This is a genomic window from Prosthecobacter sp., assembly GCF_044227185.1.
In the GTDB taxonomy this organism is placed as follows: Bacteria; Verrucomicrobiota; Verrucomicrobiia; order Verrucomicrobiales; family Verrucomicrobiaceae; genus Prosthecobacter.
Genome location: NZ_JBGAFO010000009.1, coordinates 229,624 through 286,113, shown reverse-complemented (window position 1 = coordinate 286,113; position 56,490 = coordinate 229,624). Strand labels below are relative to the sequence as shown.

Here is a 56,490-nt window from a genome sequence, read left to right as displayed (position 1 = left end):
ACCGTTTTCCCGGCGAGTGCGCTCACATCTGTGCCGGACTTCCACGCCACTTTGCGGTCCAGTTCATTGCCGATCTGCATCACGCAATCCTCCACGCCAAATCCGGGCACCGCTTTGCCATCCGCATCTTCAAAGCCCGCCTTCACACCACCCGCGGCCGAGGTGGAAAAGTTCAGCGCCAGCTCACGCCCGGCAAACACCAGGGGTTTGGTGACGGCATGCCCGCCCGCATAGCCGCAGTGCAGAGAGGCAAACCCATCCGTGCGCAGGGAGTAGCGCCGCATGTGTGCGGTGGGCTGCGCATAGTCCTGGTTCACAAAAACGGACATTTCATTCGGACCCGTCGGCACCACATTGAGGGCGGGATAATTCGTGCGCGAGACCCAGTTCTGCGCGCCGATCCCGCCCCGGATGAAGCCTTCCAAAAATGTGCGGTCATACACGTTCGCATGCGCTGCGCCTTCCACGGGGCGCGTCGTCATGAAAATGGCGTCTGAGGTATCCTTGAAATAACCTGGGTTCACATGGATCGCGGCTGCCTGCTCGTCTGTCAGCACCCGGCGGCCCGGCATGAATCGCGCGGCGATGGACACATACAGATGCGGCGCACGGAAGTATGGATGCGTCTGGTTGGTGTACAAATGCTCCACCGGAGCCTGCACCTCGGGATTTCGATACTCCATCAGCACCGGCGCCGACCACTGCCGAAAGTCCTGGCTTTCACTGCGCACAATGCGCCGGATGCCTCCCTCAAACACGCGGTAATAGGCCACGTACTTCCCCTCCGCCGCCGACCAGAACGGCACGTTCTGCGAGTCGAACATGTATTTGTACGGCACCATCGCTTTCGTGATGACAGGCTCCGGGCTGATCTGCTCCCAGCGCAGGCCGTCGGGCGATTTCCAGGCCGTGAGTCCGCCGCCCTGCATCGTTCCGCCGAAAGCCTTGAACCTCTCTTCCTCAGGCACGCCGGGGCGCTCATCACGGAAGGGGCTGAAGTTATGCGTGGCGGTGTTCGCCTTCATCAGCACCACATTGTTTTTTCGCGTGCCCATCACCTCATACAGGCCCAGCTCAGGCTTGGTCCAGTGGCGGCCATCGGTGGACTCCGCACAGCAGGTCACCTCCTCCTCGCTTCCGTCTTTGTTCGCCACCGCCTTGCCCCGGTAGTAGGCTCGCAGACGGCCGTCGGGAAGCGTCACCAAAGTGGCATATCCGCTGAACAGACCCTCCCACGGCCGGTCAAACTGGAAGGCCACGCCCTCATCACGCGGCGTCTGCAGCTGCAGTCGCGTCCCGTTGAAATGGTCAATCAAAAAGGAGTCCGCAAACAGCTCACGGCGGCTGCCGATCTGGATCGGTTCATTCGCGGCGGCGAGGCTGCTGGCTGTCAGTGCGAGGAAGAGGAAAAGGAAGAAACAGGGCTTCATGGTTGATCTGATTTCAGGTGCTGCATCAGGAGCTCCTGCATGGTCGTCGCGGGCTTCCCGTCATTCGGATAATGCACTTCGCAGGACACGCCAAAGGGCCGCAGCGCCTCCTGCAGCATCAGCGCATGCAGCACGCTGTGGCTGGGATCCGTCTGCACCTCTCCTTTGACGGGCGGTTTGTCTTCTTTCGTGTAGATGATATAGGCGGGCGGATCACCGGCGCTCGCATGCGCCAGGGGCGACCAGCGGCGGATCTCCGGCAGCAGCTTCTCACGCTCTGCGAAAAAGAGCGGAAACGTCTCCTTCCGGGATTTGCTCATCGGCTGGCCAAAGGCGTGCCCGCCGTATTCGCTGTTGGGAATCCACTCCACGAGCTGCTGCGGATCAAACGAGGCCTGCGGCGCTTTTGTGACCGTGAAAAGCAGCCGCGTGGACTCGCGCGCGATGGCATCCGTACTCTTCGGGTCCGCCAGGTCATCGTGCATCCCCAGCCACAGCGAGGAGCAGCCGCCGGCACTCACGCCACTCGCGGCGATGCGCTGCTTGTCCAGGTGCCACTCCTCCGCCTTTGAGCGCACATACTGCAAGGCACGCGCGGCATCCTGCAGCGGCCATTGCAGCGGCGGTTTGATGCCCGCCGCATTCGCGTCCATCAGGAAGCGGTAGTTGATCGATGTCACCGAAATGCCTGCGTCCAGAAACGCCCGCACATCCAGATGCTGATGGATGTCCGTCTTATCCTGCGCCGCCCAGCCGCCGCCGTGGATGTAAAACACCACCGGCGAAGACTTTCCTTGGGACGCCAGCCACACATCCATGGTCTGGCGGAAATGGTCGCCATAGGGCACGTCTGTGAAGGTCGCAGGTGTGGCATCCAGTTTCTCGGTGGCGCATTTTTTCTGCACCTCCGCAGGCGGCATCCAGCCAGTGGGACGCTCCACATCAGGTGTGTAGGCGCACGTGACAAAGTACAGGCCCTTCTTCGAGAGCTTCTGCGGCGGCACATTCACCTGAACCTGCGTGAATCCATCGGCGTACCAGCTTTCATAACCATCGGCCGCGTCCTCTTTCAGCACCGCTCCATTCAGCCGTATCTCCATCTGCTTGGGGGCACGATACGGCAGCCGCAGACGAAAGCCGATGCCATGAGTGAACTCCGCATCTGTCTTTGCGGCCAGAAGCTGCTCGGTCGTCTGCTCCATGGCCACCTTGATCTCCGGGCCGGCTTTGATAAAGCGCTCCACTTCAGCCGCCGCGTCTCCCAGCACCGCACGGAAATCGTTTCTGCCAATGGCCTGCTTTGCCTCAGCTGTCGTCGCCACCACAAAACTCTCCCGTCCCACGGTCTGGGGATAAAGAAAGCCTGCGGCAAAGTCGCTCTGCTGATTCCACAGCTCCACTCGGCTGGCGCGTCGCTCGGCCGCCGTCTTTCCATACGCCGTCACATAGTGCCCCACAAAATGCCGCATGCGGTTCACGGGGTAGCCAGGCGTCCGCTCATCCAGCCAGACGCCGTTGCCAATGCGCATCAGCCCCTGCATCCGCGCCACCAGGCTCTGCTCCCACGCCACCTCCTGGGTGAGAATCATGCTGTGGTATTTCGCATAGCCGTAATGCGCGGAATAAAACAGCGGCATGCCATGCCAGAGCTTCCGCCCCAGCGGCGCCAGCTCCGGCCCCCAGAAGGTGCGCTGCGCATCGGCTTCAAAGCGGTCTGAGGGAAAACCCGCCGCACGTCCGGCCTCGATCATGGCCTCCGTCACGCGCCAGTCCCAGGGACGCAGCGCGTAGTTGGAATACGCACCACCGGTGACCTCCGTCATGATCTGCCCATGATACATCCTCCGCGCGCCGAGCTGCGCAGCCGCATACTCCTGCAGCCCTGTGCCATGCAGGTCCGCATGCACTTCCGGCCGATGCTCATCGATCACTGAAAGCACCGCCGTGAGTTCGGGCGCATCCTCAGGCTTGGTCAGCGTGAGGGTCTTCACGTCCCAAATTTTCCCCAAACGCCCCCCGCCGGTGTAGGGGTCCACTCCATGCTCATTGCGAAAGCGGTCCGTGTAAAACATCGCCAGCGGATTCACACACGGCATCACCAGAATGATCTGTTTCCGCCGTGTTTCCACCGCCAGCGGATCATCACTCAGGCACCATTCCGCAAAGGCCAGCGCCCCCGTGGTTCCCGTGCGCTCCGGGCCGCTGTGCAGCGTGGTCACCAGGCACACCTGCTTGTCCGCGGACGGCACCTTGGCATCCGTGATCTTCAGCAGATACACCGGCATGTTCTGCCCGCTCATGCCACGGGACTCCAGCGTCATCCGCCCCGCAAACTTTTGCCGCCAGTGCGTCAGCGTTCCCACATACTCCTCCCACGTGAGCCTGTGCATGGGAGGGTAGGCCACCTGTGCGTCCAGCGGAAGACGCAAAATCAGCAGGCATAGGATGAGGAGGACAGTTCTCATGGGGTGAAAGAAGGTGGCGCCAGCTTCATCAGTTCCGTCTTCCGGGCTCCGCCACCCGCGCTGCCATCAGGCTGCGGCTTCCCGTTCACCAGGCAGTTGTCCCACGTGGCGCTGCCCGTGACTTTCACGTCCATGCCCTCAAACGTGCAGTTCTTCGCTTCCAAAAACGCCCTCAGTGCGATGCTGCCCATCCGTGGCTCCGTCAGGCGCCGGATCAGCACGTTCTCCATTTTCATGCGGCAGTCGCCCTTGTCGCGTCCAGTGATCGTCAGCGGGTTTTGCGCTGAGGACAGCACCAGCACGTTCATCAGCTCGTAGCGCCCCTCGTCGAGAAAGAAGAGGTCAAAGCCGAGGTTCTTCGCCAAAAACACATTCCGGTAGCTTGTCTGCGCTGTCCCTGTGTCCGTGATGCCTGTGCTGTTGCCGATGCTCACGAACCCATCCACCCGGTACTGCGCGGACTCATGCGCACTGATGCCGTCATCACCGCACTCGATGGCGGCGATGTTTTCAAATACCACATCGCGGCAGTCCCCATGGATGTTAAAGCCATCGTTGTAGGGATGCGTCGCCGTCAGGTTCTTGATCACCAGATGGGCATTGTCTCCGCCAAACTGCACGCCTGCACTGCGTACAGGCGCATGAATGTTCGCATCGGCCAGCTTCTGTCCCGGTGCCAGCTTGAGGTAAAAGGTTCCATAAATTTGCTTCGATGGCGGCTTCTCCTGCGAAGGATCCTTCACAAACGTCCACTCCCCCGCCTCCAGTTCCTCGGCCTTCTTCAGCGCCGCACTGCGCCCCTTCGAGGTGCGCCCCATGTGGTTCATCTTTCCGTCCCACAGAAAGAACCAGCGGCCGAGCACCGCATCGTCCAGCCTCGGCAGCAGTTCGTCGTTTTTAAACAATCCTGGCGAGACCTCCGTCCACTTCGTGGCGTCGATCGGGTCACTGCCCTCAAGAATGGCACCATGTCCATCCAGCGTGACGGGTTTTCCTGGCTCCCCCTTCTTGCTGTAAAACCCCGCATAGTCACGGTACACTCTCGGCTCAAGATGGATCACATCCCCAGGCTGCGCGGCCTTGATCGCAATGGCGATGGTTGGGGCATCTTTGCCCACGCCTACGTGAATATCACGCGCCACGGCGGTGACGGAAAGCAGCGTTAAAAGGAAAATGATTGGTTTCATGCAGGGGGTGTGAGGGCGACGGCCTCGGCGTAGGCGGCTTTGAGCTTCGGGTCGGTCTGCGTGTGGCTGCCGCGATACACGAAGAGCAGGCCGAGCCGCGGATGCTCCGTCGTGTTCGGCGCGGAGTGGTGAATCGTTTCGCATTGATGGATCGTCGCATCGCCGGGAGCCAGCAGCCCGCAGAATTGCTCGCTCAGCGGCACGGCGGACGGCTCCGCCATGCCGATGCTGTTGCCTCGTACGCCGCTGGGCTTGGTGGGCCGCATCCCGTCCTTGTGAGAGCCTTTGACAAAAAACACCGGCCCGTTTGCTTCTGTCACTGCATCAATCGCGACCCACACCGTGAGCATGTCCGGCGGCGCCTGGCAGAAGTAGGCGTTGTCCTGGTGATACGGCACGCCGGAGCCGATGCGCGCGGGCTTGTTGAAGGTCTCCACGCCCACCAGCACCGGCTCTCCATGCACCAGCGGCGCGACGAGCGCACGGATGTCCGCACGCTCCCCCAGTTGCCGAAACCACTCATTGTATTTCTCCAGACGCCAGAGATTGCGCACGGTCTTCTCGTCCTTCTCCAGGGTGCGGGCGTCAGGGGGCAGCGCCGCGAGATCGTCCCGGATGTAGCGCTCCAGTTCGGCGCGCACCTCGGCCACTTCGTCATCGCTGAGGAACTGACGGATGAGCACGACACCGTCGCGTTCGTAATTGGCAAGGAGCTGGGCAGGGTTGGTGTTCATGCGGTGAGTTCGGCAAAAAGAGCGGGATCATCCAGAGCCAGCGCGGCAAAGGCCTGGTCGAGATGTGCGGGGGTCCGGCCACCGACCAATACGGAGGCGGTTCCTGGCTGATGCAGCGCCCAGGCCAGCGCCAGATGCGCCTGGGAGTGCCCGGTGCGTGCGGAGACGGCCTCGAGCGTCGCCAGACGACGATAGGAGTCAGTGTGAAAATACACATCCTGATGCCCGGGCACGAGATCAAAACGCGATCCGCTTTGCACCCCATGACGGTGCTTGCCGGTGAGAAATCCAGCACCCAGAGGACTGTAGGTGACGAGGGCGGTGCCATTCGTCATGCAGTATTCGCGCAAGGCCTCGTTCACGTCACTCACAGCCAGGTTGTGATTGTTCTGCACCACGCTAAAACGCGGCCCTGCGGACTTCACTTGCTCCAGGGTCACATTGCTGAGCCCCACCGCCTTCACCCTGCCGGAGCGTACGAGGTCATCGAGCGCCGCACCGGTGGAGAGCGCGCTCTCATGCCATTGATGGAGATACAGAAGATCGATCTGATCGACGCCCAGCCGCTGCATGCTGGCGGCGATGTCGATGCGGTCATAAGGTGGCAGAATTTTCGTCGCAATGGTGATGCCCTCAGGACGGCGGGAGGCCACCCAGCGCCCCAGAATGTTTTCCGAGGCTCCCTGTCCATACGCCGCCGCGGTGTCAAACAGGCGAACCCCGCGCGCAAGTGCGTGATCCAGCAGCACCATGGAGGCTTCCTCATCGATCTCACGCCCCAGCGTCACACAGCCGAGGCCAATCTGGCTGATCGGCAATGCTGCACGTGTGATGGAAGTCCGGGTCATGAAATCTGAATCCCAGCGTTGCCAAAAATTCCCGCACCCACGAACCGTGCACGTGCGCCGAGCTGCCGCTGGATGCGCAGCACCTCGTTCCACTTCGCCATGCGCTCGCTCCGGCTGAAGGAGCCCACCTTGAGCTGTCCGGCATTTGTCGCCACCGCAAGATGGGCGATGAAGGCGTCCTCCGTCTCCCCTGATCTCGCGGACACCACAGGCAGCCAGCCTGCGGCCTGGGTGCGATGAATGGCCGCAAGGGTTTCCGTGACCGTGCCGATTTGGTTGAGCTTGATGAGCACCGCATTCGCCGTCTTTGCCTCGATGCCCCGTTCAATGCGCGCAAGGTTCGTGGTGAAATGATCATCGCCAATGAGCTGGCAGCGGTGCCCGATCGCCTCACGCACCCTCTTCCACCCTTCCCAGTCGTCTTCCGCCATGGGGTCTTCAACGGAGACAATCGGATACTTCGTCACCCACTCGATCATCAGCGCGGCGAACTGCTCCGTGGTGAAGCGACGCTGCTCCAGCCCCAGTGTGTAATGGCCGTCATGAAACAGATCGGTGGCGGCAATGTCCAGCGAAATGCCCACCTCATGTCCTGGGGTGTATCCCGCCCGCTCGATGGACGCCATGAGCGCATCAAAGACATCCTCATTGCGGTCAAACAGGGGCCAGTAGCCCCCTTCATCCGCCACACCGGCCAGAAGGCCGCGGTCGCGCATCACCTCTGCGGCGGCATGAAAGACATTGGCAGTGACCTCCAGCGTTTCCTCATAGCTGGCCGCCTTCAGCGCCATGATCATGAAGTCCTGAATGTCGATCCGCCCCTGCGCGTGCTTTCCTCCGCCGAAGATCTGAATCTCGGGCAGCGGCAGCAGTGTTCCCTGCCCGCCGCCCAGCGATTCAAACAACGGCACGCGTTTGGCGTTTGCCGCCGCCTGCGCCACCGCCATGCTGGTGCCGAGAATGGCATTCGCCCCCAGGCGCGATTTCCCTGGCGTGCCGTCCAGCGCGATCAGCGCGGCATCGAGCCCGGCTTGATCAAACACATCGCGACCGATCGTGGCTCCGGAAATTTCACCCTTCACATGGGAGACAGCCTTGAACACGGATCTTCCACGGAAGCGCTTCCTGTCCCCGTCACGCAGCTCCAGCGCCTCATGATGTCCGGTGGAGGCTCCCGAAGGCACCAGCCCATGCCCCGTGGTGCCGTCTTCCAGGGTGGCGATGACTTCCACGGTGGGATTGCCGCGGCTGTCGAAAATTTGCAGGGCGTCGAGCGAAGTGATTTTCATGTATGAGCAGTCCAGGCGGCGGTGAGCGCGGCGAGTGAAGGCGGTTGGGATAAATGGGAGAGAACGAAACGTGTGACCTGCTCGCCTTGTGCAGCAGAAAGATACTCAGCAGGAGATTTCCCATGCACGCGGGCGAGGAGCAGGCAGAGGAGGAGCCTGACGGTGCGATGCTCCAAATCATGACCACATGCCGTGGTGTAGGCCGACCAGAATGCGGGGATGAGCGGCAGCGCCTGAGGATTTAAGAGAGCCTTCAAGTGCAGGTGAGTGAGGAGGAAGGCGGTGTCGAATGCGGGATCGCCGAACCAGGCGCACTCGGCATCCAGCACGATGAGACGCTGTGGTCCGATGAGGAGGTTCTTGGGACTGAAGTCGCCGTGGACGAGGGCGAGCTTGGTTTCTGCAAGACGCGCCGCCTCAGCTCGAAGTGTTTCGGCTGCTTCTGGGACGCGCTCGGCGGTGGTCAGTAGATACGGGTCAATGCGCAGTGCCTGAAAATTGGGCAGAGTGTCGAAGCGTTCGCGTGCCACTGGATCGTCCCATGAGGCAGCGTGGAGGCGGCCGAGGGTTTCGCCTGCGAGGGTGGCGGTCTCGACTTCGATCCGACCAGCGAGCAAGGCAGACTTCCAGTTCTGCAATTCGTCGCCGAGGTACTCCATGGCGAACCAGCCATCACCCCCTCCAAGAATGCGCGGCACGGCGGCAGGCATGAGGGGCGAGACGTATTCAAAGAAGGACTGCTCCACCCGATTGCGCGAGACATCAACGAACCAGTCGTCCTTTACGCGCAGCTTCTCCAAGGCGGCTTTGACGACGAGGCGTCGCGTGGAGGATGCGACGAGAACGATGTCGCTCGACACACCGCCGGTCAGAGGTGTCACGCGGATATCAGTGCCATCGATCAGTCCGGCGGCTTGAAGGCGTGGCAGGAGGTCGGTGGTGGTCATGGGCACGATTTTGTAGGGCTGAACTCACCCGTCTCTTCACGGCTTCGCCCCCAGCAGCTTCTTCATTGCATCGGTCAAAACTTGTTCCACTTCCGGGGCGACATTGGAGGAGGTGGGGCCGGTTTCGTAGCCGCCTTCGGGGTAGGCGGCGGCGGTGCCGATGTAGCCGGGGCCGTAGTTGCCGTAGGCCGCCATCATGACGTGGAGATCCGGGCGCATGGTTTTGGCGGCGAGCTGGTATTCCACGAAGAGTTCGCCGGGCAGGTGCAGCATGCGTGCAGTGCCGACTTGCAGGCAGGTGATGTCGATCTCGTGCCCGGCTTTGCTGCGGCGCACGAAGGCGAGCTGGTCGGCAAAGGAGATGTAGCCTTTGGCTTCGGTGGCTTTGAGTTTGGCGGTCAAATCTTCCTCGTTCAGCCGGGGCGAGAGCGGAAGCTTTACCGGCACGCTGCCCCAGGCGATGTCGGCGCTGCTGAGCGGGGTCTTGGTGGTCTTCTCGTAGGCTTCGCGCATGCCTGCGGCCAGGCGGGTGGCGAGGATGACGCGGTTGCTCTGCGTGCCGTTGTTGTATTTGCCCGCGGCGACGTTGCCCCCTGCTCCATTGAAATGCACGTGCAGCGCGGCATTCACATCCTGACCACGAATGAAACGCGCGATGCCGGGGAAATCAGGACTCGGAATGCCGAGGCGATAATAGCTTTGCGGATGGCAGGCATAAGCGCTGAGCACGGCGACGGGCTTTTCTTCATTCCAAAAACTGAGGAGTGACACGACGGGATCGATGAGCCCCTCGGGCAGGGAGATGAGTCCTTCGATCTTGCAACTGCTGCCACGCATGCGCCCCACCTTGCCCTCGGGGGTGCGCTCCACTCGGCGATTGGAGGCGACTTCCTTCACCACGGCTTCGCCATAGCCGTAATGCGTGACGGGCTGTGCATTTGGCAAGGCGGCACGGATGGCATCTGCCGCGCGCTGGATGACTTGGCGGTGAAACGTGCCTTCAAAGCGGGTGTATCCTTTCACGCCGAGTTCCTGGATGATTTTCTCTGCGGTGAAGTCACAGCCTGGGGCGTCGTGCTGATGCAGGGTGTGGACAGCCACGCGTGCAGGCACTGTGCCTGCGGCTTCCGCGAGCGCGGCACGGAAGGCATCGTGGCCCTCATTGGCGATGCCGATCCAGTCCACGGCGCAGAGGATGATTGGCTCGCCACTGCCCAGAATGACGATGCCGCGGCAGCGCAGGGTGAGATCGTCCACACGCTTCACCGGATCATAGGCCATCGCGGAGCCGAGCGGCGGAGTGGCATCCACATCGAAGGTGGCGATGCGCACAGGCTCGGCGGCGCAAGGCATGCTGAGAACTGACAGAAGGAAGGCGAAGGCGAGCAGGGCTTTCATGGTGCGGTGGGTGATGGTTTAACATCACCGAGTCCCTTGTACACTTCTTTCCGACCATCGTTAAATAAATGCAGTCCTGCGGCTCCGGCGGCGAAGGCTTTGGCGGCGCGGGCCTGGTATTGCTCGCGTGTGAGAAGCACGTGCGGCGGGATCGTGAGCTTGCCCGCGGCGATGAGACGGTCCTCCTCGGCGGTGCGGTCGTGGCCTTTCAGGGTGGCCTCTTCGCCAAACAACACGGCGCAGCCGCTGCCCTTGGCCATCTGCACAAACGGGGCGATGTCGAATTCATAGCCGCCGAGGCCATACTGGCCGACGACGAGGTAGTCGAGCAGGTCTTCCTTCAGCCACGTCTCCACGTCGCAGCCCCAGGTGGGATATTTCTGCCAGTCGATGCGCGCGGAGAGGCCGAGGTGTTTGTTTTTGAGTTTCCCGGCTTCATCCAGAATGTGCCGCACCTCGCGGACAAATCCCGTCATCATTTCATAGCGCAGCGGCGCCCAGCGTGGATCGTCCTGTGTGACGGTGCTGGCTTCGATGCCGTATTTGGCTTTGAAAGCATCGGCCATGGGTTTTTCAAAGCCGAAGAATATCGGATGGCGCTGGAAGTCGAGATTGATGCCGTCGATGTCCTGCTGCACGACCTCGCGCAGAATGTTGAGCTTGAACTCGCGCACCTCAGGATAGGCAAACGAGAAACGGTAGCCGGTCTTGCCCTTCGCATCGACCACGCGCAGCTCCGGATGCTGCCACCAAAAGGTGCTGTTGAGAAACTTCGGCAAGCTCCCTCCCCATGTGTCAGCCGGGTAGTCGCCATTCATGCGCAGCGAGGCATAGCACGCCATTCCCGCCGCATGGCAGGCTTCGGTGACGATTGCCAGTGTGTTCTCCCCCGCATCCGCCAGACGCTTCACCGTTTCATGCGCCAGCTTGTCTCCGCGGCGGGGAAATTCCGTCATGCCTTCACCGATCAATTCCGTGACCTTGGACGGATAGTTGGAGCGGCTGCCTGCGATGACACACCACTCCATCACGGCGACCTGCGTGTCTTTGAAGGCGAGCATGGCCTTGCGCAGATCCTCCGCCGTTTTGTACTGCCCGCTGTGAAAGGGGCTGAAGCCATCGTCATTCACCACAATGAGCCTGGCGGCGTTGTGCGGCTTGGGTGGCTGCGCGGCGAAGAGTGCTGGTGCGAGGGCGCAGAAAAGGAGGATATGTTTCATCAGTAGGTCTTGCCCTCAGGCACGATGGGCTTGCCGGAAGCTTCATTGAGCACCTGATCAAACTGCGCGGAGCAGTCTGAGAAGTGCTGATGCAGTGCACCGAATTCGCTGCCGAGCACGACGAACTGCGAGCCGAGGTCGACGATCGTTTTTGCATCTGCCGCGCTGCCCACGGGGCGGCCCCAGGTCTTGCCGTGCTTGCGGCAGGCGGCGGATATCTTCTTCTCCACCTCCATCATCACGGGATCATTCACGCCAGGCGAACAGCCGAGGCGCAGGGACATGTCTCCAGGACCAAGAAAGAGGACGTCCACACCAGGCACGGCGGCGATCTCTTCCACATTGGCAAGAGCCGCTGGTGTCTCAATCTGCGCGACGAGGAAGGTCTCGCGATTGGCCTGCTCGATGTAGTCATCAGGCTTCCCGATCCAATAGTCGGCATCGCGCCCGCCGCCGCAAAAGCCCCGGTCTCCCAGCGGTGGAAACTTCATCGCATTCACCAGCGCGCGTGCTTCATCAGCACTGCCGACATGTGGAATCATCAGGCCGGACGCACCGTCTTCCAGCAGGCGGTAAAGCGGATTCTTCTCCTTCGTTGAAGCACGCCAGATGCAGTCGATGTCCGCCGCATGATGGCGCCCCAGCATGCTCTCGGCTTCGCGCGGGTCCCACACCCGGTGCTCGGCATCCAGCCAGATGCCGTCGTAGTGGAAATGAGCGGCGATGGCCGGGAAGAAGGCGATGGGCGAACCCGTGCAGCAGATGCGTGCCACGTGACCGGCGCGGATTTTGGCGAGTACTTTGGAGCGTCTCATAAAAGAAGGAAAATGATTCAGGGTTGATGCCGGAGCAGCCAGGCAGCGAGAATTTCGGGCGCGGGGGCGGTGTCTCCCTCGCTACGGGAGATCATGGAAAGGTCCTGCGCCTTGATGAGGCGCAGCGCCAAGGCTTCATGCCGGCGTTCGTCCTTGTTGAGCATGGGTTTCGCCACCGAGGGCAGAACTGCCACCACATCCCACTGCTGCATTCCGAAACTGAGCGACCAGTTCATGATCCACGCATAGTCATGGTGGAACTTTTGCGCGTTTGACAGCGGCAGCTCCGCGGGCACGGCGATGAGCACAAGGTCCTGCCCCATGCCTCGCACCTTGCGCGCAGCCACCTCGATCTCAGCGAGCGTCTGGCCCGCCACGGGCCACGGGGTCACCTCGACGACCGCCGCGGGATGCAGCCTCTGCAGCGCGGGCGTGATCAAAGTGTCATACGGCGGCATGGCGAGCACCTTCACAGGCTGGCCGGCCTTGAGCTTTGCAAACGTATGCGCCAGCGCAGGCGTGGGCGGGCCGATTTCCCGAAGAGAAACGGCCTGGCCGCTGATGGCCTGCGCCAGCGTTTGGGCAAAGAGCTTGTGCCCGGCCATGTTGGGATGAATCGCATCACTCATGAGCAGGTCCCATTCCGAGGCGTCCGCGGCACGCACCTCTTCAAAGGCCGCGTGGCAGTCGGCCAGCGGGAGCTTTTCGCTCTTCGCCATCTCGCGAATGGCCTGCGTGAATTCCGCGAGCCTCGCACCGGGCCGCTGCGCAGTCTCGACGACCGAATTCTGCGTGCACAGAACCACCTCGGCTCCGCCTTGGCGGCAGCGGGTGATCATTTCACGCAGATTCTTTTTAAACACCTCCACCGGCGTCTTCACCAGATCGTTCATGCCAAACATGATCGTCACGAGCTGCGGCTTCTGGGCCAGCACGTCCCGCTCGAGGCGTTTGAGGCCGCCCGTCGTGGTGTCTCCGCTGATGCCCGCATTATGAACGCTGAGCTGCGCCTGTGGATAGATTTGCCGCAGGGCGAGCGCAAGGATTTCAGGATAAGCCCGGCGGCCGCCGCTATGATAATACACTCCGGTGATGCTGTCGCCGATGCAGACAATGCGCACAGGCTCCTTCCCTGCGGCAAGCTTTTGCGCGGTCTGCGTTGGCTCTGCCGCAGGCAGGCCCGCGCACAGGCAGCTCAGAAGTAGTACAACGGAGCGCATGTGCATCAGGGTTGCTTCAGCCAGTCCAGGGTGATGCGGCGGATGCGCAGCCGGTTCAGCGCGCCCACCTTGCTGTCTCCGGCGCAGTAGCCGATCAGCATCGCGTCGCCGACGAAGTGGATGGCGGTGTAATGGTAAATTCCGTCCGGATCATTCTCGATGAGCTTGCGCTGCGGCCACGTCTTCCCGCCATCGGTCGAAATCGCCGCCACATACGGATTCCGCTTCTTGGGCGGAAACGGAAACTTGCCCGAGTGGTCATTGTAGATCGCCAGCAGGTCGCTGCTTCCCGGCAGCCGTTTGATGCTCGCCGGTCCGTTCGGAGATTTCATCTCCGTGGGCACGGGAGGGGAAAAGGTCTTTCCCGCGTCGGTCGAGTACATTCCATACTGCGCTCCCTGATCCGTGCGGCACCAGGAGAAAAGCCCGCCGTCCGCCAGCTCCACCACGCCCGGCTCCTGCAGTCCGCTGCCGCTCTTCACCGGCATGGCCCACCAGCTGGAGGATTCAGTCCACGTCGCCCCTTCGTCGTCAGAGTAGATCCACATGGCGATGGCGCGCGCATCCCAGGACTTGTTCGTGTCCTGGGCCGTCCCTCGTGAGCGGTGAAACGCCAGCGGAATGACAATGCGCCCCTTGCTCGTCTGGATCACCCGGTCGTTGTTCATCACAAAGTATCCCGGCGCCTGCAGCACCAGCTTCGGCTCCGTCCACGTTTCGCCATCATCGGTGGAGATGCGCATGTGCGGCCGGCAGTCGATCCAGCTGTTCTTGATGCAGTAAAACATCGCCAGTTTCCCGCTGGCCAGCCGCAGCAGAGAGACGCTCATCACGTTGTTGCCGCCGTTGTTTTCCACCACGGTCACAGGCTGGCTCCAGGTGCGGCCCTGATCATCCGAATGAATCCGCACGATGCGCGCCGGGCTCTCATCCCGCGCACCTCCGTAAAACTGCGAGTAGCAGAAAATGATGCGCCCGGAAGCGAGCGTGGCAAAAGATCCCTCCGAATTGCGCGGATTCTCCGGCGTCGGGTCGAGATTGAATGTGATGACACTTTCGGCCTGCGCCAGGCAGGTGATGGCGAGAAAAAGGGCAATGAGTTTCATGAGATTGGATTGCGGGACTTACCACTCACCCTCGCGGGCAAACTGCTTTTTCACGTTGGCGCTGAACTGCGCGATGGACGCTTCCAGACCGGCAAGAAGCTCCTCTGTGCCGCGCCCCGCGCCTTCGCGGGCGGCGGGAATGACCGTGGTGCATTCATTCGCATCCATGAAGCGGGCGGCCTCCAGCAGCCTGGGCTGATCTTCAGGAGGAACGACAAGAAAGCCGTGCTTGTCGGCATGGATCAGATCACCCGGGTTCACCTTGCGGCCAAAAACCTCGACTTCGCAGCCCCAGCGCACAGGATGCACATGCGCATGACCCACGCAGAGCCTGCGAGCCAGCGCCTTGAAGCCCGCGTTGGTCATCTCATCCAGATCGCGCACCGCCCCATCCGTGATGGTGCCCACGCAGCCCATTGCGCGGAACATGTTTGCGCTCACCTCGCCCCAGGCGGAGCCAAGCACTCGGGGCTTGTCCAGATCCTGCACCACCACGATTTTCGGCCCGGGAACGCTGGCGATGTACCTGCGAAATTCTTCTCCCGCACGCGGGTTTGCCTGCCGGTGCGCGGCGTTTGAAGGCTCGATCACCAGCGTCACCGCATACCCCGCCATCGGGCCCATCTGCGGCATGAAGTCGCGCGTCTCCTCAATGTTAAAGGCATCCTCCCCCGGATTGTGCCGGGTGATCTGCTCCCACCCGTTGTAGATCGTGGGCGTGTTCCAGCGTTTCAGTTGCAGCAGGTCGCTGTGGGAGAGATGGCGCGAGCTTGAAGACATGGTGCGAAACAGGCTGCTGAAACGATTTGTCACAACGCCTTGCTTCTGGTCTGTTGCCCAAACCAGATGAACCCGTCCACCTCATCCAGTCCCCGGCTCCCGCAGCGCACCTCCCTCGTCACCCTCACTGCTCAGAGCCTGCGCGAGTCCATGCAGGCCGGTCATTGGCACGGCCATCTGCCGGGGGAGCGCGAGCTCTGCACGCGCCTGCAGGTCAGCCGCCACACCCTGCGCGCGGCATTGCATGAGCTGCAGCGCGACGGCTTTCTGGAGGTCTCGGACAGGCAGCGGCGCCGCATCAAGACCGCGGTTAAAACAAAGAAAGCCGTTCATTCGCGCGTGATCGCCCTCATCTCGCCGCGCCCGCTGCTGGAGATGTCCCCCTCCACCGTTGTGATGGTGGATGATCTGCGCGATCAGCTCTCGCGCCAGGGCTTCAGCTTCGAGATTCATGTGAGCACCGCCTGCTTCACCTCAAAGCCGGCCCGTGCGCTGGAGGCGCTGACCACCCGCTCACCCGCGGCTGCCTGGCTTCTGTTTGGCTCGCTGGAGCCGGTGCAGAGCTGGTTCCTCCGCCGTCAGCTTCCCTGCCTGGTCGTGGGCTCCTGCGCGCCGGAGATCGGCCTCCCCTCCATCGACACCGACTACCGCGCGCTCTGCCGTCACGCCGGCGGCATGCTCTGCGGCAAAGGCCACCGCCACATCGCCTTCGTGCGGCCGCAGGGAGACTACGGCGGAGACATGCAGAGCGAGCAGGGACTGCGCGAGGCCCTGGGCGGCAGCCACTCCCTTCAGATCATTTTTCATGACAGCACCGCATCCCACCTTTGCCTCCAGATCGAAAAAGCCCTGCGCTCGCCGCGTCCTCCCACCGCCTACGTGGTCGCGCGGGCGGTCCACGTGCTCACGGTCATGATGTTTCTCATGCAACGTGGCAAACGCATTCCGCAGGACGTGGTGGTCATCTCCCGGGATGACGAGACCTTCCTCCAGCACACCGTGCCCGCCGTCACGCGCTACGCCGCAAACACCGGCCAGTTTGCCCGCAGCGTTTGCAAGGCCGCGCGTCAGCTCGCGGAGGCCGGCACGCTGCCCCCGAAGGCCATGCGCCTCATGCCCCGCCTGATCCGTGGCGAAACCCTGTGAGCCTCACCACGCCGTCCAGCCACCATCCACCGCCAGGTTTTGTCCGGTGATGAACGAGGACGCATCACTCAGCAGAAAAGTCACCGCCCCGGCGATCTCCGCCGCCTGCCCCACGCGGCCCAGCGGCACCTTCTGCGCCAGCCGTTCGATGAACTCCGGCTGCTGAAATTGCAGCGCCGGATTCGGAAACGGGCCTGGGGAGATGCTGTTGCAGCGCACGCCCTGCCTGCCCCAGTGCACCGCCAGATAGCGCGCCATCTGCTGGATGCCCGCCTTGCCCACGCCATACTCGACCGGGTTCGGGTTCATCGGCGCCTCATACACGCGGGGATCGGGCGAGACGCTGCCATACATGCTGGAGAAAAGCACCACACTGCCCCCGCCCTGCTCCGCCATGCGCCGCCCCACGGCGCGCGCCAGCGCAAAGGTCGCCGTGAGGTTGCCGTGGTTCGCCATGTCAAAATCCTCTGCGGTGAGCTCTTCAAAGCGCTTGGCCGTGGAGGCATACGTCATCACCACCAGCCCCTGCGGCATCCCATGGGCGCTCGTCTTCTCCTCCACAAACGCCTCCACTGCGGCCGTGTCGGCGGCATCGAGCGAGGCGGACGCCACCCGCCCCTTCAGGCCGGCCTTCGCAAGGCTCTCCGCCGCGCGCTCCGCCAGATCCACGCACAGCACGCGCGCCTGCATTTCTGCCAGTTGGGCGATCACTGCTGAGCCGAGATAACCGGCGCCGCCAAAGACCCAGATCGAGCGTTCCTTGAGATCAAAAGGATGGGAGGAAGACATGAGCCGCAACAAGGACGGCTCAGGCCTCCGGACTCAAGGCCGCGCTGCTGGTCTGTTGTCCATGCCAGACCAGCCCGACCCAGCCCTGCCACCGCCGCTGCCGCGGCTCACTTCGCCACTTCCTTCTTCTTCACCGGATAGGAACCGGGGGACTTGATGAACTTTTGCATGCATTCCGTGCAGCAAAAAGCCACAAAGCCCTCATCCGTCTTCACGCGGTAGATCGGGCGCGCGGCCTTGTGGTCCACGGGGCATTCATCATTGATGGGCCAGGCGGCAAACACGGTGGCCGTCATGGCCAGGCTGAGCAGCAGAGGAGCAAGAAGCGATTTCATGGAGGGGAGTCGAGTTGGAGTTGGGTTGCGCGTTATGCCCCATCAACGCACACGCCGCCCGTCCTCATAGGCCATCGCAAATCCCGCCCACGGATGCGCAAGCCTGGCACAGTGCGGGGGAGGTTCAGCAAAGGCCGTCCGCCGGAAAGCCCATGGAATCTCATTTCCGCATCCGTCATTCTGCCTTCTCCGTTATGCATTTCCCCTTTCTTTCCCGCTTGAACCCGCCTTCCCGGCGCGTTTAAGAGAGTTCACTCCAGCCACATGATTTTTCTCGCCGATCTGCCCGCACCCAGCCGCATGGGGGACATCCTCATGGCCTTCCTCAGCATTGTCTTCGAAGGCGCCCCCTACATCCTCATCGGCACGATTTTCTCCGGGATCATCGATGCCTTCCTGCCGGCCAAGCTGCTCGACCGCGTGCTGCCCAGGAGCAAGGTCCTCTCCACCCTCATCGCCGGCTTCCTGGGCCTCGTTTTTCCTGTCTGCGAGTGCGCCGTCGTGCCGGTGATCCGCCGTCTGGTCCAGAAAGGCCTGCCCCTCTCCTGCGCGGTCACCTACATGCTTTCCGCCCCTATCATGAACCCCATCGTGGCCATCAGCACCCTGACCGCCTTCAAGGAGTTTCAGGGCCTGTCCTGGGCCACGGCGGGAAATGCCACCATGACCATCGCCCGCCTCTCGCTGGGCTACCTCGTGGCGGTCATCGTCGGCCTCGTCGTCCTGCGCTTCAAACCGGGCCAGGTGCTGCGCCACAGCATCGCCAATAAGATCGAAAACGCCGCCGCGGGTGACTCCCACGACCACACCCACGCCCCGGCCGCCAGCTTCAATGGCAGGCTGGTGCACGCCATGCGCAGCTCCATGCGCGACTTCCTGGACACCGCCATGTACTTCGCCATCGGCGTCGTCATCACCTCCGTGTTCAACACGCAGATCAATCAGGGGCTGCTCAACACCGTCGCCGGCAACGACTGGCTGGCCATCCCCTCCCTCATGGGCCTCGCCATCGTCCTCTCCCTCTGCAGCACCTCGGACGCCTTCATCGCCGCCCCCATGACCGCCTTCTCCATGGCCGCAAAGCTCGCCTTCCTGGTCTTCGGTCCCATGATGGACATCAAGCTCCTCTTCATGTACTCCAGCGTCTTCCAGCGCAGGGTGGTCGTATACCTGCTGGTGGGTCTCTTCATTCTCATCGGCCTGCTCTCTGTGCCCTGGATCGATCTTGTTCAACATCTCCACACCAAACCCTAAAACGCCATGAGTGGAACCCGCACCCTCGTCCATCTCCTCAGTGTCGCCATGCTCCTCCTCTGGGGGGGCGTGCTGCTCTACTTCTACATCAGCGGCCGTCTCAGCAACTACCTTCCGCCAGATGGCATCTTCCGCCCCATGGTGCTCGTTTCCGGCATCGGCCTCGCCGTCCTCGGACTCTTCAATCTGCTGACCATGGGCGCCGAAGACGTCGGCTGCGAAGGCCATGACCACGGGCACGACGACCATGACCATGATCACGATCATTCGAATTGCGGTCATGATCACGGGCATCAGCACAAAGAGGGCTGCTGCGGCCACGATCACGAGCACGACCATTCCCACAAACATGCCCACGCCGCGTGCGGTCACGACCACAGCCACGATCACGCACACGGCACCTGTGACCACGATCATGACCACAAAGACTGCGGCCACAACCACTCGCACGATCATGCCCAGAAAGCCGGATGTTGCGGCCATGACCACGGCCACAACCATCATCATCACGGCGCCGAGGGTCATGCCCACGGCATCTTGGAGGAAAGCTCCTGGCCCGGCCGCATCGCCGTGCTGCTCATCCTGGCCGCCCCTCTCTCCTGGGCCGCTCTTTCCACCCCGGACCGCTACAGCCCCAATGCCATCGTAAACAAGGGGCTCTACGACCCGAACTACAAAGACACCTCTCGCGCCGAGCAGTTCTCCCTGCAAAACAAAAACAAGAGCGCGGCCCAGCCTGGGGTTGCCGCCACAACGGCCAAGGTCACCACGGAAAAAGCACCGGAATCTCCCACGCCATCCGTACAGCCGGCCCCCAAGACACCGCCCCCCGGCGTCGCCGCAGCCTCTGCCGCCAACGCCGAAACCCAGACTCCGCCCAAAAACGTCCCGCCTCCCGCCCAGACCTCCAAGAGCTACGGCACCTTCACCCTGGAAGACCTCAAGAAGCAGGTCCCGCAGAGCAAGGAGGGCAACTTCATCCTCGAAGTCCCCGAGCTCTATTACACCGGCGGCGACGCGGAAGTGCAGAAAGTCCTCACCGGCCAGATGGTCGAAACCGTCGCCCAGATCCTGCCTGAGAAGGTCAACAATGCCGACGGCCACCGCCTCCGCATCTTCCGCATGCTCGTCCAGTGCTGCGCCGCTGACGCCCGCCCCTACTCCGTTCCGGTCGATTTCGGCAAGAAAGCCCCCGAGTTCAAAGACATGACCTGGGTCAAAGTCGTCGGTAAAATGGACTACAAGAAGGAAGGCAACCAGACCGTCCCCATCATCGAAGCCACCAAAGTCGAGGAAACCACCGCCCCCGACAACGCGATGATCTACTAGCACGCGCCAGCGTCCCCGGAGTGCGGCGATTCATCGCCGCTTTCGAGCGTCTCCCTGTCCCCGAAAACTTTGCCGCCCCCAGGCACCCCAAAACGCCCGCGTTTCAAGGTGCTCCAGTCCCCAGCGCCTCTCCTCCTCAAGGCACCTCATACGTCCCCAGCGCCGCCACCTCAAAGCGCTTCGCCCCCACCTCATCCGCGATCTCATTCAGCGCCTCCACCTCCGCCGTGCTGAAGAGCAGCCCCCCCGCCTTCGCCGTATGCGCCGCGTTCTGCGCCTCCGGCTGCCCCGGCAGCATGCAGTTCTCGTTCCCGTGGCCCAGAATGTCGCCAATCACCGCTTTCACGTTCTCATTGAACGAGCGCCCGTTGGAGAACAGCCCCGTGCTGATCGCATCTGGATGGATCACCTGGAAGTAGAAGCTGCTCGTGCGCTTCTCACCCGCCGGGAAAGGCTTGCTCTTGATGTCCGGATGCGCACCACCACCGCGCAGCGTCGGCAGGCCGCCGCCGATCATCCCGCCCATCACTTCAATAAGCAGCGAAAGCCCGTAGCCCTTGTGCGCGCCAAACGGAAGAAGCCACGCCGCCTCATTCGCATCGGTCGTAGGCTTGCCTTCCTTGTCCACCGCAGCACCGGGAGGCAGCGGCTTGCCTTCGCGCTTGAGCTGCTGCACGCGGCCCATCGCCACGGTGGAGGTGGCCCAGTCGATCACGATCGGAAACCCGCAGGCATCCTGCGTGGGCAGGCCCCAGGAATGGGGGTTCGTTCCCAGCACCGGAAACTTGCCGCCAAAAGGCACCACTTCACCCAGCGTGGAGGTGCAGTTCGTGTAGGCGATGTAGCCCTTCTTCGCCGCATCCATCACATAGCCGCCACCCCACAGGTAGTGAAAGGCATTGTCCACGCTCACCTGGCCGATGCCGTATTTGTCCGCCATCTCCATGCAGCGCTCCATGGCGCGGAAGGCCACGCTCTGGCCCAGCTTCAGCTTGCCATCCCAGGCCTCGCTCGCGGCAAAGGGCTTCTTGATCACCTCCACCTCCGCGCCCGGTTTGCAGCCCCCGGTGGCGCTGCCAAACAGGTGGTCCAGGTGCAGCGCCTTGATGGCGTTGTGCGTGCGGATGCCGTGCGCGGACGCCATCTCGCAAAACCGTGCGCCGTCCTCGGCCTCCGCTTTCGTGTAGCCGCGGTGCTGGTAGGCGGCGCGGACGAGATCGTTGTGGGCTTCGGTGGGGACGATGTGGTACGTGGTGGGCATGGTTGGGCGGATATTGGAGCATCCGCCCGGACACGCAAGAAGCAGAAATAAAGAAGGCTCCGCTTTTGGGAGCGGAGCCTTCCGGGATCACGGCAGCGCCGGGAAAAGCCGTCGCACGAGCCTTACTTGGCGGCGCCCTTGAACACGTCGTGACAGGCCTTGCAGTTCACGGCCTTCTTCCATTCGCTCACGCCGGCCGCGTCCTTGGACTTCACCTTCTTCAGCGCGGCTTCCATCGCCTTGCACTTTTCCACCCAGACGGCCTTGTCGCCCTTGGGCGGCGTGGCCGCGCAGATGGCCTGCACGCACTTGATGAGGCTGTCGATTTCAGCGTCGGAGGCCTCGCCTTTGCCGACTTTCTTGGCAATGGCGTCCTCGGGCTTGAAGTTCTTTTTCATGGCGCCTTTGATGACATCATCTGCGGAGGCGGTGCTGAGACCGATGGCAAGGCAGAGGAGGGTGAGAGCAGTCTTCTTCATGGGTGTCTGACGGGTGTTATGATGTGGTGTGTTATGGGATGTGAAGCCGCAGCGCGTACGGCCTTGGTGATACGCAAAGACAGCAGTTCTTTTACCAACCGCCGCCCACATATTTTCCAATAACGAATTTTTTAAATCGACCGGGCCGCTCCCGTCAATTTAGGAATCCACCCCTGCGCATTCTTCTGGAAAACTCGCAGCGAGATCGCGCGTTAGACGGCGTTTCACGCACCAACCCATGAAATCTCTCCTGCTCCCCCTCCTCCTGCTCACCGGCGTCGCCTCCGCCGCGGACTCCGCGCTGCTGATCCAGCTCGGCCTCAATGACAAGGAGTCCACCGTCTGGGACGGCTCCGTCACCGTGACTCCAGGAGAGGTGCTGGAGGTGAATGGCTACCGCTTTGAGCAGAAGGACACCCTCACCGGCAAAAACTCCTGGAAGGCCAGCAGCCGCACCCCGGCCGGGGCAAATCCTACCAAGGCCCGCGGAAACAACCCCAAGAAGATCGGCCAGATGGCGCGGCAGCTCGGCCCCATCTTTGAAAACGGCGTGTTTGTAAAGCTGCGGGACGTCACCCCGGAGAGCAGCGTGGAGCTGACCACCGCCCAGGGAAAAGTGAGCTTTAAGCTCGCGGATGTGAAGCCGGGCGATGCTCTGGACCTCATGGAAGGCCGCATCGCCGTGCAGCAGACGGCCTTCACCCTGCGCAAGTTTAACACCGAGCGCACAGACGATGACTTCCCCGCCCTCGCCTTCGATTCGGAAGGCCTGGGCTTCCTCGTTTATCAAAGCTTCACCCCGGGCATCGACCGCGATGAGCGGGCCAAGCGCTGGGAAAAGGAGCCTGAGGATCTCTCCTTTCTGAACACCCCCGTGGGCGGCGACCAGCTCTGGCTGCATGTGCGGAAGTCCAGGCAGTGGGAGGACGCACGCATCGCCGTGACAGAAACCGGTCGTGACATCTATAAGTCTGCCGTGGCGGTGGACGGCAAGGGCGGCGCTTGGATCGTATGGAGCGAGCGCCTGGAGGGCAATTTTGAAATCCTCGCGCGCCACTTTGTCGGGGGGAAACTCGGCCCGGTGGAAAACCTCTCCAAGTCTCCTGGGAATGACCTCAATCCAGTGATCGCCCACTCCACCAAGGGCACCCTGGTGCTCGCCTGGATGGCCGCGCATGAAGGCAGGTTTGAGATCCGCACCCGCACGCACGAGTCGGATGCCTGGGCCGCAGCGCAGACGGTTTCCAAGAACAGCGGCAACTGCTGGAACCCCGCCATCAGCGCCGATCCGCGCGCCGAAGGCAGCGGCCAGTTTGCCCTCGCCTGGGACACCTATGAAAAGGGCGACTACGACGTCTGGATGTGCCTTCTGGACGCCAGCGGCAAAACCGCCACCAACCCCATGCCAGTGGCCAACACCCCGCAGTATGAGGCCCGCGCCGCCGTGACCTATGACCACGAAGGCCGCGTGTGGGCGGCCTATGAGAAGAGCGGCGCCACCTGGGGCAAGGACTGGGGCGCGTATGACAGTGCAGACGGCATCCCACTTTACCGCAGTCGCCAGATCGGCATCGCCGTGTGGGATGGCAAGACCTGGCAGGAACCGCAGGGCAGCATCGCCGATGCACTGCCCGGAGCCACAGCCAACCAGGCGCGTGGAGGCAAAGGGAAGGGCAAAGGAAAAGGCCGTGGCGCGGACGTCAGCACCCCTGCCCCGCCTGCTTCTCCTGAGGTGCCCGATGGCCTCGCCTTTGAAAAGCCCGCCGTGCGCGGCGGCGCTCCGGGGGCCCATGCCGCTGTGTCCGGCCCGCAGACTTACAACAACCTCGGCCGCATCACCTGCGATTCCGAGGGCCGCATCTGGCTCATCGCCCGCACGCGCCTCAACAGCTTCCGCGGCCCCTTGGGCAGCACCTGGGGCAGCGTCGCCGCCTACCTCGAAGGTGACCACTGGGTGGGTCCCATCAGCATCCCGCACAGCGACAACCTGATGTACAATCTCCCCGCCATCGCCGCCGGACCCAAGATGCTCTTTGTGGCCCACAGCAGCGACCACCGCATGGACCGCATGGCGGAATTTAACCGCTCCAAAAACCCGGGCGGCAAAGGCGGCAACGCCGCGCTGGATGCCAGCAAGGACCCCTTTGACAACGATGTCTATTTCAGCCGCCTGATCACCAGCACCGCCGCAAAGGCCGCTGTGCTCAAGCCCCTCGCCGACTCCCCGCAGGACAACCCCGCCCCCAGCAAGCGCACCCAGGCCGAGCGCTCCGAACTGGCCGCCATCCGCGGCTTCCGCAGCAGCATCGCAGGCACCGAGCGCCAGATCCTCCGTGGCGAATTCCACCGTCACACCGAGATCAGCGGAGACGGTGCCAATGACGGGCCCCTCGAAGACATGTGGCGCTACGCCATCGACGCCGCCTCCATGGACTGGATCGGCAACGGCGACCACGACAACGGCAACGGCCGCGAATACACCTGGTGGCTCACCCAGAAGACCACGGACGCCTTTTTCCTTCCCAAGGCCTTCACCCCCATGTTCAGCTACGAGCGCAGCGTGGTCTATCCCGAAGGTCACCGCAATGTCGTCTTCGCCCAGCGCGGCGTCCGCACCCTGCCCCGCCTCCCGCTGAGCGACGCCCGTGTGCACGAGCCCGCCCCGGACACCAACATGCTCTACAAGTACCTTAAAAAGTTCAACGGCGTCTGCGCCAGCCACACCAGCGTCGGCAGCATGGGCACCGACTGGCGCAACTGGGGCGGCGAGTACGAGCCCATGGTCGAGATCTACCAGGGCGCGCGCCAGAACTACGAATACCCCGGCTGCCCCCGCTGCCCCACCGAAAACGATGCCATCGGCGGCTGGGAGCCCGGCGGCTGGGTGTGCGATGCCTTTGCCAAAGGCTACAAGTTCAGCTTTGAAAGCAGCAGCGACCACGGCAGCACCCACATCAGCTACGCCATGATCTACGCCGAGGACTACAGCCGCGAAGGCATCATCAAGGCCATGCGCCAGCGCCACACCTACGGCGCCACCGACAACATCATCGCCGAAAGCCGCTGCAAAGCCGCCGACGGCAAGGAGCGCATGATGGGAGATGAATTCACCGTCAAAGGCGCCCCCACCTTCACCCTCAAGCTCATCGGCACCATGCCCTTTGAAAAAGTGACGATGATCAAGGACAACGTCGAAATCCCCATGACCATCTCCAAGGAAAAAGAGATCAACCTCACCTGGACCGACCCCAAGCCCGAAAAAGGCAAAACCAGCTACTACTACTTCCGCGGCGAACAGACCAACGGCGAACTCGTCTGGGTTTCCCCCATGTGGATCACGCTGGAATGATGAATGCCCCGAGGACAGGCTGGACTCGTTGGCTGCTTGCAGCCTGGGAAGGCCTGTCTTTCGGCTGGTTCTTGCTCATCGCTCACGTCGCCGCAGGAAATCTCATTGAGATTTCCGAGTACATCTGGCACCCCAAGCCTGCAGACCTCCAGGCACCTCTCACCCTGTGGCTGCGGGCACTGCTTCCCGAGGAAACCTGGTCATTGCTGCTGGGAGGTCTTGCCTTCTCCGTTGGCTTTGGGCTCATCAGCTTCGCCTCGCATGAGTCTCCGATGAGCCGTTTGTTTCGCTGGACTGTCATCGCTGTTTTCACAGTGCTCGTGGTTGTCGCCCAGCCTGCCATGGACGCATTCAGACTTCTTTTGGAACCCAAGGACGACCGCCTTTGGGACGAAATACTTTTTGTTGCCCTTGCGCTGACTGTGCTCGTCTATGGCATCCTTCGATGCCTCAGGGCTTCACAAGCGCACGCCCACGAGACATTACCATGAGCGTCTGCCCCCAAAACGATTGGGAATCCTATTACTACAGCACCGATGACGGCCCTGTCGTGGTCGGTTTCCATACGAAATCAAACGAAGTGGATCAAAGCAGGTACCCTCTCTGCGCCCGTGTCTTGATCACCATCAAGAATCCAAACCAAAACGGAGCCCCCTCCAGGGACGAAGCTCAGATCCTCTGGGCGATGGAAGACCGGCTGGTGGAGATGCTGGATGCTGAGGAAGTGCCCTGCCTCATGCTTGCCCGTTTGACCCACGGCGGCACGAGAGAACTCGTCTTCCAGGTGGCCGACTACTCTCCCTTCCGCCCTCCCGTGGGATCTTGGATGGGTCAATACGACGATTACGAAACCGATGTGTCCGAGCACGAGGGCTGGAACTTCTTCTTCGAGCACGTCTGGCCCTCCGAAAAATCATGGTTGTACATATTTGACCGCCGCGTGGTGGACAGCCTGGTGGCGTCAGGGAGTGACCCGGAAAAGCCTCACTCACTGGAGTTTGTATTTCGCGGCACCCCGGGAGGCTTGCACCAGATGCAGAACGCCCTGGCAGCCAGAGGTTACTCCTTGCTGGACTCTTCAGCCGAGGAATCGCAGATGATCATGGCCCGCCGCATGTCCCTGGATGTCGGGGCGATTTTCAAAGAAAGCCTCTCACATCACGAGGAATGCAAGCGCCTCGGCATCGAATACGACGGCTGGGGCGCGCTGGTGGAATCATGACGAAGCAAGGCTCCCTTGTTTCTGCAGGAAAAGAAACGCTCAGAGCCATCTAAAACGGTACTCCCCAGTGCCTTCGTTTGGCATCAAGTCTTAAGCCCAGCACCAGCCCAATTTACAATTCCCAGTTCCCAGTTCCCAGTTTACAATCCCTTCCTCTCTTCGCCACCACGCTCCCCGCTTCACCGAGTGCCACTGACGCCCTTCATCTCCTCAAGCCTCCCCCTGCGCCGCGCCCTGGCACTGGCATTCGTCATCCACACATTCGCCATTCCCCATTCCGCTCCGGCCCACCCCGCCGACCAAAGCGAAATGCGCGTTCGCCCCAGCCCGCACAAGCTCGAAATCCGCTTCACCTTCAACATCCTCACCCTCTCCCGCTTCACTGGCATCGACACCGATGGCGACCACAAGATCAGCATGGCGGAGCTCACGGCCGCGCAGCCGCGCATCGCCACCTACCTGAACCAGCACATCCTCGTCGAGATCAATCAAAAGAAGGCCAGCCTGGGCACCGGTGTGCGCTTTGAGCCTCTGTGGCCGGACGCCGCTCAGACACCGCCAATGACGGAGCCGGAATACGCGGCGCAGAAGATGGACGTGACCTTTGTGCAGACCATCGCGGACAAAGTACTCGAGGACTTCTGGCTGGGCTTCGAGATCTTCGAGCAAACCGGGCCCATGCAGACGATCCGCGGCGTTTTTGAGCAGGACGGCAGGATCCTCGAGGTGCCCTTCAGCGTCCAGGACCCCGAGTATCTCTACGACACCACTTACGCCGATGACCCCTTTTTGCAGGAGGCCGCAAAGGAGAACCCGAAAGACGCTCTCACCACCCCTCCCGCCGAAGCCGCCCCGACGCAGCCCGCAGCCAGGCTCGCCACAGCCTCCCCCTATGCCGCGCCCGCCGTCGGCACACCGGCTGTCACCGCCCCGGCCATGCCTGCGGCCACCGTGGCTTCACCACCGGCGGGAAATTCCGCCGCGAAACTGGCCGTCCCCAGCGAATCCGCTCCTCCTCCGGCTCCACGCAGCGACGAACGCTGGTGGATGATCCGCGCGGCCGTGCTCATGATCCTGCTCGTGGTGGGCCGCAAGCTGCAGCTCAGCGCCCGCGCGCGCCGCGTCAGCACCCGCCGCCCCCGGCCCAGATGAACCTCCCGAATAGGTACTGAACCCAGCAGCCCGGCGGCTGCGGGCCTCAGTGGGCATTCATGGTCAGCGTCGTCTGCGTGTGGCTCTCCGGACGGAGTTCGGTGATCTGTCCTTTGAGCACCTCGATCTTTTCCAGCAGCACTTGTTCATCCGCCATCGCCCGCTTCAGCCGCTCAGTCCAGTGGGACATCCCCTCCGGCGTACACGCAGGCTGCGCCGCCTGGCCTTCCATTGCCAGTTGCATCACCGGCCGGCTGCGCGCGCGGAGTTCCAGAGTGCGGATGTTCTGACGCAAATAGTCCAGCCGGTTTTCTTCCCGCTGCAGCTCGTCGCGCAGGCGCGTCATCTTGCTGTTCAGCTTGCTGCTGCCCTGGGCCATCCCGCCGGTCTTCGTCTCGGAACCGCCACCCAAAACAGCCGCGGGCACCTTCGGCGTCCGGCCTTGCGAAGCCGGCTCATCCACCCCCGGCGCGGCCTGGATCTGCTGCGCCATAGACTCCGCCCGGGCGGTCTGGAAACGTTCCATGATGTGCCGCAGTGCCCCCAGTGCCATGTGGAGCTCATCCGTCGCTTTGCGGGATTCAGCGGAATCCGCCCCGGCGTCTTGAAGCTGCGCCAGGGATTCGTCCATCCGGCCCTTCCACTCCAGCAAGGCCGTGATCTGCCCCTCCCAGCCGCTCAGCTGCTGGCGTGCATCCTTGATCTGCGTGGCAAGGCTCAGGCTTTCGTCCTCATGCACCTGCCGGGCCTCCTTCGTCAGGGACCGCAGTTCATCATACATGCTTCGCTCCTGCTGGGCGGAGCTCGTCAGGGTCGCAACTTCCTCGCGCAGGTCCTTTTCCTGGGCGGTCAGTTGCTCCAGCCGCTGGCGTGTCTCGGTTTCCTGGTGATTGACCGCGTCACAGCGTGCCGTGGCGGTGGCAAGCTGTTCGGTGATGTCTTTCAGGGCGGCATCGAGCTGGGTGCGGCGCTGGGAGGCCTCATCCACCTGCCGCGCCAGCGCGCTCAGATGCTGCTCCGCGGCCGCCACATTCGCCTGCCGGGAAGTGAGCACTTCCAGCGTCACCTTGATGTCATGCGCCATCGCCAGCTCCTGTGACACCCCTTCCAGCGCGCTGCGGGTTTCCGCCAGCTTTTGCTCCTGCCCGGCCAGGCTCGCGCGTGCCGTCATCAGATTGTCCTCCGTCGCCTGCACCGTGGACTGCAGTTCGGAAAGTTTCGCCGCCGCTTCGGTCATGCTGGCCTGCTGCTCTGCCAGTTCCTTGCGCACGGTCACCACCTGCGCCGCGGCCGTTTCATGCTCCTGCTGCGCCTGCCGGGCTGCCGCCGCGGAGGCTTCCCGCTCCTGCTCGCGCCGCGAGATCTGGGCGGCGATCTCCCGCAGGATCGCCTCCTGATTTTGCTGCCGCATCGTCATGTTTTCCACTTCACGGTTCAGGGCTGCCCGGCGCTCCTCCGCCTGCTGGCACTCCGCCAGAGTCTGCTGCAGGCGTGCCGCGGCGGCATCCAGCTCCGTCTGCCGTGTCTCCAGGCGGATGCCGACCTCTTCATGCTGCTGACTGAGGCGCTGCACTGAGATTTCCGCCTCAATGCGCTCCTGGCGCAGAGTTTCGAGCCTGCCGGACTGCTCCTGCGTCTGGCTTTCCAACTGCCGTGACTGCAGTTCCAGCGTGTGAATGCGATCCCCCAGCATGGCCTCCTCCTCCTCACGCCCCTGCAGGGTCTGGCTGAGCGCCGCAAGTCGGGCCTCGATCTCCTCGCATTCTCTCCGGGTGTTCCGCAGCCGCTCCTCGGTCGCGGCAAGGTCAGCCCGGCAGGTTTGCAGGGAGTGCGCCGTGCTCTGCCGGCTGTTGAGCAGGACCACGATCTCCGCCCCCAGTCCCCGGTGCTGCTCGCGCAGAGACGCCAGCGTCCCTTCCGTGTCTGCAATCTGCTGCTCCACCTGCTGGCGTTTCACGCCCAGCCCCGCCAGCTCCTCGCTGTACTGCTGAATCTTCTGCGCAGACGCCGATTCGCGGTTCTCCAGTTCTGCCACAGACCGGCTCAGGTCGGCCATTTGCGCGGTCGCTTCACCGCACTCGTTCAGGGTGATGCCCAGCCTCTCCTCCGCACGGGCCAGCTCATGGCGGCGGGTCAGCAGCGCCTGCGCGATGGTCTGCTCGTAAGCGCGCAGCTTCTCCATCTCGAGCTGGCTTTCCGCACGCTGCTGCCGCAGCAGGGCCAGCGCCTGTTCCTGCTGCAGCGCCTCGGCCTGCAGATCTCCCAGTGCGGCAGCCGCCGCCATCCGCTGATCCGCCAGATCACGAATCGCGTTTTCCAGATCGGCATGGTGGTCTCCGGTTTGCTCCACGGCGTGCCGCAGTTCCTGCAGCCGCGCCCGCTCGTCCGCCACGGCGCCGCGCGTCAGGTTCAGCGCGCCCTCGCTCTCGCGGCATTGCGCCGTGAGCTGTGCAAAATTCTGCTCCAAAGTTTGGTAGCGTGAGGTCAGGTCCACCACATGCCCCGTCGCCCGGCTGCCGGCTTCCTCCAGATAGTTCAGACGTTCCTGCTTGAGCTTGAGGCTCGCGTCCGTTTGCTGGATCACCACCTCCAGCCGCCCGATCTGCACCGCCAGCTCCTGCTGCCGCGCCTCCTGCCGCGCCACAGTGCCCCGGGCCTCCCCAATGCGCTCCTGCTGGCGCGTCACTTCATCGATCGCCTTCTGCAGCAGGTCGGAGAGCTCCGAACTGCGCTCATCCAGCAGCGCAGACTCCGCCTTGAGCCCCGCCAGTTGCCTCGCGGCTGCGGCCACCTGGCCCTCCACCGTCTGCTTGTGGCTTTCCCACTCGCTCACCTGCTGCTGCGTCTGCTCCAACCGCCCCTGGTCTTGCAGGCAGCGCGCATTCACCTCCTGCAGCCGGCCCAGCAGCATCTCCTGCTGTCCGCTCAGCTTGTTCAGTTGTTCATTCAGGGTGCTTTCCAGGCGCAGGAGACGGTTCACCTCCGAAGTCTTTTGCTCATGCAGCCGCGTCATCTGCTGCAGTTCCTGGGCGCGTGCGCGGTGCTGTCCCTGAACGGACTGGAGTTCCGCATGCCAGCGCTCATAGGCGGCCTTGGCATCAGCGGCCGCGGCGGAGATTTCCACCAGCCGTCCCGCCGGACCACTCGAAACCATGGGAGATTTGCCCTCCCTCCCTCTTTCCATTTCAAATACAAGATTGCTCATGAGATTGATCCGTTGTGTCAGAGGTGCTAAATTTACATCAATAATGCGCACTGGTTAACGATTTTTTTTGAAATTTTCCTCAGATTGACACAGAAAAATAACGCGGGCTCCCCTTCCGATGGCATCAGAGCCCTTTTTCGCAATATAAGCGCACCCCGTCAGCGCACATCGAGGTCACATTCGCGTCTTCTCCCTTCTCCCACAGCGCCTCATCCACACCGGCCTTCATCGCTATGGCGTGTTCCGCCGCCGCGTAGTTGCGCCGGTTCTCCTCCACGCTGACTCCGGCCCGGAAATCAGCAGCCACCCTCTCATACACCTCCATAACGCGTTCCCGGTAACTGCTCAGATGCCACGCCACGTCGCTCACCGCTCCAAAATGCGTGAGATAAAGAGTTTTAAACTTCGCCGCCGCCAGCCGGTCGATGGACTGCACATAAGCCACGGGGTCAAACTGCGGCGGCGCAGCCGTTACCGAGAGATACCGGCTGTGTTCCAGCCGCATCCCCGCCACGTCTCCCGTGAAACACACATCCCCAATGATAAACGCATGATGATGCCGCGCGTGCCCCGGCGTGTCCCACGCGAGGATCTCCACCTCGCCCACGTTCACACTCTCTCCGTCCTGCAGCACCACCACCCTCTCCACCGGCGCCGGCAGCATCTCCCCCCATAGCGAATCCATCTGCGCACCATACACCATCCTTGCACTCTCCATCAGCTTCGAGGGATCCACCAGATGCCGCGCCGCATTCGGGTGGCAGTAAACACTCGCCCCCTGCTGCGCCCACCACCCCGCCGCCCCCGCATGGTCGAGATGAATGTGCGTCACAAACACCTTCTTGATCGCCTCCTCCTCCACCCCCGCCGCACGGATCGCCGTCCGCAACGTCTCCAGCGTCGAACCCGGCCCCGTTTCGATCAGTGCATACTCACCCCCGCTCTCCACCAGGAAGGAAGCAATGAGACCGGGAATGCCGATGAAGCGGAGATCGAGGGTATGGATGCGCATGGGGAGATTGGCAAGGTGGCGGAGCCAGCCGGGAGGTCAAGATATCGCAGGCGTCCGATTCAGAGCTTACGCTTCGGGTGAACCCAAAAAGTTATTTCCGAAGCCTCTCTGCCTTTCGGCTTTTCCAAGAAAGTGCTGTTTGCAATGTGGACGCGAATCCTCTCAGCCTCGCTAGAATAGAGCAGGCGATGCTCCTGGTCGTAGCAATCGACGTGAAACTCCAGCAGGTAGGTTCCGGGCTTCTCAATCCACTGTCCAAACAGCATTGGGTTGCCCTTCCCAATGTGGTAGAAAGGCGCCATCACTCCACTCCCTAGCACCGACGCGCCATTTTGAACGCAGACCTTGAATGCGGTGGCATCATGGACGGGTGACACTGCCACTTTCTCGCTCCAGAAAACATCAATCAATACATGCTCAGGCAGCCTCCTCCCATGGGAGTCTTTGACGTCAAACCACACCCTGCGGGTATAGCAGGTATCCCACACTTTTCGATCCGCTTTGTCTGTGGTTTTGAGTGAAACAGAAATCGGATGATCATGCCTCGCTTCAAAGAGAGGAATTCGTGAGTCGTGGGACTGGCAGCTCACCATGAAGCATGCCAGTAGCACGGGAATAAGAGCTTTCTTCATGGAGCGCTGGAGAGGCTGCTAACAGAACGTTGGGTGACCCGCCTGTCATGGCGGGGCTTGAAGTCTTGACCACGCCCCGACGGCGTAGCCCCCCCCCTACCTCATCGCCTCAAACCGCTTCTTCAGCACGTCCTTCTGCGAAACACCGCCGAGCTTCGACTGAGTCTCATCAATCCACTTCTGCTCCAGCGCATTCTTCGTGGGGCGGTTGACCTGGTAGTACACGCCAAATTTCCCCGGGGCGAGATTCTCGGCCAGCTTGAACGCGGCGGTTTCATCGGTGACGTCGTGCTGCGTTTCGTCGATGAGGTCATACGTGCCGCCTTTGCGCGGCGTGCTGTCGTCAAACGCGCCGGCGTAGAACATCACGCACTCGCTCAGACACTCCACCACGCTGAAGCCATCATGCAGAATGGCGCGCTCAAACATGGCCTCCATGTGCTTCACCTGCGCGGCATGCGTGCGGGCGATGAACGTGGCGCCGCTGGCCAGGAGCTGGCGCATCGGATTGATGGGGCGGTCGATGCTGCCGGTGGGGTCCGTCTTGCTCTTGAAGCCGATCGGGCTCGTCGGGCTGGTCTGCTTCTTGGTCAGGCCATAAACAAAATTGTCCATGATGACGTAGGTGAGCTTGATGTTTTTGCGCGCAGCGTGGTTGAGGTGATTTCCGCCGATCGAGAATCCGTCGCCGTCACCACCAAAGACAAACACATGCACATCCGGGCGGCTCAGCGAGATGCCGGTGGCCAGCGGCAGGGCACGGCCATGGATGAAATGGATGCCGTGCGTGTTCATGAAATACGGAAAGCGGCTGGAGCAGCCAATGCCGGCCACGCAGACGATGTTTTCATGCGGATACTGCAGCTTCTCCAGCACGCGGTAAAAGATGTTCAGCACGGCGAAGTCGCCGCAGCCGGGGCACCACGTAGGATGGTCGGCAGTAAGGGCTTTTTTCGTGAGCTTGTCCGCGACGGGTGCGGATGCAGCAGGGACTTCCAGTGAGGTGGCTGACATGGTTGGTTGGGATGGGTAAATGGAAAAACGGACGATGGAAAGGGGGAATTTCAAATGGGCGGCACGGCGGTACGCAGTTCCTCCAGCAGGGGACGCGTCTTGTGGCGGTCGCACCAGGACTCGATGTAGGGCCAGTCAAGGTTTCCGGCCTGCACGGTCATGACATCGAGAGCGTCCTGCTTGTCTTTGAGCCTGCCCCAGCGCACTTTTTGAATGATGACATCCTCGGCGGTCGGAAGAAAGACCTCCTGCTGCAGCAGAGGGTGGCAATGGATGACGCGACGGCGGCCGAAGCGCTCCTGATGGAAGGCGTCGCCGCTGAGCATGAAAAGCTCAAGATCAAACTTGATGGACGGCACGTGGACGATCCAGCGCATGCTGCCAGTGATGGACTCAAAGCTCATCTGGTCCTCCAGTACAAACTCATCGCTCAAATGCCGCATGATCTCATCCGGATGCCGCTGTGCCATTTCGAGCACAAAGTCCGCATCCTTGGAGGCACGCGGAAACGAGTAGGCCGTGCTGGCCAGCGAGCCCGTTGCCATGTAGGAAATTCCGGCGGCGTTGATGGCCTCGATCATCTGACGAATGGCGTCCACCGCTGTCATGCAACAACTGGAACAGGTTGGAAAATGCCGTGGTCAGAGACCCGGCGCAGGCGCTCGCGCTGCTGTTCCAGCAGACGGTTGATCTCGGCCTCATCGGCCTCCGGGTGCATCGCCTGCATGCCGGCCTTCACCATCTCCAGCATCTGGTCCGTGAGCTCCAGCGCTTCGGCCAGCCGCTCCCCGGGCGTCATCGCCCGGGCGCGCAAAACGCGGCGCCGGTAGATGTCATCGGCAAGTTCTTTGAACTCGGGATTCATGCGCTGGGAGAATGATGCAGTTCGGAGCCCCTGCGATGAAAAGGTATCGCCGGATTATTCAAATGCTGGCTCTGGACAGTAACTCAAGATGGCACAAGCTCAACCCGCCATGATCTTTTCCACGCCGGTGACGATCTCGCGGATGCGGAAGGCGAGGCCGTCGGTTTTGCACACGGACTTGATGCGGGGATCCGCCAGGCTGGCGCGCAGCAGCGTGGCCAGCTGGCCGTAGCCGTAGAGGCCGGAGTCGTTCATCTCCACGCAGACCACGTGCTTGAACTTCTTGAAGAGTCCGTCAAGACCATCGGGCATCGGGTGCAGGTGGCGCAGGTGCAGCGCACCCGCCTTGTGGCCTTCGGCGCGCAGGCGGTCCACGCTTTCCTTGATGGGCCCATAGGTGCTGCCCCAGCCGATGACGAGGACGTCGCCAGTCTGGTCGCCGTGGATCTCCGGCAGCGGGAGCTCTTTGGAAAGCTGCACCAGCTTGTTGCGGCGCTTGGCGGTCATGAGGGTGTGCATCTTCGGGCTGCCGCTGGGGTGGCCCATTTCGTCGTGCTCCAGACCAGTGGAGATGGGGTACTTGCCGCCGGTCATCTTGGCTCCCGGAGGAGCGTGGCGGGTGATGGAGTCGAGCGGGTACGGCTTGAAGTCGGACGGGCGGGTGGAGAGATCGAGCTCCGGCTCCACCCAGTGCTTGTCCAGGTCCGGCTCTTCAAAGGCCTCGATGCGGCTGCTCAGCGCCTGATCGCTCAGAATGATGACCGGGCAGGAGTATTTCTTGGCCAGCTTGCCGGCTTCGAGCGCGATGTAAAAGCAGTCTTCCACATCCTTCGGCGCGAGCACGATGCGCGGGCTGTCACCATGGCTGCCGTAGATGGCCTGCATGAGGTCGGACTGCTCCACGCTGGTGGGCAGACCCGTGGATGGGCCGCCGCGCTGCACGTTCACCACGATGAGCGGGATCTCCGCCATGCTGGCGTAACCCAGCGCCTCCATCTTCAAACTCAGGCCCGGGCCGGCGCTGCCGGTGATGGCGAGGTGACCTGCAAAGGCTGCGCCAATCGTCATCGCCACGGCGGCCAGTTCATCCTCCGCCTGCACGTAGATGCCGCCATACTTCGGCAGCTCGGCCCGCAGCGTTTCCATGATCGACGACCACGGAGTAATCGGATACGCAGACCCATAGCGCACACCCGCGGCGATTAGGCCCAGCGTGAGCATCTGATTGCCGTCCGCGCTGATGCGGTGGCCACCAGGAGCCTCTCCAGGAACAAACGCGAACTTCTCCACATCCCCCACCTGGTAGGCAAAGCCGGCGTCAAAGGCCAGCAGTGCGTTGCGCAGCACGCTCTCGTCCTTCTTGCCAAACTGGCGGCTGACGATGCCGACGAGCTTGTCTTTGTCGAGATTGAAGACCGCGCACACCATGCCCAGCACAAACATGTTCTTGCCGCGGTCGCGCGTGGAGCCCCCCACAGCCTCCACCGTGGCGGAGGTGAACGGCACGCCGATGTGGATGATGCCCCGCTCGTGCTTCACATCCTCCGGATTCATGTCCGCTGTGTCGTAGAAGCAGATGCCACCATCGCGCAGCGCGCCGATGTGGTTTTCGTAGCTGTGCTTGTAAAAGGCCACCAGCACGTCCGCCTCATCCCCCTCATGCAGCACTTCGCCAGAGCCCAGATGCACCTGGAAAATGGAGGGACCACCCGAAATCGTGGAAGGGATGGTCATGTAAGTCATCACCTCCTGCGCCGTGCGCCCGGCCAGGCGTGCCAGGAATCCGCCGATGGACTGAATGCCGTCCTGGGAATTTCCGGCCAGACGGATCACGGCGTTACGAAGCGAAGTAGGAGACGACGACGAAGGAGCTGTAGCTGTGGACATGGTTGGGTACGGGTAGGGTGTCACCCGTTGGTTGGTAACTGGTAGAACGCGATTCTAAGGGGGCTTTTGCAGACGTCCATGATGGAACCTCGCTTTTTTTGGCGAAAAACAGCGTCCATGGGTGCTGCCTTGCAGGGTGCCGCAGGCTTGAATTCCTTCGCCACTTCCCACTGCTACGGTCCTGCCTCCCAAAAATGCGCTGGTCTCGGTGCGTTCACTCCTTGCCCCCGTATTTTCGGAGCAGTTTGATGACCTCACCGTGCCCTTGATTGACAGCCCAGGCCAGCGGCGTGTGCCCGGCGTTGTCCTTGGCATTGACCTGAGCCTTGTTTGCCAGCAAAAACTCCACCAGCTTCGTCTGCCCGCGGGCCGCCCCGATGTGCAGAAAAGTTTCCCCCGTTTTATCCCTGGCGTTCAAATCGGCCTTGTTGTTGATCAGCAGCTTGGCCATGTCGAGATGGCCGAATCTGATCGCCCACCCGAGTGGCAGTTCGCCGTTGTTTTCCTTCGCATTGACATCAGCCTTGGCGGCCAGAAGCAGCTTCGCCACCTCCTGGTAGTTTTTCCCTGCCGCAACGTGCAGACACGTGTAGCCATTGTTGGCCTTGATGTCCACATCCGCCTTGTTCTTGAGCAGAAGGGACACCATTTCCTTGTGATCAAACTGCACTGCCGCCTGCAGCGGGCTCAGGCCGTCCCCGGCTTTGGCGTTCACATCCGCCTTGCTGGCCAGAAGCAGTTCAGCCACATCCCGCCGGTCAAACTGAGCGGCAAAATGGAGCGGTGTCGCACCGGTCTTGTCCTTGCTGGACACAAGGCCTGGGTCTTCTTTGAGCAGGTCTTTGACCCGGGGCAGGTTTCCTTCACCGGCGGCGTCATGGATTTCGCCGCCAAAAACGAGGCTGCTGCTGGCCAGGACGATAAACAAAAAGGCGCCGCAACGGACGCTGAGGGTGGCGATGGATGCATTCATGGTCATGGTAAGGTTGTTTGGGTTGCTATGGTTCACGTCATTCTCAATGGCTGACGTTGAGTGCCTTCTGCAGGTGGGGGTGGATCATGAGGCGCGCAAAGGCCTCCAGGGTCCGCTTCTTTTCGTCAGCCGCCTCGGGTTTGGCAACGCGTTCATCGACCGCCTCGGTGACGTCCTTTTGCAACCACCGGTAAAAGGCATCCAGGCTCTTTTCCTCCTCACATCGTTTCAGCAGCACCTCCTTGGAGGCCTTCGTGAGTTCTTCCAGATCGCTGTCCTTGACGACCGCGAAGCAGTACAGAGCGTTTGAAATGAAGCCCACGGAGAATTCGTGCCCGCTCTCGCAGAGCAGCACTGGCACCCCGCCTTTGAATTCCAGGGACTTGGGCTTGAATTTGACCAATGCCTTGCCGTTCGTAATGAGAAAAGTCAGACTGGGTGGTTCGCCAAACCCCGGGGGTGGATTCAACACCAGTTCTGATTTGGGCGTGAACTTTTGATTGCCTGAAGCATCGACTTCAATGTTGCTAATGGGGAGGCTGGTGGGACCCTGAACCACGTCCGCGGCGGCAAGGCCTGAGGCAAGAGACAGGAGAGAGACGACTGCGGTGATGAGAGGAAGTTTCATGTTGTCGATGGATAAGTGCTCGGTTGTTCAGGGTTTCTGTACCCTCTCGAAGACGCCGCGTGACCCCAAGCGTGACAAAAATCCCCGCGCTGTTTTGTCTGACCAGACGGCGTGGCATGAAACTGCGTGAACGCCTGCACCCTGTCCCTACGCTCCCCCTCAAGATCAAACCCCTTGCTATCTCCCCCAGCGGTGGCAGTATGACACCCCTCAAATTCTGAGGGTTCGTTTCGTTTCCGTTTTATGAGCACCCACACCTTCCCTGAACTGGGAATCGCCCCCGAGCTTCTTGAAGCCGTCAAATCCCTTGGCTTTGAGCAGCCCTCCCCCATCCAGGCCCAGGCCATTCCCGTGGCGCTGACTGGCCGCGATGTCGTGGGTCAGAGCCAGACCGGTTCCGGCAAAACCATGGCCTTCGGCATTCCCGTGGTGCAGGGGGTGGACGGCTCCCAGCGCCACGTGCAGGCCCTCATTCTCTGCCCCACCCGCGAGCTCGCCATGCAGGTCTGCGCGGAAATTCACAAGCTGGCCTCCTTCAAGGAAGGCGTCCGCGCCACCCCCGTGTACGGCGGCGCCTCCTATGACCGCCAGATCCGCGCCCTCCAGAGCGGCTCCCAGATCGTCGTCGGCACCCCGGGCCGCATCCTCGACTTCATGGAGCGCGGGCTCATCAAGCTCGACGCCCTCAAAACCCTCGTCTTCGATGAAGCGGACGAAATGCTGGACATGGGCTTCAGCGACGACATTGACCGCCTCATGGCCGCCGTGCCGGAGGAGCGCCAGACCATCTTCTTCTCCGCCACCTTTGAGCCGCGCATCCGCCGTCTGGTGGAAAACTACACGCACAACGCCGCCACCATCACCATCCAGCAGAAGGCGCTCACCACCCCCACCATCGAGCAGCGCTACTACGAAGTGCAGGGCCGCTCCAAGCTGGAGGTGCTCTGCCGCGTCATCGACATCGAGGCCCCCCGCCTCACCATCGTCTTCGCCAACACCAAGCGTGCCGTGGACGACGCCACCGACGCCCTCGTCGCCCGGGGCTACGCCGCCGACCGCCTCCATGGCGACATCAATCAGACCATGCGCGAGCGCGTCATGCGCAACTTCCGCAGCGGCAACGTCGAAGTTCTCGTCGCCACCGACGTCGCCGCCCGCGGCCTGGACGTGAACGACATCGACCTCATCGTCAATCTGGAGCTCCCCTACGATGCCGAGGACTACGTCCACCGCATTGGCCGCACCGGTCGTGCCGGTCGCAGCGGCAAGGCCGTCAGCCTCGTGGCCGGCCGTGAAATCTACCTCATGCAGCGCATCCAGCGCTTCATCAATATCCGCGTGGAGCGCGCCAAGGTTCCCTCCCAGGAGGAGCTGGAGGCCACCCGCGTCGATCAGACCTTCGAGAAGGTCAAAGGGGTTCTGGAGAGCTCCTCCTACGCCAATCACGAGCACAGCATCCAGCGCCTGCTGGACATCGGCTTCTCTCCCACCGAGATCGCCAGCGCCCTCATGGACCTGCTCATGAAGGACCAGGGCCGCGAGGCCGAGCAGATCGTGGAAGACCGCGCCGGCAAGAAGCCAGACTTCAAGCAGCGCCCTGCGGCCCCCGCGCCCAAGCCCCAGCCAGCACCAGCATCAGCACCGGTTGCGGCTCCTCAGCCCGCCCCCGCCCCCGCCCCCGCCCCCGTCGCCGCTGAAAGCACGGCTGCGCCCGAATCAATCCCGGCACCCGCTCCAGCTCAGGAATCCGAATCCCCCGCTCCGGCCCCGCTGGTCCCCTCGGAACTCTCCGTCCCGGCCGCGGAAACCGAAGATGCCGGCCCCACCAATCACGAGGCCGCTTCACCGGCGCCCGCCCCGGCTCCCGCTCCGCGCCCAGCCCCTGCCAAATTCGACAACGAGTACGACACCTCTGACGAAGACGAGCGTCCCCTGCCCAAGAAGCAGACGAGCTGGGTCCAAAAAGGCCCGCGTTCCGGCATGGTGCGCCTCTTCATCAATGTCGGCGGCATGGACCAGGTGCGCCCGCAGGACATCGCCGGCATGCTTTACAACACCATTCAGGACCTCACCCCCGGCAGCATCGGCGCCATCGATGTGCTGGAAAAATGCAGCTTCGTCGAAGTCCCCGGCGACAACGTGGAGGCCGTGCTTGAAGGCGTGAAAGGCGCGCAAATCCGCGGCCGCGACATCCGCATGGACCATGCGGACCGCCCGGACGACATCAGCGGCGTGCGCCCCAAGCGCTTCGGCGGCGGTGGCGGTTTCGCGAAGAAACCCGGCTTCGGCGGCGGCTTTCACAAAGGCGGCCAGGGCGGCGGCTTCAAAGGCTTCCCCGGCGGCGGCGGTGGTGCTGGCGGAGGATACAAAGGCGGTTTCAAAAAGCCAGGCTTCGGTGGCGGTGGTGGCTTCAAGAAACCCGGCGGCTTTGGCAGCAAGCCCTGGCAGCAGCGCGAAGGCGAAGGCCCCAGCCCCGGTTACGGCGGCGATGAAGGCCCGCGTCGCGAAGACGCCGGTGGCGGTGGTTATGGCGGCGGCTACGGCGGTGGCGGCCCCAAGCGCCCCTTCGGTGGCAACCGCTTCGGCGGTGGCGGCGGCTTCAAAAAGAAATGGTAGCCGCCTGCGGGTGGCTGGATGCAGGCATGTCCCGCATGCCTCCGTCTCAGGCGCTCACCCGTCTCTGCTGCTCCACCCATTCGCGTGACACCGTGGGCTTGAATTCAACCTCAAGCAGGTGCCGGTCAATCACTGCAAACAGCGAGTTCGCCAGGGCGATCACCACCTCGTTGCTGCCCTGCGATTGGAAGTAGCTCACCGAGACATTGTACGCGACGACCTTTTCCTTCATCACTTTCAGCGCCGTCTCATACCGTCGCTCGGCGCCTTTCCGCATGTCTTCCGCCTCTTTGCGGTAGATCGCCGCCAGCCGGGGATTCGGCCCGGAGAGCGGGCTGCCCACCGTTTCCGTCTGCACTGCCTGTTGCTCCTTCGCAGCCGACTGCTTCTCAGCCAGCGCCAGCGCGGTTTCCGCCGCGGCCAGTTCCTGCTCCGTCTGGAAGAGGTCTTTAAAAATGAACACCAGCGCATCCACGGCGCGCCGGGACATCCCCTCCTGGGTCTCGGAGTACGAGGTGAGGCGCTTCACCGTTTCCACCGCCTCGTTGACTCCGGGGTGGTTCGCAAGCCGCAGCGGCCTCAGGCAAAGAACAATCGTCGGCGTCTGCAGGGGATCTGTTGGCCGGTCTTCCGCCACGCCCGGCATCGCAAGCCCGAGCGCCAGCAAAAACAGAAAGCATGTTTTCATCGTCATTCAGGAGGTAACCCCGCGTAAGATGAATCGTCACCGCCAAATTTCAACACCCTTTCGCACAGGCCTCTTCTCGCCCTGCGCGCTCATACGCCGCATGCAGCTCATGAGTTGTATCAAGAAATCATTGGCGGCATGCTTTGTGCGCTCTTAATTCTCAGCAGATCACCTCTGCGGTGGTCTATCACTCAAACCCATGCCAAATTCCTCCGCACTCCGGGACGCCCTTCTTCAGTCACCCAACAACCTCTCGTTGCTGCTGCTGTATGGCCGTGCCTGCCTGGAAGAACTGCATCTGGACGAGGCCCGCGAGGTCTTCACCCGCGCCTTGGAACAGGCCCCCGACCAGACCGATGCCATGCTCGGCATCGCCAAAGTCCTGTTCATGGAGGGAGACACCTCCGGGGCCGCCGTGCGCGCCGAACGCGTCATCTTTCTGGAACCCACCAATGCCCAGGCACACCTCCTCCTCAGCCGCGTTTACCTGAGCGAGGGCGACCGCCCCAAGGCCATCGAGCACTTTGACCGCGCCGCCCAAATCGACGGCACCATGAGCGATCCCGCCCTCGAGCGCGAGCTCGGCCGCACCGCGCGCGATGCCCGCAAAACCGCCCCTGCCCCGGCGCCAGAACCCTCCAGCCAGGAAGCCCCCGCCTCGGGCGGTGGTGATCAGGATGAGTTCTTCGACGACCCCTTCGATGATCCGCCCTACGACTGGCGCCCCGAGACCTTCTACGCCCCCGGTGACCCCGAGCGCGGCAATGTCACCTTTGCCGACGTCGGCGGCATGGAGGAGCTCAAGGAAGAGATCCGCCTCAAGATCACCTACCCCCTGCAGTTCCCCGATCTCTACAAAGCCTACGGTCGCAAGACCGGCGGCGGCATCCTCATCTACGGCCCTCCCGGCTGCGGCAAGACCCTCATCCTTCGCGCCGTCGCCGGTGAAGTTCCCTGCAACTACCTTTCCGTGGGCCTGCACGAGATCTTCGACCCCTACTTCGGCAGCACCGAGCGCAATCTCCATCAGATCTTCGAAACCGCCCGCGCCAATGCTCCCTGCGTGCTCGTCTTCGACGACATCGACTCCCTCGCCCAGGACCGCCGCCAGATCCGCGAAAGCCAGATGCGCAATCTCGTGAACCAGTTCCTCCATGAGATGGACGGCATCCGCAGTGAAAACCAGCGCGTCCTCGTCATCGGCGCCACCAACCAGCCCTGGGCCCTCGATCCCGCCTTCCGCCGCCCCGGTCGTTTTGATCAGGCCATCTTCGTCGCCCCGCCGGACGCCCCGGCCCGCGCCCAGATCATTGAACTGCTCGCCAAGGACAAGCCCATTGCCGAATTCGACACAAAAGAACTGATTGAAGCCACCAACGGTTTCTCCGGTGCCGACCTCAAATGGGTCTTCGACCGCGCCGCCGAGCTCGCTCTCTCCGCCGCCATCCACACCGGCCACCCCGTGCCCATCACCCTCGAACTCCTGCTCGCCGTGGCCAAGGCCCACACCCCCAGCACCCAGGAATGGTTCGAAGGCGTCCGCACCCACGCCCAAACCCAGGACAGCCCCGACAGCATCTTCAACGACATGCGCAAATTCCTCAACGCCCCCTCAAACACCAAGAAGGAGCGGTAGAAGAAAAAGTACTCGCGAGCTTTAGCTCGCTCTGGGCCGAAGCGATCAACCATGGTCAGGCAGTCAAGACGTGACTGCGGCAGCATTGTCGTCCTCGTCCTCCTACTCGAACTCGTCCTCGACCGATTGAATGCACGCAGGCATGTCGAATGACCGGGCAAGCCCAAAACTGCCGATGGCGAGGCCCGGAAGCGCTTCCTTCCTTAATCCAATACCCCTCGAACCCGATAGAATCGAGTTCGAGGGCGAACCAGCCGCTACCGCGTCAGCGTCCCGTCCACAATGCGCATCGCGCCTCTCGGATTCGCATCCTTCAGCAGTTCGGGCAGCGCCTCCTCCGGGAAGCCCTGGTAGCACACCGGACGCACAAAGCGGTAGATGCTGCCGGAGCCGATGCTGGTGAAGAAGCTGTGGCTGGCGGCAGGATACGGACCGCCGTGGTGCATGGAGGGGCAGACCTCGATGCCGGTCGGGAATCCATTGAAGATGATGCGGCCCACCTTGCGCTCCAGCGCCCGCACCAGCGGCGCGAAGTCGCGCAGATCCTGCTCGGTTCCCTGAATCGTGGCGGTGAGCTGGCCCTCCAGGCTGTTCGCATAGCGCAGCATGTCTTCCAACCCGGCGCACTGGGTGATGATGGAGCACGGGCCGAATACTTCCCGGCGCAGTTCTTCGTTCGCCTCCAGCACATCGATGCTCGTGGTGAAGATGCGGCACGCCGCCTGGGAAGCCTCTTCGTTGGCCGGTGTTTCAGACTGCCCCGCCAGGTGCAGCCCCTTCACCGTCTGCCACACCGCCGTGCCCGCATCGTAGGCCTCGCAGATACCACGATGCAGCATCGTCTGCGGCGCCACCTTGCCCGCGAACGTCGCGGCATTGTTGATGAACTGGTTCAAACCCTCGCTCTTCAATCCCAGCACCACCGCCGGATTCGTGCAGAACTGCCCCACCCCCATCGTCACCGAGCCAATGTAAGCCTCCGCGATTTTCGAGGCCCGCTCCTTCAGCGCTCCCGGCAGCACAAACACCGGGTTCACCGAGCCCATTTCCGCATACACCGGGATCGGGTGCGGGCGCGCCGCCGCCACATCCATCAGCGCACGGCCTCCGCGCAGGGAGCCTGTAAAGGCGACCGCCTGCGTCAGCGGGTGCTTCGTCAGCGTGGTGCCGATGTCGTTGCATTTGCCATGCACCAGCGAGAAACATCCCGCCGGCAGCCCCACCTTGTGCAGCGCAGCCAGCACCGCCCGCGCCAGCATCTCGCAGGTGCCAGGGTGGGCAGGATGTCCCTTCACCACCACCGGGCAGCCAGCCGCCAGGGCGCACACCGAATCCGTGCCGATGACTCCGATGGCAAAGGGAAAATTGCTCGCGCCAAACACCACCACAGGTCCGATCGGCTGCATCACGCGGCGCACGTCCGGCTTCGGCAGCGGCTGGCGGTCCGGGATCGCATGGTCCACACACGCGTTCGCCCAGGAGCCTTCACGGATCAGTCCCGCAAACAGCTTGAGCTGGCCGATCGCACGCCCGCGCTCGCCGGTCAGGCGCGCCATCGGCAGCGCGCACTCCGCATGCGCGCGCTCCAGCAGCGCATCCCCCAGCGCGGTAATTTCATCGGCAATGGTGTCCAGCAGCGTCGCGCGCGTCTCAGGCGTGGCCATGCGCAGCGCATCAAACGCAGCATCCGCCGCCTGCATGGCTTCATCCGCCTCGGCATGCGTGGCATCGCCAAAGGCGGGCTCCATCTGCGCGCCCGTGGTCGGATTGAAGGCATGGAAAAGATGGCCGTGGGGTGCCGCCTCGCGGCCTGCGATGTAGTGATGTCCGGTGAGTGTCATGGATGGGGAGTTTCTAGAGAGAAATGCCGCGCCGTCCAGCATTCCTGCGCGGTGCCGCGCACCGCGTCCGCCGAATAAAAATCCCGCAAGGTGGATGCGATCCCCACGTTTCATCCGCGACAACCCCCTTGCCACCATGAAAACTTCGAGCTTGCTCAAGATTTCGCTCTCAGCCCTGCTGGTCACCACGGTTGGTTCCCTGACCAGTTGTTCCACGGATCCTTCAAGCTACAGCGGCTCGTACCAGATGAACGCCTTGTCATCACGCAACTACACGGACTCCCTGAGCCCCGCCGACCGCGCCTTTGGTGCCGCCGCCATCGGCAGCGGGCGCAGCTACCCCTGAGGTGGCATCCTCACTTCGGCAGCTCAGTCATCGCGGCTGCGGTCATCCGTCGCATGAGCAGGGATTCCATCGGCGGCAAAGGCGTGGCAGGGACCGCAGGAAAGCTGCTCTCGGAGGTCTTGCCGCTCACATTCGAATCCGCCAGAGTGGCATCGGCCCGCCAGACGGGTTTGCCGGAGACTGTGTCGAGCAGTGAGTAGCTGGCTTTGAGTTTGCGCGTGGACGTGGCCGAGCTGTGGTATTCGGTGACCTCGCGGCTCGTGTGGCAGCATGAACCACCGCAGGAGCTTCCACAGGAGCTCCGGCTGCACTTCGCTCCATTCTTTTTGCTGCAGTTGCAGGAGCTGCTCTCGGTGCGGGTCGATTTCCACTGCCCGCTGGAGCTTTCCACCGTGTTGTCCAGCAGTTCGATCCACAGCAGGTAGTCAATCCCCGAGGCGCGGGTCTTGCGAATGAAATCCGGCGTCAGTCTGCGGCCAATGATCAATGGCACGTGGCGGCTGACTTTCTTCGGTGGCTCCCCCGCAGCGGCCCACGCAGCCTCCGCCGTCAGCACGCGTGAGCGTTTGAACCGCCGCTGCAGCGCCGTGCCCGCATCACTCAAGATGACCGCCTCCTCCGTCTGTCCGGGATAAGTCATCAAGTCCTGTGCCGTGAATCCTCCCACCGCGAGGGTCTTGTCCTTGAGCGCGTGCTTTCGCAATCCACCGGTGATGATGAGAACCGGACGCGAGGTGCAGCTCGCAGTGAGCATGAGGACAAACAGCAGAAAGAGACTAAGTCGATTCATCGGTCTGGGACTAGCAACTTCCCTTCCGACGTGGCCTGAAACACTTTATTCAAATAGGAAATGACGAGACTTCGCCGCAAGACGACCACCTCGATCTCGTTTCAGCCCGCACAGGTCCCGCGCCATCATGAAACCACAGTCCCGCTCCATCATGCAGGCCATGTTCGCAGGCACGACCGCCGCTGCCTTGCTGTCCAGTTGCGCCGATGCCAGATCTGGCCCGAGATCGGAGAGCTTCGCCCTGCGTGAACTGAGTGTGATCAATCCGCGCAGCTACTTCGACACGCTGGGCCCGCTTGATCGGCAGATGGCCCTCATCAGAAGAGACAGAGTTTGCAGGTAGCTGCCGCGATGCCCGGCCAGGATGACTTGCCTCACGCCATCGGATTCACCAGCGTGCCAATCCCATCAATCGTGATGCTGACGACGTCACCGCTCTTCAGCGTGAATTCATCGCCAGGCACGATGCCCGTCCCCGTCATGAGAAAGGTTCCCGTGGGAAAGGTGTTGTCGCGGAAAAGGAAGCCCGCGAGTTCCGCCGGTGTGCGCTTGAGCTGGGAAAGGGTCGTCTCCCCCTCAAAGGCGGCGGCTCCGGCGCGGTCGATCTGCAGGTGAATGCGCGTCGTCGGTGCGGGTGCTTCGTTCTGAATCAGGATGGCCGGCCCCAGCGCGGCACAGAGCTTGAAGCACTTCGCCTGCGGCAGGTACAGCGGGTTTTCCCCCTCGATGTCGCGGCAGGAAAGGTCGTTGCCCACCGTGTAGCCGATGATCTCGCCCCGGCTGTTGATGCAGAGCGTCAGCTCAGGCTCCGGCACCATCCATTGGGAATCGCCGCGCAGATGCATCGCCTGCCCCGGGTGCGCCACGCGCTGCGGTGTGGCCTTGAAGAAAATCTCCGGCCGTTCAGCCGCATACACGCGGTCATAAAAGCTGCCGCCGCCGGCGTCCTTGCTCTCCTCCATCCGCGCCGTGCGGCTGCGGAAGTAGGTCACTCCCGCCGCCCATACCTCCTGCGAGACGATCGGCGCCAGGATGCTCTCCGGCTCCGGCGCTCTCGCCGCGGGCGTCGTCTCCGTGATCTGTTTGAGGTACGCCGGGAGTCCCACGAGCTCCAGCAGGGCATCCCAGTTCATTTCTGGCACGGCATGCCAGGAGGATGCGGTTTGGATGAAGATGCCGTTGGAGGTGCGGTAAAGAAGCATGAGACGCGCAGACTAGAGGAAGTCGTGCCGCGTGCAACCTGCGTCAGCGCTCATTCTTGCATAGGGCCTCGTCCAGCCCGTGCAGGCACTTCACCCATTGAATGGCCACGCCAGGCAGGAGCACCCGGTAGCTCTCAGACGCACGCCCGCCCACGATGAAACGCATCGTCGCCGGCAGCAGCTCGCGCATGAGGCGCAGCTTCTCCACAATCGCCGGGCACCCTTCCGGATACACCACGCTCAGCGCCACCGCCGTCGCCTGCCGCGCCATGGCACAGGCCGCGATGTCTTCCACCGGCAGGTTCGGTCCCAGATACGTCACATACCAGCCCAGGTCACGCGCAGAGGCGGCCACGATCAGCGCCCCCAGCTCGTGCAGCTCCCCTGAAGGCGTGGCCACCACCAGCTCCGGCGCATGCGCGGGCGTCTGGCAGCCAGGCACTGGAGTGAGAAGCAGCTCGCGGATCACCGCCGTGGTGATGTGCTCATGGCTCGGGCGCATCACCCCCTGCTGCCAGTTGCTCCCCACCTGGATCAGCAGCGGGCAGATCACCTGATGCAGCATGCCTCGCTGCCCCAGTTGCAGCCGCGCCTGCAGCAGCGCTCGGCGCAGACCCTCGCAGTCGTAGCGCTTTGAGGCGGAGATCGCGGCCTCAATGAACTGCTCCGGCTCCGTCAGCGGGTTCTGCGGCACCAGGTCATCGGCAGGCACCGGCCCCGTGGGGTCTGCGGGGATCGCGGGCGCGGGCACCGCCACGGGCACCGTGCCCCGCGCCAGTTGCTCCAGCTCCTCCGTGCTCAGCCGCGCCACTCCGCCGATGCGGTGGCCGTTTTCCGTGAGCATCTTCAGCAGCTTCAGCCGCTTCACCGCCTCATCACAGTACATGCGCCGGTTCGTGCACGTCCGGCTGGGGCTCAGCGCACTGTAGCGCCTCTCCCAGATGCGGATCACATGCTGGCTGAGGCCGCTGAGCTTGCTGGCGAGCTGGATAGGACAGGGCATGGACAATAGTAGAGGCAGTTGCCGCTTGTGGCAGGCGCAGAAACGTTTACGCATTCCTGCCGCGTCTGGCTACTAAGTTGTCACACATTCCGCCACAATATGCTGAATTATATCTGGGCCACGCTTCTTTTCATCGGTCTTCTCACCGCCGGCCTCGTCGGCCGCATCTCGGGAGACGCCAGTGTCATTGACGCCGCCATGAAGGGCGCTGAAAAAGCCGTCATGGGCATCGCCCTGCCGCTGGCCGGCATGATGATGTTCTGGCTCGGCGTGCTGCGCCTCCTGGAAAAAGCCGGCGTGCTGGAGGCCGTGGTGCGGCTGCTTTCGCCCTTGCTCCGCCGCCTCTTTCCAGACGTGCCCACCGGCCATCCCGCCATGAGCGCCATGGTCATGAATCTTTCCGCCAACATGCTGGGTCTCTCCAACAACGCCACACCCATGGGCCTGAAGGCCATGGGCCACCTGCAGGAGCTCAACCCGCAAAAGCAGAGCGCCAGCAATGCCATGATCACCTTCCTTGCGCTGAACACCGGTGCCTTCACGCTCATCCCAATGACGGCCATGAATTTCCTCAATGCCGCCGGCGTGAGCCACAGCTTCCGCGTCATCGTGCCCACCATCCTCGCCACCGCCTGCGCCTCCGTGGCGGCGGTGCTCACCGCCAAAAGCTTCCAGCGCCTGCCCGCTTTTGCCGTGCAGCCGGATGAAGTCGTCACGGAAACGCAGGGCGCCGCGGCCGCCTCTGCGGGCATCACTTCCAGGGGCAGATTCTGGCTCATGCTCCTCGGCGTCTTGTTCATCGGCATCTCCGCCCTGGAGCTCGGCCCGCCCTCCTGGCGTCAGACAGTGCTGGAAAAAACCGGCCTCTCCGCCGTGCTCGAAAAATCCGCTCAGCGCAAAGCCGAGGCGGAGAAGACCCTCGCCTTGAAAAAAGAGGAGGCCAAAGCCGCCTCTGCCGCCACGCAGGCGAAACCCGCGGCGCCCGTGTGGCGCCGCGTCATGGATGGTGCCTCCGGCCTCGCCATTCCCGCCATCCTCATCCTCGCCGTGGGCGTGGCCTGGGCGCGCGGAGTGCGCGTGTATGAAGAGTTCGTGGATGGCGCCAAAGAGGGCTTCCAGGTGGCCGTGCGCATCATGCCCTACCTCGTGGCCATGCTGGCCGTGCTGGCCATCCTGCGCGAGTCCGGCGCGTTTCAGCTCCTCGAATACCTCCTGGCCCCGGTGCTGAATCTCCTCGGCTTCCCGGTGGAGCTGCTCTCGCTCGCCCTCATGCGTCCGCTCAGCGGCTCCGGCGCGCAGGGCATCCTCAATGAAATCCTCACCCGCCCTGACCTCAGCGAGATGGTGAAGTTCACCGCCGGCATCCTCTACGGCTCCACGGAGACCACCTTCTACGTGCTCACCGTCTATTTCGGCAGCGTCGGCATCCGCCGTTTCCGCCACGCCCTCGTCGCCGGCCTCACCGCCGACTTCATCGGCATGGTGGCCGCCGTGTTTTTTGGAAGGCTGCTGTTTGCGTTTGCGTGACGTGGGAGAGGCGCTGGGCGCTCTTCACTGATCCGCGGTGAAGATCACGGCACGACCCGCCTCGGACGCACGCAGGTAAAAAGTGCGAACGGTCAGGAAGTTCTCCCAGGTATACTCAAATTCTTCTTCGTTGATGAAGTAGCCGAGGTTCTCAGGCTTGATGGCGAAGAACCGCCGGCGAAACTCTTCCTGGGTGATCGCCGGGAGCGCAGCGGCGATGTCTCGCACCTGCTGCGGCGACTTGTAGCTGATGATGTAGTGAGGCTCGGTGAAAAGAACTTCACCGTAGAGCACGACGTGAGTCAGCGGATACTCCCCCTTACCCGCAGCCTCGCCATCATCCTCATCCCCACCGCCGATCCAGAAGAGATGACCATCCGTCAGGGTGCGGTGCATGGCGTCCCAGCTTTTGCCGCTTTCGGCCATGAGGTCGGGATGCTCCTCAAAGTAGCGTGGTTCGATGACCTCCCGCAAATGCTCCAGCCGCATTGCCTCTTCAATCAGCTCGCGCAGTTCGTTTTCTTCTTCAGGGGTGATGGCGAAATGGACTCCGAGGCAGCTCATGGGGTGGGGTTGGTGTGATGACTGACCGGGCAGCGGCTTTAGATTCGTTTGAAGGCAAAAGCAATTTCTGCGGTGTGCCAGTGACTGGAGAGCTGGGGGAGGGCGAGGACGAATCTGGAGCTGGCGCAGGAGGGGCGGAGGTGGATTGTGACTTGGAAGCGGGAGCTTCCAACTTTGCTCCTTGATCGAGGACGAAGACGATTCTGCTTCGCGGCAGCGCCTTGCCCCCTTGACGGCCTCTGCTTGGCACACATGCTGCGCAGTCTCCCACCCCTTTCCCATGAAGACCCTCACCGCGCTGCTCTTGCTCGCCGCCGCAGCTCAAGCCGCAGACCTCATCGAGCACGCGCGGACTCACCCGGATGGGAGGGCACCCTTCAGCTTTGACGCCACCGCCTGGCAGGATGCCGAAGCCGCCCGCTACCTCCCCATCGGCGTGTTCGACTCCGGCATCGGCGGGCTCACCGTTTTGGAGGCGCTCCTCACTCTCGACGCCTTTCACAATGACACCCTGCAGCCCGGCGCGGATGGCATCCCCGACTTCGCGCAGGAGCGCTTCATCTACTTCGGCGACCAGGCCAACATGCCCTACGGCAACTACTCTGCCGTCAACCGCACCGACTACCTGCGCGAGCTCATCGTGAAGGACGCCGTCTTTCTGCTCGGCCGCCGCGCCTGGCCCGCGCAGGGCACCGAGCCCACGTACGACAAGCCGCCCGTCAAAGCCATCGTCATCGCCTGCAACACCGCCACCGCCTACGGCCTCGAAGACATCCGCAAGGCCGTCGCCGCCTGGAAGCTACCCGTCATCGTCGTTGGTGTCGTCGAGGCCGGAGCGCGCGGCGTTTTGGAGTCCAGGACTACCGGCGGCATCGGCGTCCTCGCCACCGTCGGCACCTGCGCCAGCAAGGTCTATCCGCGTACCATCGCGAGCACCCTCGGGCGTGCCGGACAAAGCGTGCCCCTCATCGCCCAGCAGGGCAGCGCCACCCTGGCCGGCGCCATCGAAGGAGACGCCGCCTTCCCCGACTCCGTTTCTGCCTACGCCCTCAAGGAAGCCCGCTCCCTGGCCGAGGCCTATCGCGCCGAGAAGCCCACCGCCCCCCTGCAAACCATCGTCCTCGGCTGCACGCACTACCCCCTCGCCAAAGAAGAGATCGACACCGCCTTCACCGCCCTGCGCAAAGAAGATGCCTTTCGCGATCTCATCGCCGAACAGCGCACCTTTGTGAATCCCGCCGAAGCCACCGCCCGCGAGCTCTTCCGCGAACTCGCCCAGGCAAAGCTCCGCCTCCGGCCCGGCGAATCCTGCCCCCTCGATCACGGCCAGTTCTACATCTCCGTCCCCCGCGTCGAAGAAGTCGGCATCCAGCTCTCCGGAGACGGCAGTCTCGACAAAGACTACAAATACTCCCGCAGCCCCGGCCACCTCGATTTCGAAGACACCAAGAACGTCCCCCTCACCCCTGCCCTGATCCCCGCCAATAGCGCCAAGCTGGTGAAAGAGAGATTGCCTGCTGTGTGGAAGAGTCTTGGGAAGTGAGGCGGAAGAGTGGTGGATTCGTCCTCGTCCTCCTACTCGAACTCGTCCTCGATCACGGCGCTCCGTTTCAGGTTTCAGGTTTAAAGTGACAAGTCGCTTCCGCCTCCTGCGTCAGCTTCTTATTGTCCTCGTTCGCTCAATTCGACCTGCCTCCACGACACGATTTCGTCCCCAATCACAGCTTTGCCACCTCACGCCCCCTCGCGTCTCTGATACGTGTTCGTCCCCACCTCCACCCACCCCTGCTCTTTGATCACTCCCTCCAGCGCCGCCCGAAACCTCTTCCGCCGCCCCGAAACCGTCTGCTTAAAATCATCCCCATGCGGAAAGAGCGAACTGATCAAGACCTTCACCCGCCCATCCGGATACCTCTTCAAAGCCGCGTTCTCCTGATTCTTCAAAATCGCCTCAGCAATGACCGCCGCCGGCCCTTTGACGTTCACCCTCGCCGCCATGGCATGGAGCTGCCGCTTGCGGGTGGACACAATCTCAGCCGTATTCGCCACCACATCCACACACCAGCGCTGCATTTCCGCCCGCGTGGAACCGTTCACCGTCCCGCCATGGCGCTCGATCTCAAAACTTAACAGCGGCGGCTCCCAACTCAGCCCTTCCGTGCGCCCCCGGATCTTCTGCGCCTGCATCCCGCCCCCTCTCGAACCCCGCAGGGAACGCCACGCCTCCGCCAGCAGAAACTCCACCTCTGCCACATCAAGCTGCGCGCCAGGCGCCAGCCCCATCAGAAAGTCTTTGAGCGATGTGTCCATATCCGAAAGAAGTAATTGGTGTGATGTTTGATGCCACGGCTTGCAGCATCCGCCAACGCCAAAAGCACCGCCCCATCACCATCGAGGTTCACTACTCTCCCGGCCTCAAAAACCTCACGCGAAGGCGGCAGTTCCCCTCCCTCACTCTCACTCCCGCGTCAGCACCTCATCACAGCTCACAAACAGCACTTGCAGCACATCCCCCTTCTCCCACTCCGCCTTGCCCACCGGTTTCCACACCGCCAGCATCCGCGCATTGCCGTCAGGAATGAAGGTCGTCGCGCTCAGCTTCATCACATGAAAATCCGTCAGCGGAAACTCCAGCCTCCGCCCCTGCGAGTCGATGACATATTCACGGTGCTCCAGCGGCCCGGCGGGATGAAATTCAGTTTCCATCCGAAATTGCGGTGCTGCGTAAGGAGTTCCCTTGTCCACACCCACCTCCGTACGAAAGCCCACCACCCGCACATCATTCTCCAGCGCTCCGGTGAAGAACGGGTGCTTCACACCCTGCTCCGCTCTGCCGTGGGTGCCGGCTCGCGTCTCGATGCGCAAGAGGCCCAGATGCTTCACCGTTCCTAGCTTCACTCCCGCCAGCAATTGCTCCAGCTCCGCACGATGATTGCTGCGACTGCCCAGCCCAGACATCAGCCCCCGCAGCAGCGGCCCAGGAACTTCCAGCACCTGCGAGGTCATCGCCACGGCTGAGGGGCGGCATTCGCGCTCCATCCATTTCACAAACTGCTCCACCTTGTCCAGGTTTTCGGTGGTGTTTCTGACGATGAGATCACTCAGCGGACCGCCGGTGGAAACCCTGGCTCCTTCAGGAAATGGAATGCCCGCATCCTCCAAAATTTCTCTCGCGCTTTTAATGCTGGAGGCGGGAAAAGTCTCGTCTTTGGAACTTTTGTTGACGTCTCCGTGAAGAAAATCCGGAGACACACGAAAGCTGCGCACGTACATCGTCTGTGAGACCGACTTCGACGTCGGCACACTGTTCATCATTTGTTCCAGCGAGGGTCCCTTTTCCTTTCTCGCTGAGCTATGCGACATCACCTCGCATTCCAAAAAGGTGGCCAGAAGTTGATCTTCCGCCCCGCCTCCGGGTGGCCGCAGCAGGGACAGCAACCGGACCCCGCCACTTTCCACATGCAGCTGCGTCACCGTCTGCTGCACCGGCAGGTCCTCGATGGGAAAGCTCTGCTTCTCCTTGGTGCCCGGCTCCTGCACCATACCGCGTCCTGGCTTCAGCGGCAGCGGGTGCAGTTCGTGGGACAGCGAGATGTCCACGTCACTGCCCATGGAAATGAGCGGCTCAAACTCCAGAATCGCCCCCACAGACCGAGTTTCAAACTGCGGCCCCACGCGGCCCTTGTCGTCCTTGCCGTAGCCCGCGAAGAACCTGTGCTCCTGCACGGACTCCAGCTTCGCACGCTGCCCAGAGGTGCTCTCCAGCCGGCTGGTGCCCACTGCTTTGAGCTCATAACTGCCAGCCTTCAGCGCCTCCTGCACCCGCGACCACTGGCCGCCATGATCCTTCATCGCCGCGGCCTCGGCAGCCAGCCCGCGCAGGAAGGCACCGCTCCCTTTCACCGTGTGCAGCGTCACCACCGCTGTCTTCGGCAGCTTCGATGTCAGGTGCTCGACCAGCAGCACGATGCGCTCGAGGTTTTCATGCGTGTTCACCGCCGTCAAAACCTCTCCTTTCATGATCGCATCGGCCCCTGCGGCAGGCGCAATGCCATGTGCCTCCAAGTAGCTCTGCACCTTCTGCGCAGGATGCCTGCCCGCATTTTCAAACAGACCTGACGGAACGGGATACGCGAGCTTCTTCATGCCAGTAGGCACCTTCATCGCTGCCGCCGGGACCTTGGGCTGCGCACGCGGCAGGCCGTCCAGCCTCACGACATGCGCGGTGAGAAAAGCCGCCCACAGCACATCCTCGCCCTCGGCACCCGCCTTGCCGTAGGGTCTGGACATGCCCAGCAGCCGCGTGCTGCCGCCGAGCATCTGCGTGTCTGCCCCAAAGTGCAGCCGGGGCACCTGCGTGAGCGGGATCTCCCCAGCGCCTCCCGTGGTGGAGTCCGACACGGCCACCTGCTTCTCGCTTGGCGGCGCGGGATGAAGATCCAGCGTGTAAGCGAGATCGATGTGCTGGCCATCCGCCTCGATCACCGGGTCGAACTCCAGATTCAGCCCCACCATCTGGATCTCATGATTCACGGAGAGGCGGCCCTGCTCATCACTGCCGATCGTGAGATGCTCATGCTCCTTCACCGAACGCGTGGTGGCACGCGTGCCGGAATACGCTTGCACAAAAGCCTCCCCCACCACGCGCACCTGTGACTGTTCTTTCGCCGTCTGCTGCATTAGCTCCGCGAGCGCCATGGCCGCATCTTCCTGCGCCGCCGCAGCCTCATTCGCCTGCCGGATGATTTCTCCCGGCCCTTCCACCACGGTCAAAACAAAGCTCAGTTGCTTTGGGCACAGGTTGCAACTGCTTTGCACATACGTCTCGCACAGGTCCAGGTTCGCCTGCGTGTTGATCACGGTGAGCTTGCTGGAAAGGAGATCATACGAAGCGCTGGCCCCCGCAGGAAACGTTATTCCGGACGCCTCCAGATGGTCTCGTGCCGTGACGATCAGCAGCATAGGTTCATCCGCCTTGCGTGCAGGCAGCTCTCTCACCCAAAAGGGATCCGCATCACGCAGCCCCGGAGTCACCGAGTCATTCACCACCGTCAAAAAATCCCGCGGCACCTGAAACACCCTCGTCTTCATCTCCTCCGCCTCCGCCCCGCCCTCGCAAAGCCACAACAGCGCCACGCAGCAGGACAAAAACATGGATCTCCTCCTCATCGCGCCACCTTACCCAGCAGACCAGCCTTACGTCGAGACCAAAGTACGCCCAGGCGCCACGCACCGCTCACCGGCACACTGATTCACTGACACACTGACCAACTGCTTCACCGCCTCCTCCTCCGCCACACCATCACCACACACCCGCACATCACCAGCACTCCGCGCGCCGGCTCCGGCACCGCCACGATGCTCAGTGTCAGCGCCCCCGCATCCGCCAGGCTGCCGATCTGCCAGACACCGATGCCAGTGATGTCCGGCAGGTCCAGGTTCCCCTCGTTGCCATCGCCATTGGCTCCGGTGCGGAAGTTGCTGCCGGTGCTAAAGCCGTTCAGTGTCAGCACACCGCTCCAGTCCAGCAGCGTGAAGGTGTCCCCCACGGCCGCAGTGTAGCCCGTGCCGTTCACCAGGATGTTGCCATTGCTGCTCAGCGTCAGCGCGCCGTTCACGTTGATCAGATCGGAAGCGAGAGTGCCCCCCGCCGTGGAGCCCGTGATCTGCAGTTCCGCCACAGTCGTGGTGGCCACCGGCACAAAAATCAGATTGTGCGTATTCAGCGTGCCCGTGTCCGCACCGCCGCTGTCCCCCGGCTTGAGGACGCCCAGAATGATCGAGGTGCTGCCCTGAATGCTGCCCGTTCCGGCCAGCACAGCATCGCTGCCATTGACCGTCACCGCCCCTGCCCCCGTTTGTCCGTAGCCCACCATTCCCACCTGCAAAGTCCCGGCGCTCACAGTGGTGTTTCCCGTGTACGTGTTGGTTCCTGTCAGCGTGGTGGTGCCGGTTCCCACTTTGGTCAGGGCCCCGCTGCCGGTCACTGTTGCATCGATCTTGAGATCGCCGCTGCCGCCCACGCTCGAGTCGGAGGCAAGGTTGACCGTGGTGAGATTGGCCGTGGCGGTGCCTGACCCGCCGCTGAGAGTGACCGTGGGCGCGGAGGCATAGTCCGATCCGTTCGCGGTGACGGCGATTCCATTGAGCGCAAAGTTGTCATTTCCCACGGCGGTGGCCGTGCCGCCCGTGCCGCTGGAAATGGTCACGGTAGGCACCGAGGTGAAGCCGCTGCCCGGATTCACCACGTTGAGGCCCACCACGACGAAATTGCTGGCGTTGCCTGTGATCTTGGGTGCCGTGCCC

At 62.6% G+C, this 56,490-nt stretch carries 48 protein-coding genes (2 of these 48 cut by a window edge); 13 read left to right on the top strand and 35 right to left on the bottom strand.

The genetic code is table 11. The features are described from left to right. The 13 genes in view from ACILSQ_RS21455 to ACILSQ_RS21395 are tightly spaced (at most 36 nt apart) and all read right to left on the bottom strand, a layout consistent with a single transcriptional unit that may run on beyond the window. On the bottom strand, window positions 1-1,430 hold the 5' portion of the coding sequence (locus ACILSQ_RS21455; protein ID WP_395745710.1) for a hypothetical protein. It extends 58 nt beyond the left edge of the window; 1,430 of the gene's 1,488 nt are visible here — the first part of the coding sequence; its start codon is at window positions 1,428-1,430; its stop codon lies off the left edge, out of view. Further along, complete coding sequence (locus ACILSQ_RS21450) at window positions 1,427-3,895, bottom strand: alpha/beta hydrolase fold domain-containing protein (protein ID WP_395745709.1); 2,469 nt, start codon at window positions 3,893-3,895, stop codon at window positions 1,427-1,429. The genes ACILSQ_RS21455 and ACILSQ_RS21450 overlap by 4 nt, the downstream gene beginning before the upstream one ends. Then, window positions 3,892-5,082: a hypothetical protein gene (locus ACILSQ_RS21445; RefSeq protein WP_395745708.1), complete on the bottom strand. Its 1,191-nt coding sequence runs from the start codon at window positions 5,080-5,082 to the stop codon at window positions 3,892-3,894. Before ACILSQ_RS21445 ends, ACILSQ_RS21450 begins: the two co-directional genes overlap by 4 nt. Next, window positions 5,079-5,816: a phytanoyl-CoA dioxygenase family protein gene (locus ACILSQ_RS21440; protein ID WP_395745707.1), complete on the bottom strand. Its 738-nt coding sequence runs from the start codon at window positions 5,814-5,816 to the stop codon at window positions 5,079-5,081. Before ACILSQ_RS21440 ends, ACILSQ_RS21445 begins: the two co-directional genes overlap by 4 nt. Continuing rightward, complete coding sequence (locus ACILSQ_RS21435; RefSeq protein WP_395745706.1) at window positions 5,813-6,664, bottom strand: aldo/keto reductase; 852 nt, start codon at window positions 6,662-6,664, stop codon at window positions 5,813-5,815. The genes ACILSQ_RS21440 and ACILSQ_RS21435 overlap by 4 nt, the downstream gene beginning before the upstream one ends. Further along, on the bottom strand, window positions 6,661-7,953 hold the full coding sequence (gene eno, locus ACILSQ_RS21430) for a phosphopyruvate hydratase (RefSeq protein ID WP_395745705.1): 1,293 nt from the start codon (window positions 7,951-7,953) through the stop codon (window positions 6,661-6,663). The genes ACILSQ_RS21435 and eno overlap by 4 nt, the downstream gene beginning before the upstream one ends. Then, a complete protein-coding gene (locus ACILSQ_RS21425; RefSeq protein WP_395745704.1) occupies window positions 7,950-8,900 on the bottom strand; it encodes a phosphotransferase family protein in 951 nt (316 codons plus the stop codon). Before ACILSQ_RS21425 ends, eno begins: the two co-directional genes overlap by 4 nt. A gap of 36 nt (window positions 8,901-8,936) precedes the next feature. Next, window positions 8,937-10,298: a hypothetical protein gene (locus ACILSQ_RS21420; RefSeq protein ID WP_395745703.1), complete on the bottom strand. Its 1,362-nt coding sequence runs from the start codon at window positions 10,296-10,298 to the stop codon at window positions 8,937-8,939. Further along, window positions 10,295-11,518 (bottom strand): family 10 glycosylhydrolase, encoded by a 1,224-nt coding sequence (locus ACILSQ_RS21415; protein ID WP_395745702.1) that lies wholly within the window; start codon window positions 11,516-11,518, stop codon window positions 10,295-10,297. Before ACILSQ_RS21415 ends, ACILSQ_RS21420 begins: the two co-directional genes overlap by 4 nt. Next, window positions 11,518-12,333: an HpcH/HpaI aldolase/citrate lyase family protein gene (locus ACILSQ_RS21410; protein WP_395745701.1), complete on the bottom strand. Its 816-nt coding sequence runs from the start codon at window positions 12,331-12,333 to the stop codon at window positions 11,518-11,520. The genes ACILSQ_RS21415 and ACILSQ_RS21410 overlap by 1 nt, the downstream gene beginning before the upstream one ends. 17 nt (window positions 12,334-12,350) lie before the next feature. Continuing rightward, window positions 12,351-13,553, bottom strand: a complete 1,203-nt coding sequence (locus tag ACILSQ_RS21405; RefSeq protein ID WP_395745700.1) for an SGNH/GDSL hydrolase family protein — start codon at window positions 13,551-13,553, stop codon at window positions 12,351-12,353. Window positions 13,554-13,558: 5 nt separating this feature from the next. Next, on the bottom strand, window positions 13,559-14,659 hold the full coding sequence (locus ACILSQ_RS21400; protein WP_395745699.1) for a sialidase family protein: 1,101 nt from the start codon (window positions 14,657-14,659) through the stop codon (window positions 13,559-13,561). 18 nt (window positions 14,660-14,677) lie between these two features. Continuing rightward, entirely contained in the window at window positions 14,678-15,439 is a 762-nt protein-coding gene (locus ACILSQ_RS21395) for an RraA family protein (RefSeq protein ID WP_395745698.1), read from the bottom strand. A gap of 66 nt (window positions 15,440-15,505) precedes the next feature. On the opposite strand from ACILSQ_RS21395, the gene ACILSQ_RS21390 reads away from it, so the two are divergent. Then, entirely contained in the window at window positions 15,506-16,585 is a 1,080-nt protein-coding gene (locus ACILSQ_RS21390; protein ID WP_395745697.1) for a substrate-binding domain-containing protein, read from the top strand. Window positions 16,586-16,588: 3 nt separating this feature from the next. Here ACILSQ_RS21390 and ACILSQ_RS21385 read toward each other — a convergent pair whose 3' ends face one another. Both ACILSQ_RS21385 and ACILSQ_RS21380 read right to left on the bottom strand, forming a co-directional pair. Further along, window positions 16,589-17,374, bottom strand: coding sequence for an SDR family oxidoreductase (locus tag ACILSQ_RS21385; RefSeq protein ID WP_395745696.1), 786 nt, complete (start codon window positions 17,372-17,374; stop codon window positions 16,589-16,591). 107 nt (window positions 17,375-17,481) lie between these two features. After that, window positions 17,482-17,709 carry a hypothetical protein gene (locus ACILSQ_RS21380; RefSeq protein WP_395745695.1) on the bottom strand — a complete coding sequence of 76 codons (228 nt, stop codon included), beginning with the start codon at window positions 17,707-17,709 and terminating at the stop codon, window positions 17,482-17,484. Window positions 17,710-17,973: 264 nt separating this feature from the next. Between ACILSQ_RS21380 and ACILSQ_RS21375 the strand changes: the two genes are divergently transcribed. Together ACILSQ_RS21375 and ACILSQ_RS21370 are read left to right on the top strand one after the other, a co-directional pair. Continuing rightward, the gene (locus ACILSQ_RS21375; protein WP_395745694.1) at window positions 17,974-18,963 is read left to right on the top strand and encodes a permease; all 990 of its coding nucleotides are present in this window, start codon (window positions 17,974-17,976) and stop codon (window positions 18,961-18,963) included. Window positions 18,964-18,969: 6 nt separating this feature from the next. Next, on the top strand, window positions 18,970-20,292 hold the full coding sequence (locus ACILSQ_RS21370; RefSeq protein WP_395745693.1) for a hypothetical protein: 1,323 nt from the start codon (window positions 18,970-18,972) through the stop codon (window positions 20,290-20,292). 136 nt (window positions 20,293-20,428) lie between these two features. On the opposite strand, the gene ACILSQ_RS21365 is transcribed toward ACILSQ_RS21370, so the two are convergent. Both ACILSQ_RS21365 and ACILSQ_RS21360 read right to left on the bottom strand, forming a co-directional pair. Next, window positions 20,429-21,553: an Ldh family oxidoreductase gene (locus tag ACILSQ_RS21365; protein ID WP_395745692.1), complete on the bottom strand. Its 1,125-nt coding sequence runs from the start codon at window positions 21,551-21,553 to the stop codon at window positions 20,429-20,431. A gap of 122 nt (window positions 21,554-21,675) precedes the next feature. Further along, window positions 21,676-22,032, bottom strand: coding sequence for a hypothetical protein (locus ACILSQ_RS21360; RefSeq protein WP_395745691.1), 357 nt, complete (start codon window positions 22,030-22,032; stop codon window positions 21,676-21,678). Window positions 22,033-22,270: 238 nt separating this feature from the next. On the opposite strand from ACILSQ_RS21360, the gene ACILSQ_RS21355 reads away from it, so the two are divergent. The 4 genes from ACILSQ_RS21355 (at window position 22,271) to ACILSQ_RS21340 (ending at window position 27,755) form a co-directional block, all read left to right on the top strand. Then, the gene (locus ACILSQ_RS21355; RefSeq protein WP_395745690.1) at window positions 22,271-25,381 is read left to right on the top strand and encodes a DUF3604 domain-containing protein; all 3,111 of its coding nucleotides are present in this window, start codon (window positions 22,271-22,273) and stop codon (window positions 25,379-25,381) included. Next, window positions 25,378-25,872, top strand: a complete 495-nt coding sequence (locus ACILSQ_RS21350; protein ID WP_395745689.1) for a hypothetical protein — start codon at window positions 25,378-25,380, stop codon at window positions 25,870-25,872. Before ACILSQ_RS21355 ends, ACILSQ_RS21350 begins: the two co-directional genes overlap by 4 nt. Continuing rightward, complete coding sequence (locus ACILSQ_RS21345) at window positions 25,869-26,603, top strand: DUF695 domain-containing protein (RefSeq protein WP_395745688.1); 735 nt, start codon at window positions 25,869-25,871, stop codon at window positions 26,601-26,603. Before ACILSQ_RS21350 ends, ACILSQ_RS21345 begins: the two co-directional genes overlap by 4 nt. A 309-nt stretch (window positions 26,604-26,912) precedes the next feature. Further along, entirely contained in the window at window positions 26,913-27,755 is an 843-nt protein-coding gene (locus tag ACILSQ_RS21340) for a hypothetical protein (protein WP_395745687.1), read from the top strand. 46 nt (window positions 27,756-27,801) lie between these two features. Here ACILSQ_RS21340 and ACILSQ_RS21335 read toward each other — a convergent pair whose 3' ends face one another. From ACILSQ_RS21335 to ACILSQ_RS21295, 9 genes are all read right to left on the bottom strand, one after another. Then, window positions 27,802-30,960: a hypothetical protein gene (locus ACILSQ_RS21335; RefSeq protein WP_395745686.1), complete on the bottom strand. Its 3,159-nt coding sequence runs from the start codon at window positions 30,958-30,960 to the stop codon at window positions 27,802-27,804. Window positions 30,961-31,084: 124 nt separating this feature from the next. After that, complete coding sequence (locus ACILSQ_RS21330) at window positions 31,085-31,972, bottom strand: MBL fold metallo-hydrolase (protein ID WP_395745685.1); 888 nt, start codon at window positions 31,970-31,972, stop codon at window positions 31,085-31,087. 59 nt (window positions 31,973-32,031) lie between these two features. Further along, complete coding sequence (locus tag ACILSQ_RS21325; RefSeq protein ID WP_395745684.1) at window positions 32,032-32,604, bottom strand: hypothetical protein; 573 nt, start codon at window positions 32,602-32,604, stop codon at window positions 32,032-32,034. A gap of 96 nt (window positions 32,605-32,700) precedes the next feature. Further along, a complete protein-coding gene (locus ACILSQ_RS21320; protein WP_395745683.1) occupies window positions 32,701-33,618 on the bottom strand; it encodes a thiamine pyrophosphate-dependent enzyme in 918 nt (305 codons plus the stop codon). Window positions 33,619-33,668: 50 nt separating this feature from the next. Beyond that, window positions 33,669-34,226: a hypothetical protein gene (locus tag ACILSQ_RS21315; protein ID WP_395745682.1), complete on the bottom strand. Its 558-nt coding sequence runs from the start codon at window positions 34,224-34,226 to the stop codon at window positions 33,669-33,671. Further along, complete coding sequence (locus ACILSQ_RS21310; RefSeq protein ID WP_395745681.1) at window positions 34,223-34,483, bottom strand: hypothetical protein; 261 nt, start codon at window positions 34,481-34,483, stop codon at window positions 34,223-34,225. The genes ACILSQ_RS21315 and ACILSQ_RS21310 overlap by 4 nt, the downstream gene beginning before the upstream one ends. Window positions 34,484-34,582: 99 nt before the next feature. Beyond that, the gene (locus ACILSQ_RS21305; RefSeq protein WP_395745680.1) at window positions 34,583-36,370 is read right to left on the bottom strand and encodes a 2-oxoacid:acceptor oxidoreductase subunit alpha; all 1,788 of its coding nucleotides are present in this window, start codon (window positions 36,368-36,370) and stop codon (window positions 34,583-34,585) included. A 214-nt stretch (window positions 36,371-36,584) separates the two neighbouring features. Next, window positions 36,585-37,343 (bottom strand): ankyrin repeat domain-containing protein, encoded by a 759-nt coding sequence (locus ACILSQ_RS21300; protein ID WP_395745679.1) that lies wholly within the window; start codon window positions 37,341-37,343, stop codon window positions 36,585-36,587. 43 nt (window positions 37,344-37,386) lie between these two features. Next, window positions 37,387-37,971 carry a hypothetical protein gene (locus tag ACILSQ_RS21295; RefSeq protein ID WP_395745678.1) on the bottom strand — a complete coding sequence of 195 codons (585 nt, stop codon included), beginning with the start codon at window positions 37,969-37,971 and terminating at the stop codon, window positions 37,387-37,389. A 243-nt stretch (window positions 37,972-38,214) separates the two neighbouring features. Between ACILSQ_RS21295 and ACILSQ_RS21290 the strand changes: the two genes are divergently transcribed. Next, window positions 38,215-40,587: a DEAD/DEAH box helicase gene (locus tag ACILSQ_RS21290; RefSeq protein ID WP_395745677.1), complete on the top strand. Its 2,373-nt coding sequence runs from the start codon at window positions 38,215-38,217 to the stop codon at window positions 40,585-40,587. Between the two features lie 46 nt (window positions 40,588-40,633). Here the strand turns inward: ACILSQ_RS21290 and ACILSQ_RS21285 are convergent, their stop codons facing one another. Next, on the bottom strand, window positions 40,634-41,275 hold the full coding sequence (locus ACILSQ_RS21285; protein ID WP_395745676.1) for a hypothetical protein: 642 nt from the start codon (window positions 41,273-41,275) through the stop codon (window positions 40,634-40,636). A 199-nt stretch (window positions 41,276-41,474) separates the two neighbouring features. Here ACILSQ_RS21285 and ACILSQ_RS21280 point away from each other — a divergent pair, with 199 nt between their 5' ends. Next, window positions 41,475-42,911 carry an AAA family ATPase gene (locus ACILSQ_RS21280; protein ID WP_395745675.1) on the top strand — a complete coding sequence of 479 codons (1,437 nt, stop codon included), beginning with the start codon at window positions 41,475-41,477 and terminating at the stop codon, window positions 42,909-42,911. Window positions 42,912-43,168: 257 nt separating this feature from the next. On the opposite strand, the gene ACILSQ_RS21275 is transcribed toward ACILSQ_RS21280, so the two are convergent. Beyond that, on the bottom strand, window positions 43,169-44,752 hold the full coding sequence (locus ACILSQ_RS21275; protein WP_395745674.1) for an aldehyde dehydrogenase (NADP(+)): 1,584 nt from the start codon (window positions 44,750-44,752) through the stop codon (window positions 43,169-43,171). A 136-nt stretch (window positions 44,753-44,888) separates the two neighbouring features. Here ACILSQ_RS21275 and ACILSQ_RS21270 point away from each other — a divergent pair, with 136 nt between their 5' ends. Beyond that, on the top strand, window positions 44,889-45,098 hold the full coding sequence (locus ACILSQ_RS21270; protein WP_395745673.1) for a hypothetical protein: 210 nt from the start codon (window positions 44,889-44,891) through the stop codon (window positions 45,096-45,098). Window positions 45,099-45,108: 10 nt separating this feature from the next. On the opposite strand, the gene ACILSQ_RS21265 is transcribed toward ACILSQ_RS21270, so the two are convergent. After that, entirely contained in the window at window positions 45,109-45,888 is a 780-nt protein-coding gene (locus ACILSQ_RS21265) for a hypothetical protein (RefSeq protein ID WP_395745672.1), read from the bottom strand. A 127-nt stretch (window positions 45,889-46,015) separates the two neighbouring features. On the opposite strand from ACILSQ_RS21265, the gene ACILSQ_RS21260 reads away from it, so the two are divergent. After that, complete coding sequence (locus ACILSQ_RS21260) at window positions 46,016-46,231, top strand: hypothetical protein (RefSeq protein ID WP_395745671.1); 216 nt, start codon at window positions 46,016-46,018, stop codon at window positions 46,229-46,231. A gap of 31 nt (window positions 46,232-46,262) precedes the next feature. Here the strand turns inward: ACILSQ_RS21260 and ACILSQ_RS21255 are convergent, their stop codons facing one another. Then, window positions 46,263-47,090, bottom strand: a complete 828-nt coding sequence (locus tag ACILSQ_RS21255) for a fumarylacetoacetate hydrolase family protein (RefSeq protein WP_395745670.1) — start codon at window positions 47,088-47,090, stop codon at window positions 46,263-46,265. Window positions 47,091-47,133: 43 nt separating this feature from the next. Next, window positions 47,134-48,093: a MerR family transcriptional regulator gene (locus ACILSQ_RS21250; protein WP_395745669.1), complete on the bottom strand. Its 960-nt coding sequence runs from the start codon at window positions 48,091-48,093 to the stop codon at window positions 47,134-47,136. 99 nt (window positions 48,094-48,192) lie between these two features. On the opposite strand from ACILSQ_RS21250, the gene ACILSQ_RS21245 reads away from it, so the two are divergent. Continuing rightward, window positions 48,193-49,620 (top strand): nucleoside recognition domain-containing protein, encoded by a 1,428-nt coding sequence (locus tag ACILSQ_RS21245; protein ID WP_395745668.1) that lies wholly within the window; start codon window positions 48,193-48,195, stop codon window positions 49,618-49,620. Window positions 49,621-49,644: 24 nt separating this feature from the next. Here ACILSQ_RS21245 and ACILSQ_RS21240 read toward each other — a convergent pair whose 3' ends face one another. Continuing rightward, window positions 49,645-50,184, bottom strand: coding sequence for a YfbM family protein (locus tag ACILSQ_RS21240; protein ID WP_395745667.1), 540 nt, complete (start codon window positions 50,182-50,184; stop codon window positions 49,645-49,647). 280 nt (window positions 50,185-50,464) lie between these two features. Here ACILSQ_RS21240 and ACILSQ_RS21235 point away from each other — a divergent pair, with 280 nt between their 5' ends. Next, window positions 50,465-51,727: a glutamate racemase gene (locus ACILSQ_RS21235; RefSeq protein WP_395745666.1), complete on the top strand. Its 1,263-nt coding sequence runs from the start codon at window positions 50,465-50,467 to the stop codon at window positions 51,725-51,727. A gap of 191 nt (window positions 51,728-51,918) precedes the next feature. On the opposite strand, the gene ACILSQ_RS21230 is transcribed toward ACILSQ_RS21235, so the two are convergent. The 3 genes from ACILSQ_RS21230 to ACILSQ_RS21220 all read right to left on the bottom strand — a co-directional run. Further along, window positions 51,919-52,494, bottom strand: coding sequence for a hypothetical protein (locus tag ACILSQ_RS21230; RefSeq protein ID WP_395745665.1), 576 nt, complete (start codon window positions 52,492-52,494; stop codon window positions 51,919-51,921). 147 nt (window positions 52,495-52,641) lie between these two features. Then, a complete protein-coding gene (locus tag ACILSQ_RS21225) occupies window positions 52,642-55,338 on the bottom strand; it encodes a hypothetical protein (RefSeq protein ID WP_395745664.1) in 2,697 nt (898 codons plus the stop codon). Window positions 55,339-55,460: 122 nt separating this feature from the next. Further along, window positions 55,461-56,490, bottom strand: partial view of a beta strand repeat-containing protein gene (locus ACILSQ_RS21220; RefSeq protein WP_395745663.1) — the 3' end only. It continues 3,833 nt past the right edge of the window; the window shows 1,030 of its 4,863 coding nt (coding positions 3,834-4,863); its start codon lies off the right edge, out of view; it ends in the stop codon at window positions 55,461-55,463.

What these genes read in the sequence shown, in the direction of transcription:
- ACILSQ_RS21450 (WP_395745709.1), bottom strand. Translation starts at nt 3,895, where the DNA reads ATGAGAACTGTCCTCCTCATCCTATGCCTGCTGATTTTGCGTCTTCCG.
- ACILSQ_RS21445 (WP_395745708.1), bottom strand. Translation starts at nt 5,082, where the DNA reads ATGAAACCAATCATTTTCCTTTTAACGCTGCTTTCCGTCACCGCCGTG.
- ACILSQ_RS21440 (WP_395745707.1), bottom strand. Translation starts at nt 5,816, where the DNA reads ATGAACACCAACCCTGCCCAGCTCCTTGCCAATTACGAACGCGACGGT.
- ACILSQ_RS21435 (WP_395745706.1), bottom strand. Translation starts at nt 6,664, where the DNA reads ATGACCCGGACTTCCATCACACGTGCAGCATTGCCGATCAGCCAGATT.
- eno (WP_395745705.1), bottom strand. Translation starts at nt 7,953, where the DNA reads ATGAAAATCACTTCGCTCGACGCCCTGCAAATTTTCGACAGCCGCGGC.
- ACILSQ_RS21425 (WP_395745704.1), bottom strand. Translation starts at nt 8,900, where the DNA reads ATGACCACCACCGACCTCCTGCCACGCCTTCAAGCCGCCGGACTGATC.
- ACILSQ_RS21420 (WP_395745703.1), bottom strand. Translation starts at nt 10,298, where the DNA reads ATGAAAGCCCTGCTCGCCTTCGCCTTCCTTCTGTCAGTTCTCAGCATG.
- ACILSQ_RS21415 (WP_395745702.1), bottom strand. Translation starts at nt 11,518, where the DNA reads ATGAAACATATCCTCCTTTTCTGCGCCCTCGCACCAGCACTCTTCGCC.
- ACILSQ_RS21410 (WP_395745701.1), bottom strand. Translation starts at nt 12,333, where the DNA reads ATGAGACGCTCCAAAGTACTCGCCAAAATCCGCGCCGGTCACGTGGCA.
- ACILSQ_RS21405 (WP_395745700.1), bottom strand. Translation starts at nt 13,553, where the DNA reads ATGCGCTCCGTTGTACTACTTCTGAGCTGCCTGTGCGCGGGCCTGCCT.
- ACILSQ_RS21400 (WP_395745699.1), bottom strand. Translation starts at nt 14,659, where the DNA reads ATGAAACTCATTGCCCTTTTTCTCGCCATCACCTGCCTGGCGCAGGCC.
- ACILSQ_RS21395 (WP_395745698.1), bottom strand. Translation starts at nt 15,439, where the DNA reads ATGTCTTCAAGCTCGCGCCATCTCTCCCACAGCGACCTGCTGCAACTG.
- ACILSQ_RS21390 (WP_395745697.1), top strand. Translation starts at nt 15,506, where the DNA reads ATGAACCCGTCCACCTCATCCAGTCCCCGGCTCCCGCAGCGCACCTCC.
- ACILSQ_RS21385 (WP_395745696.1), bottom strand. Translation starts at nt 17,374, where the DNA reads ATGTCTTCCTCCCATCCTTTTGATCTCAAGGAACGCTCGATCTGGGTC.
- ACILSQ_RS21380 (WP_395745695.1), bottom strand. Translation starts at nt 17,709, where the DNA reads ATGAAATCGCTTCTTGCTCCTCTGCTGCTCAGCCTGGCCATGACGGCC.
- ACILSQ_RS21375 (WP_395745694.1), top strand. Translation starts at nt 17,974, where the DNA reads ATGATTTTTCTCGCCGATCTGCCCGCACCCAGCCGCATGGGGGACATC.
- ACILSQ_RS21370 (WP_395745693.1), top strand. Translation starts at nt 18,970, where the DNA reads ATGAGTGGAACCCGCACCCTCGTCCATCTCCTCAGTGTCGCCATGCTC.
- ACILSQ_RS21365 (WP_395745692.1), bottom strand. Translation starts at nt 21,553, where the DNA reads ATGCCCACCACGTACCACATCGTCCCCACCGAAGCCCACAACGATCTC.
- ACILSQ_RS21360 (WP_395745691.1), bottom strand. Translation starts at nt 22,032, where the DNA reads ATGAAGAAGACTGCTCTCACCCTCCTCTGCCTTGCCATCGGTCTCAGC.
- ACILSQ_RS21355 (WP_395745690.1), top strand. Translation starts at nt 22,271, where the DNA reads ATGAAATCTCTCCTGCTCCCCCTCCTCCTGCTCACCGGCGTCGCCTCC.
- ACILSQ_RS21350 (WP_395745689.1), top strand. Translation starts at nt 25,378, where the DNA reads ATGATGAATGCCCCGAGGACAGGCTGGACTCGTTGGCTGCTTGCAGCC.
- ACILSQ_RS21345 (WP_395745688.1), top strand. Translation starts at nt 25,869, where the DNA reads ATGAGCGTCTGCCCCCAAAACGATTGGGAATCCTATTACTACAGCACC.
- ACILSQ_RS21340 (WP_395745687.1), top strand. Translation starts at nt 26,913, where the DNA reads ATGCGCGTTCGCCCCAGCCCGCACAAGCTCGAAATCCGCTTCACCTTC.
- ACILSQ_RS21335 (WP_395745686.1), bottom strand. Translation starts at nt 30,960, where the DNA reads ATGAGCAATCTTGTATTTGAAATGGAAAGAGGGAGGGAGGGCAAATCT.
- ACILSQ_RS21330 (WP_395745685.1), bottom strand. Translation starts at nt 31,972, where the DNA reads ATGCGCATCCATACCCTCGATCTCCGCTTCATCGGCATTCCCGGTCTC.
- ACILSQ_RS21325 (WP_395745684.1), bottom strand. Translation starts at nt 32,604, where the DNA reads ATGAAGAAAGCTCTTATTCCCGTGCTACTGGCATGCTTCATGGTGAGC.
- ACILSQ_RS21320 (WP_395745683.1), bottom strand. Translation starts at nt 33,618, where the DNA reads ATGTCAGCCACCTCACTGGAAGTCCCTGCTGCATCCGCACCCGTCGCG.
- ACILSQ_RS21315 (WP_395745682.1), bottom strand. Translation starts at nt 34,226, where the DNA reads ATGACAGCGGTGGACGCCATTCGTCAGATGATCGAGGCCATCAACGCC.
- ACILSQ_RS21310 (WP_395745681.1), bottom strand. Translation starts at nt 34,483, where the DNA reads ATGAATCCCGAGTTCAAAGAACTTGCCGATGACATCTACCGGCGCCGC.
- ACILSQ_RS21305 (WP_395745680.1), bottom strand. Translation starts at nt 36,370, where the DNA reads ATGTCCACAGCTACAGCTCCTTCGTCGTCGTCTCCTACTTCGCTTCGT.
- ACILSQ_RS21300 (WP_395745679.1), bottom strand. Translation starts at nt 37,343, where the DNA reads ATGAATGCATCCATCGCCACCCTCAGCGTCCGTTGCGGCGCCTTTTTG.
- ACILSQ_RS21295 (WP_395745678.1), bottom strand. Translation starts at nt 37,971, where the DNA reads ATGAAACTTCCTCTCATCACCGCAGTCGTCTCTCTCCTGTCTCTTGCC.
- ACILSQ_RS21290 (WP_395745677.1), top strand. Translation starts at nt 38,215, where the DNA reads ATGAGCACCCACACCTTCCCTGAACTGGGAATCGCCCCCGAGCTTCTT.
- ACILSQ_RS21285 (WP_395745676.1), bottom strand. Translation starts at nt 41,275, where the DNA reads ATGAAAACATGCTTTCTGTTTTTGCTGGCGCTCGGGCTTGCGATGCCG.
- ACILSQ_RS21280 (WP_395745675.1), top strand. Translation starts at nt 41,475, where the DNA reads ATGCCAAATTCCTCCGCACTCCGGGACGCCCTTCTTCAGTCACCCAAC.
- ACILSQ_RS21275 (WP_395745674.1), bottom strand. Translation starts at nt 44,752, where the DNA reads ATGACACTCACCGGACATCACTACATCGCAGGCCGCGAGGCGGCACCC.
- ACILSQ_RS21270 (WP_395745673.1), top strand. Translation starts at nt 44,889, where the DNA reads ATGAAAACTTCGAGCTTGCTCAAGATTTCGCTCTCAGCCCTGCTGGTC.
- ACILSQ_RS21265 (WP_395745672.1), bottom strand. Translation starts at nt 45,888, where the DNA reads ATGAATCGACTTAGTCTCTTTCTGCTGTTTGTCCTCATGCTCACTGCG.
- ACILSQ_RS21260 (WP_395745671.1), top strand. Translation starts at nt 46,016, where the DNA reads ATGAAACCACAGTCCCGCTCCATCATGCAGGCCATGTTCGCAGGCACG.
- ACILSQ_RS21255 (WP_395745670.1), bottom strand. Translation starts at nt 47,090, where the DNA reads ATGCTTCTTTACCGCACCTCCAACGGCATCTTCATCCAAACCGCATCC.
- ACILSQ_RS21250 (WP_395745669.1), bottom strand. Translation starts at nt 48,093, where the DNA reads ATGCCCTGTCCTATCCAGCTCGCCAGCAAGCTCAGCGGCCTCAGCCAG.
- ACILSQ_RS21245 (WP_395745668.1), top strand. Translation starts at nt 48,193, where the DNA reads ATGCTGAATTATATCTGGGCCACGCTTCTTTTCATCGGTCTTCTCACC.
- ACILSQ_RS21240 (WP_395745667.1), bottom strand. Translation starts at nt 50,184, where the DNA reads ATGAGCTGCCTCGGAGTCCATTTCGCCATCACCCCTGAAGAAGAAAAC.
- ACILSQ_RS21235 (WP_395745666.1), top strand. Translation starts at nt 50,465, where the DNA reads ATGAAGACCCTCACCGCGCTGCTCTTGCTCGCCGCCGCAGCTCAAGCC.
- ACILSQ_RS21230 (WP_395745665.1), bottom strand. Translation starts at nt 52,494, where the DNA reads ATGGACACATCGCTCAAAGACTTTCTGATGGGGCTGGCGCCTGGCGCG.
- ACILSQ_RS21225 (WP_395745664.1), bottom strand. Translation starts at nt 55,338, where the DNA reads ATGTTTTTGTCCTGCTGCGTGGCGCTGTTGTGGCTTTGCGAGGGCGGG.